The sequence below is a fragment of the Photobacterium aquae genome (assembly GCF_001029445.1).
Classification (GTDB): Bacteria; Pseudomonadota; Gammaproteobacteria; order Enterobacterales; family Vibrionaceae; genus Photobacterium; species Photobacterium aquae.
The window spans coordinates 115,344-173,014 of record NZ_LDOT01000022.1; the positions used below are offsets into that span (position 1 = coordinate 115,344).

51 protein-coding genes and 2 tRNA genes (2 of these 53 cut by a window edge) are annotated in these 57,671 nt (G+C 53.5%); 39 read left to right on the forward strand and 14 right to left on the reverse strand.

Going from position 1 to position 57,671, the window contains the following annotated elements:
- Positions 1–30, forward strand: the final stretch of a protein-coding gene (greA, locus tag ABT56_RS14955; RefSeq protein ID WP_047879696.1) for a transcription elongation factor GreA. 444 nt of this gene lie to the left of the window's left edge; the window shows 30 of its 474 coding nt (coding positions 445–474); the start codon falls outside the window, past its left edge; its stop codon occupies positions 28–30.
- Between the two features lie 115 nt (positions 31–145).
- On the opposite strand, the gene yhbY is transcribed toward greA, so the two are convergent.
- Positions 146–442, reverse strand: coding sequence for a ribosome assembly RNA-binding protein YhbY (yhbY, locus tag ABT56_RS14960; protein ID WP_047879697.1), 297 nt, complete (start codon positions 440–442; stop codon positions 146–148).
- Between the two features lie 137 nt (positions 443–579).
- Here yhbY and rlmE point away from each other — a divergent pair, with 137 nt between their 5' ends.
- The 15 genes from rlmE (at position 580) to nlpI (ending at position 16,784) form a co-directional block, all read left to right on the forward strand.
- Entirely contained in the window at positions 580–1,209 is a 630-nt protein-coding gene (rlmE, locus tag ABT56_RS14965) for a 23S rRNA (uridine(2552)-2'-O)-methyltransferase RlmE (protein ID WP_047879698.1), read from the forward strand.
- Between the two features lie 41 nt (positions 1,210–1,250).
- Positions 1,251–3,236 carry an ATP-dependent zinc metalloprotease FtsH gene (gene ftsH, locus ABT56_RS14970; RefSeq protein WP_157037868.1) on the forward strand — a complete coding sequence of 662 codons (1,986 nt, stop codon included), beginning with the start codon at positions 1,251–1,253 and terminating at the stop codon, positions 3,234–3,236.
- 102 nt (positions 3,237–3,338) lie between these two features.
- The gene (folP, locus tag ABT56_RS14975) at positions 3,339–4,169 is read left to right on the forward strand and encodes a dihydropteroate synthase (RefSeq protein WP_047879700.1); all 831 of its coding nucleotides are present in this window, start codon (positions 3,339–3,341) and stop codon (positions 4,167–4,169) included.
- A 46-nt stretch (positions 4,170–4,215) separates the two neighbouring features.
- On the forward strand, positions 4,216–5,553 hold the full coding sequence (gene glmM, locus ABT56_RS14980; protein WP_047879701.1) for a phosphoglucosamine mutase: 1,338 nt from the start codon (positions 4,216–4,218) through the stop codon (positions 5,551–5,553).
- Positions 5,554–5,746: 193 nt separating this feature from the next.
- Entirely contained in the window at positions 5,747–6,079 is a 333-nt protein-coding gene (gene secG, locus ABT56_RS14985; RefSeq protein WP_047879702.1) for a preprotein translocase subunit SecG, read from the forward strand.
- A gap of 9 nt (positions 6,080–6,088) precedes the next feature.
- A tRNA-Leu gene (locus tag ABT56_RS14990) sits at positions 6,089–6,173 on the forward strand.
- 58 nt (positions 6,174–6,231) lie between these two features.
- Positions 6,232–6,308, forward strand: a tRNA-Met gene (locus ABT56_RS14995).
- 179 nt (positions 6,309–6,487) lie between these two features.
- Complete coding sequence (rimP, locus tag ABT56_RS15000; RefSeq protein WP_047879703.1) at positions 6,488–6,943, forward strand: ribosome maturation factor RimP; 456 nt, start codon at positions 6,488–6,490, stop codon at positions 6,941–6,943.
- Between the two features lie 22 nt (positions 6,944–6,965).
- Positions 6,966–8,453, forward strand: a complete 1,488-nt coding sequence (nusA, locus tag ABT56_RS15005; RefSeq protein WP_047879704.1) for a transcription termination factor NusA — start codon at positions 6,966–6,968, stop codon at positions 8,451–8,453.
- Positions 8,454–8,481: 28 nt separating this feature from the next.
- Complete coding sequence (gene infB / locus ABT56_RS15010) at positions 8,482–11,283, forward strand: translation initiation factor IF-2 (RefSeq protein ID WP_047879705.1); 2,802 nt, start codon at positions 8,482–8,484, stop codon at positions 11,281–11,283.
- A gap of 97 nt (positions 11,284–11,380) precedes the next feature.
- Complete coding sequence (gene rbfA / locus ABT56_RS15015) at positions 11,381–11,779, forward strand: 30S ribosome-binding factor RbfA (protein WP_047879706.1); 399 nt, start codon at positions 11,381–11,383, stop codon at positions 11,777–11,779.
- Between the two features lie 3 nt (positions 11,780–11,782).
- Positions 11,783–12,733 (forward strand): tRNA pseudouridine(55) synthase TruB, encoded by a 951-nt coding sequence (truB, locus tag ABT56_RS15020; protein WP_047879707.1) that lies wholly within the window; start codon positions 11,783–11,785, stop codon positions 12,731–12,733.
- 253 nt (positions 12,734–12,986) lie between these two features.
- Positions 12,987–13,256 carry a 30S ribosomal protein S15 gene (gene rpsO / locus ABT56_RS15025; protein ID WP_005369538.1) on the forward strand — a complete coding sequence of 90 codons (270 nt, stop codon included), beginning with the start codon at positions 12,987–12,989 and terminating at the stop codon, positions 13,254–13,256.
- Positions 13,257–13,520: 264 nt separating this feature from the next.
- Complete coding sequence (gene pnp / locus ABT56_RS15030) at positions 13,521–15,641, forward strand: polyribonucleotide nucleotidyltransferase (protein WP_047879708.1); 2,121 nt, start codon at positions 13,521–13,523, stop codon at positions 15,639–15,641.
- Between the two features lie 231 nt (positions 15,642–15,872).
- Positions 15,873–16,784 carry a lipoprotein NlpI gene (gene nlpI, locus ABT56_RS15035; protein WP_205626091.1) on the forward strand — a complete coding sequence of 304 codons (912 nt, stop codon included), beginning with the start codon at positions 15,873–15,875 and terminating at the stop codon, positions 16,782–16,784.
- A 72-nt stretch (positions 16,785–16,856) separates the two neighbouring features.
- Here nlpI and ABT56_RS15040 read toward each other — a convergent pair whose 3' ends face one another.
- The 3 genes from ABT56_RS15040 to ABT56_RS15050 all read right to left on the reverse strand — a co-directional run bounded on the left by ABT56_RS15040 (position 16,857) and on the right by ABT56_RS15050 (position 20,971).
- A complete protein-coding gene (locus ABT56_RS15040) occupies positions 16,857–17,732 on the reverse strand; it encodes a U32 family peptidase (RefSeq protein WP_047879710.1) in 876 nt (291 codons plus the stop codon).
- Positions 17,733–17,741: 9 nt separating this feature from the next.
- On the reverse strand, positions 17,742–18,749 hold the full coding sequence (ubiU, locus tag ABT56_RS15045) for a ubiquinone anaerobic biosynthesis protein UbiU (RefSeq protein WP_047879711.1): 1,008 nt from the start codon (positions 18,747–18,749) through the stop codon (positions 17,742–17,744).
- Between the two features lie 185 nt (positions 18,750–18,934).
- Positions 18,935–20,971 (reverse strand): sensor domain-containing protein, encoded by a 2,037-nt coding sequence (locus ABT56_RS15050; protein ID WP_047879712.1) that lies wholly within the window; start codon positions 20,969–20,971, stop codon positions 18,935–18,937.
- A gap of 224 nt (positions 20,972–21,195) precedes the next feature.
- Here ABT56_RS15050 and ubiT point away from each other — a divergent pair, with 224 nt between their 5' ends.
- The 15 genes from ubiT to deoD all read left to right on the forward strand — a co-directional run bounded on the left by ubiT (position 21,196) and on the right by deoD (position 36,109).
- On the forward strand, positions 21,196–21,723 hold the full coding sequence (gene ubiT, locus ABT56_RS15055; protein WP_047879713.1) for a ubiquinone anaerobic biosynthesis accessory factor UbiT: 528 nt from the start codon (positions 21,196–21,198) through the stop codon (positions 21,721–21,723).
- A complete protein-coding gene (locus ABT56_RS15060) occupies positions 21,707–22,210 on the forward strand; it encodes a GNAT family N-acetyltransferase (protein ID WP_047879714.1) in 504 nt (167 codons plus the stop codon). Before ubiT ends, ABT56_RS15060 begins: the two co-directional genes overlap by 17 nt.
- A 93-nt stretch (positions 22,211–22,303) precedes the next feature.
- Positions 22,304–23,029, forward strand: coding sequence for an HAD family hydrolase (locus ABT56_RS15065; protein ID WP_047879715.1), 726 nt, complete (start codon positions 22,304–22,306; stop codon positions 23,027–23,029).
- 190 nt (positions 23,030–23,219) lie between these two features.
- Positions 23,220–23,621 carry a DNA polymerase III subunit psi gene (locus tag ABT56_RS15070; RefSeq protein WP_047879716.1) on the forward strand — a complete coding sequence of 134 codons (402 nt, stop codon included), beginning with the start codon at positions 23,220–23,222 and terminating at the stop codon, positions 23,619–23,621.
- A gap of 23 nt (positions 23,622–23,644) precedes the next feature.
- Positions 23,645–24,091 (forward strand): ribosomal protein S18-alanine N-acetyltransferase, encoded by a 447-nt coding sequence (gene rimI / locus ABT56_RS15075; RefSeq protein WP_047879766.1) that lies wholly within the window; start codon positions 23,645–23,647, stop codon positions 24,089–24,091.
- Positions 24,092–24,396: 305 nt separating this feature from the next.
- Positions 24,397–25,977, forward strand: coding sequence for a peptide chain release factor 3 (gene prfC, locus ABT56_RS15080; protein ID WP_047879767.1), 1,581 nt, complete (start codon positions 24,397–24,399; stop codon positions 25,975–25,977).
- A gap of 52 nt (positions 25,978–26,029) precedes the next feature.
- The gene (gene glgX, locus ABT56_RS15085) at positions 26,030–28,279 is read left to right on the forward strand and encodes a glycogen debranching protein GlgX (RefSeq protein WP_240478322.1); all 2,250 of its coding nucleotides are present in this window, start codon (positions 26,030–26,032) and stop codon (positions 28,277–28,279) included.
- Between the two features lie 15 nt (positions 28,280–28,294).
- Positions 28,295–28,465 carry a DUF5363 family protein gene (locus ABT56_RS24220; protein WP_169753932.1) on the forward strand — a complete coding sequence of 57 codons (171 nt, stop codon included), beginning with the start codon at positions 28,295–28,297 and terminating at the stop codon, positions 28,463–28,465.
- On the forward strand, positions 28,455–29,240 hold the full coding sequence (locus ABT56_RS15090) for a TatD family hydrolase (RefSeq protein ID WP_205626092.1): 786 nt from the start codon (positions 28,455–28,457) through the stop codon (positions 29,238–29,240). Before ABT56_RS24220 ends, ABT56_RS15090 begins: the two co-directional genes overlap by 11 nt.
- Before the next feature lie 207 nt (positions 29,241–29,447).
- Positions 29,448–30,737 carry a NupC/NupG family nucleoside CNT transporter gene (locus ABT56_RS15095; protein ID WP_047879717.1) on the forward strand — a complete coding sequence of 430 codons (1,290 nt, stop codon included), beginning with the start codon at positions 29,448–29,450 and terminating at the stop codon, positions 30,735–30,737.
- A 303-nt stretch (positions 30,738–31,040) separates the two neighbouring features.
- Positions 31,041–31,211, forward strand: a complete 171-nt coding sequence (locus ABT56_RS15100) for a XapX domain-containing protein (RefSeq protein ID WP_047879770.1) — start codon at positions 31,041–31,043, stop codon at positions 31,209–31,211.
- 488 nt (positions 31,212–31,699) lie between these two features.
- The gene (deoC, locus tag ABT56_RS15105; protein WP_047879718.1) at positions 31,700–32,473 is read left to right on the forward strand and encodes a deoxyribose-phosphate aldolase; all 774 of its coding nucleotides are present in this window, start codon (positions 31,700–31,702) and stop codon (positions 32,471–32,473) included.
- A 212-nt stretch (positions 32,474–32,685) separates the two neighbouring features.
- Positions 32,686–34,014 carry a thymidine phosphorylase gene (gene deoA / locus ABT56_RS15110; protein WP_047879719.1) on the forward strand — a complete coding sequence of 443 codons (1,329 nt, stop codon included), beginning with the start codon at positions 32,686–32,688 and terminating at the stop codon, positions 34,012–34,014.
- 11 nt (positions 34,015–34,025) lie between these two features.
- A complete protein-coding gene (locus tag ABT56_RS15115; RefSeq protein ID WP_047879720.1) occupies positions 34,026–35,246 on the forward strand; it encodes a phosphopentomutase in 1,221 nt (406 codons plus the stop codon).
- A 140-nt stretch (positions 35,247–35,386) separates the two neighbouring features.
- Positions 35,387–36,109, forward strand: a complete 723-nt coding sequence (gene deoD, locus ABT56_RS15120; RefSeq protein ID WP_047879721.1) for a purine-nucleoside phosphorylase — start codon at positions 35,387–35,389, stop codon at positions 36,107–36,109.
- Between the two features lie 95 nt (positions 36,110–36,204).
- Here the strand turns inward: deoD and ABT56_RS15125 are convergent, their stop codons facing one another.
- The gene (locus ABT56_RS15125) at positions 36,205–36,816 is read right to left on the reverse strand and encodes a YtjB family periplasmic protein (RefSeq protein ID WP_047879722.1); all 612 of its coding nucleotides are present in this window, start codon (positions 36,814–36,816) and stop codon (positions 36,205–36,207) included.
- Between the two features lie 249 nt (positions 36,817–37,065).
- On the opposite strand from ABT56_RS15125, the gene serB reads away from it, so the two are divergent.
- Positions 37,066–38,022 carry a phosphoserine phosphatase gene (serB, locus tag ABT56_RS15130; protein WP_084722310.1) on the forward strand — a complete coding sequence of 319 codons (957 nt, stop codon included), beginning with the start codon at positions 37,066–37,068 and terminating at the stop codon, positions 38,020–38,022.
- A gap of 13 nt (positions 38,023–38,035) precedes the next feature.
- Here serB and ABT56_RS15135 read toward each other — a convergent pair whose 3' ends face one another.
- Positions 38,036–40,390 (reverse strand): PilZ domain-containing protein, encoded by a 2,355-nt coding sequence (locus ABT56_RS15135; RefSeq protein ID WP_047879724.1) that lies wholly within the window; start codon positions 40,388–40,390, stop codon positions 38,036–38,038.
- 142 nt (positions 40,391–40,532) lie between these two features.
- On the opposite strand from ABT56_RS15135, the gene radA reads away from it, so the two are divergent.
- Positions 40,533–41,924, forward strand: a complete 1,392-nt coding sequence (gene radA / locus ABT56_RS15140; RefSeq protein ID WP_047879725.1) for a DNA repair protein RadA — start codon at positions 40,533–40,535, stop codon at positions 41,922–41,924.
- 93 nt (positions 41,925–42,017) lie between these two features.
- Here radA and ettA read toward each other — a convergent pair whose 3' ends face one another.
- Positions 42,018–43,685 carry an energy-dependent translational throttle protein EttA gene (ettA, locus tag ABT56_RS15145; RefSeq protein WP_047879726.1) on the reverse strand — a complete coding sequence of 556 codons (1,668 nt, stop codon included), beginning with the start codon at positions 43,683–43,685 and terminating at the stop codon, positions 42,018–42,020.
- A 118-nt stretch (positions 43,686–43,803) separates the two neighbouring features.
- On the reverse strand, positions 43,804–44,001 hold the full coding sequence (locus tag ABT56_RS15150; protein WP_047879727.1) for a hypothetical protein: 198 nt from the start codon (positions 43,999–44,001) through the stop codon (positions 43,804–43,806).
- A 52-nt stretch (positions 44,002–44,053) separates the two neighbouring features.
- Here ABT56_RS15150 and sltY point away from each other — a divergent pair, with 52 nt between their 5' ends.
- Positions 44,054–45,985 carry a murein transglycosylase gene (sltY, locus tag ABT56_RS15155; protein WP_047879728.1) on the forward strand — a complete coding sequence of 644 codons (1,932 nt, stop codon included), beginning with the start codon at positions 44,054–44,056 and terminating at the stop codon, positions 45,983–45,985.
- Between the two features lie 68 nt (positions 45,986–46,053).
- Positions 46,054–46,368, forward strand: a complete 315-nt coding sequence (gene trpR / locus ABT56_RS15160) for a trp operon repressor (RefSeq protein WP_047879729.1) — start codon at positions 46,054–46,056, stop codon at positions 46,366–46,368.
- Between the two features lie 69 nt (positions 46,369–46,437).
- On the opposite strand, the gene yjjX is transcribed toward trpR, so the two are convergent.
- The 6 genes from yjjX to ABT56_RS15190 form a co-directional block, all read right to left on the reverse strand.
- Positions 46,438–46,968, reverse strand: coding sequence for an inosine/xanthosine triphosphatase (yjjX, locus tag ABT56_RS15165; protein WP_047879730.1), 531 nt, complete (start codon positions 46,966–46,968; stop codon positions 46,438–46,440).
- Positions 46,969–47,257: 289 nt separating this feature from the next.
- Positions 47,258–47,896, reverse strand: a complete 639-nt coding sequence (locus ABT56_RS15170) for a helix-turn-helix domain-containing protein (RefSeq protein ID WP_047879731.1) — start codon at positions 47,894–47,896, stop codon at positions 47,258–47,260.
- A 623-nt stretch (positions 47,897–48,519) separates the two neighbouring features.
- Positions 48,520–49,626, reverse strand: a complete 1,107-nt coding sequence (locus ABT56_RS15175) for a M20/M25/M40 family metallo-hydrolase (protein WP_047879732.1) — start codon at positions 49,624–49,626, stop codon at positions 48,520–48,522.
- A gap of 216 nt (positions 49,627–49,842) precedes the next feature.
- On the reverse strand, positions 49,843–50,568 hold the full coding sequence (locus ABT56_RS15180) for a nucleoside phosphorylase (protein ID WP_047879733.1): 726 nt from the start codon (positions 50,566–50,568) through the stop codon (positions 49,843–49,845).
- 89 nt (positions 50,569–50,657) lie between these two features.
- Positions 50,658–51,863, reverse strand: a complete 1,206-nt coding sequence (locus tag ABT56_RS15185; protein WP_047879734.1) for a NupC/NupG family nucleoside CNT transporter — start codon at positions 51,861–51,863, stop codon at positions 50,658–50,660.
- Positions 51,860–52,510 carry an NAD(P)H-dependent oxidoreductase gene (locus ABT56_RS15190; protein WP_240478324.1) on the reverse strand — a complete coding sequence of 217 codons (651 nt, stop codon included), beginning with the start codon at positions 52,508–52,510 and terminating at the stop codon, positions 51,860–51,862. Before ABT56_RS15190 ends, ABT56_RS15185 begins: the two co-directional genes overlap by 4 nt.
- Positions 52,511–52,713: 203 nt before the next feature.
- Between ABT56_RS15190 and eptA the strand changes: the two genes are divergently transcribed.
- The 4 genes from eptA to ABT56_RS15210 form a co-directional block, all read left to right on the forward strand.
- Positions 52,714–54,357, forward strand: coding sequence for a phosphoethanolamine transferase EptA (gene eptA / locus ABT56_RS15195; RefSeq protein ID WP_240478325.1), 1,644 nt, complete (start codon positions 52,714–52,716; stop codon positions 54,355–54,357).
- Positions 54,358–54,504: 147 nt separating this feature from the next.
- Entirely contained in the window at positions 54,505–54,864 is a 360-nt protein-coding gene (locus ABT56_RS15200; protein ID WP_047879736.1) for a diacylglycerol kinase, read from the forward strand.
- Between the two features lie 128 nt (positions 54,865–54,992).
- Positions 54,993–55,586 (forward strand): class I SAM-dependent methyltransferase, encoded by a 594-nt coding sequence (locus tag ABT56_RS15205; protein WP_047879737.1) that lies wholly within the window; start codon positions 54,993–54,995, stop codon positions 55,584–55,586.
- 26 nt (positions 55,587–55,612) lie between these two features.
- On the forward strand, positions 55,613–57,671 hold the 5' portion of the coding sequence (locus ABT56_RS15210; RefSeq protein WP_047879738.1) for a DEAD/DEAH box helicase family protein. The gene runs 890 nt beyond the window's last position; only the first 2,059 of its 2,949 coding nucleotides appear in the window; it begins with the start codon at positions 55,613–55,615; its stop codon lies beyond the right edge, outside the window.

Genomic DNA, 57,671 nt, shown 5'->3' on the forward strand with positions numbered 1-57,671 from the left:
TTTGAAATCTCGGAAGTGGCTTACATCTAGTGGTGAAATTGTTTGTAGTTGTAACTAACTATTAGCAGTGATGACAGATTAAGCCCCTGATGTGGCCGTAATGGTCACATCAAGGCAATAAAAAAGGCCGCAATGGCGGCCTTTTTTATTTGCGTGGAAGCTCGATTTTGCGATCTTCGCTCTGGCGGTAAAGCACCAGTGTGTTACCGATAACCTGAACTTTTTCTGCTTTGGTCTCGCGAACAACTGCGTCAACGATCAAAGCTTTGGTTTCGCGCTCTTCTGCAGCAACTTTAACCTTGATAAGCTCATGGTGATCCAGTGCAATCTCAATTTCGGCAAGCACAGCTTCGGTGAAGCCATTTGCGCCCATTAGGACAACTGGTTTCAGGCTATGGGCAAGACCTTTTAGGTATTGCTTTTGTTTGGTGCTTAGATTCATGTCGACTCTATATCAATTTAGGGTTGAAAACCGCGTATTCTAACGCCATATAGCCTAGAAGACTAATTTGTTTAGTATACGCCAATTGTGGTGTTGCTGAGTATACTTGATAAGTACCCAAACTCATTAGGTAAATCATGAGTAAGAAAAAGCACTCGGGAAGTTCTGGCCGTTGGCTGAAAGAGCATTTTGATGACAAATATGTTCTAGAGGCTCAAAAAAAGGGCTACCGCTCACGCGCCATTTTTAAAATTGAAGAGATCCAGCAGAAAGATAAACTGCTAAAACCAGGTATGACCGTTGTTGACCTCGGTGCTGCACCGGGCGGCTGGTCACAATACGCGGCAGAAGTTGTTGGTGATGACGGGCAGGTAATCGCCTGTGACATTCTGCCAATGGATTCCCTACCAGGGGTTAGCTTCCTACAGGGGGATTTCCGAGAGGAAGCAGTTTTGGATGCACTGCTTGAACGCATCCAGCCGGACATGGTTGACGTGGTATTGTCTGACATGGCGCCGAATATGAGCGGCAACATGGCTTCAGATCAGCCTAGAGCTATGTATCTTGTTGAACTAGCATTAGATATGTGTAGACAAGTACTTGCGCCCAACGGCAGCTTTGCGGTAAAAGTTTTCCAAGGTGAAGGCTTTGACCAATATCTTGCTGAAGTGCGTAGTATGTTTAAAGTGGTCAAAATTCGTAAACCGGATTCATCACGAGATCGCTCTCGTGAGGTATATATTGTAGCTACAGGTTACAAACTGTAGTACCCTAAATTCATCTATTTAGTTATCGCGAGGTTAACACCTTGAGTGACATGGCAAAAAACTTGATTTTGTGGTTGGTTATCGCTGTGGTTCTGATGTCTGTTTTTCAGAGCTTCGGTCCGGGCGATAGTGCTGGCCGTCAAGTCGACTATACAACCTTTGTCCGTGAAATCGGTCAGGATCAGATAAGGGAAGTGCGATTCAATGATCGTGAAATTACGGTATTCAAACGTGATAACACGCGATACGTCACTTATCTACCTGTCTACAACGACCAAAAGCTGTTAGACGACCTAATTAACGCTAACGTAAAGGTTATGGGTACTCCACCGGAGGAGCCTAGCCTACTCGCTTCCATCTTTATCTCTTGGTTCCCGATGCTGTTGCTTATCGGGGTCTGGATCTTCTTCATGCGCCAGATGCAGGGCGGCGGTGGCAAAGGCGCCATGTCGTTCGGCAAATCTAAGGCCCGCATGATGAGCGAAGACCAGATTAAGACCACCTTTGCCGACGTGGCAGGGTGTGACGAAGCCAAGGAAGACGTAAAAGAATTGGTCGACTACCTGCGCGATCCAAGCCGCTTCCAGAAACTGGGCGGTAAGATCCCAACCGGTGTGTTGATGGTTGGTCCTCCTGGTACAGGTAAAACCTTGCTGGCGAAAGCCATTGCCGGTGAAGCCAAAGTACCGTTCTTTACTATCTCTGGTTCTGACTTCGTTGAAATGTTCGTCGGTGTGGGTGCGTCCCGTGTCCGTGACATGTTCGAGCAGGCGAAGAAAGCGGCACCTTGTATCATCTTTATCGATGAAATCGACGCCGTAGGCCGTCAGCGTGGTGCAGGTGTAGGCGGTGGTCACGATGAGCGCGAGCAGACATTGAACCAGATGCTGGTTGAAATGGATGGTTTCGAAGGTAACGAAGGTATCATCGTTATCGCGGCAACCAACCGCCCAGACGTACTTGACCCTGCGTTGTTGCGTCCTGGCCGTTTCGACCGCCAAGTGGTTGTCGGCTTGCCTGACGTCCGTGGTCGTGAGCAGATCCTGAAAGTACACATGCGCAAAGTACCGCTAGACGGTGACGTGAAGCCTGAGCTGATCGCTCGTGGTACTCCTGGCTTCTCTGGCGCTGACTTGGCGAACCTGGTGAACGAAGCGGCACTGTTTGCTGCCCGTGGCAACAAGCGTACCGTGTCTATGGTTGAGTTCGAACTGGCCAAAGACAAGATCATGATGGGTGCCGAGCGTAAGTCAATGGTAATGACCGATGACCAGAAAGAGTCAACGGCCTACCACGAAGCTGGCCACGCAATTATCGGTCGCTTGGTTCCTGACCATGATCCGGTCTACAAGGTTTCTATTATTCCTCGTGGCCGTGCGCTGGGTGTGACCATGTATCTGCCTGAGCAGGATCGTGTCAGCCACTCGCGTGAGTTCCTTGAGTCGATGATTTCTAGCCTGTATGGCGGTCGTCTGGCTGAAGAGCTGATTTACGGTCTTGAGAAAGTATCGACTGGTGCATCGAACGATATCGAGCGCGCAACTGAGATTGCCCGCAAGATGGTGACCCAGTGGGGCTTCTCTGACAAGATGGGTCCAATTCTGTATGCCGAAGATGAAGGCGAAGTCTTCCTTGGCCGCAGCGTAACCCAGACTAAGCACATGTCAGACGAAACGGCTCGCGCAATTGACGCTGAAGTACGTGCCATTATCGACCGCAACTACGAGCGTGCCCGTGAAATCCTTGCTCAAAACATGGATATCATGCATGCAATGAAAGATGCGCTGATGAAGTACGAGACGATTGATGCCGGTCAGATTGACGATTTGATGGAGCGTAAAGCCGTCATTCGTGCGCCGAAGGGTTGGGGTGACGAAAACGACACCATGAACTCTGATAGCGATGCTGAGAAGCCAGTCGCTGAGAAATCAGCTGCAGAGCCTGCTGCTCAAGCACCGAGTGAGCAGGATGTGCCAGAAGCACAGCCAGCCCAGCAGAATAAAGAAGACGACAAGCCACAGGCTTAAACGTTGTCGATAGCTACTAAACCCCGACTTAGTTCGGGGTTTTTTTTCATACCTGTGATGATCGGAACCGGCCCGCCATCATGGTAAACAAGGAGCCGAGACTTGATACTGACAAGCAAAGACAAATCCCTCGATCTTTCCCGTCCCCATACAATGGGAATCCTCAACGTTACCCCAGACTCTTTCTCCGACGGTGGCCGCTTTAACCAGCTTGATGCCGCGCTGCGCCATGCCGAGTCGATGCTCGAGGCGGGAACTTCAATTTTAGATATTGGCGGCGAGTCGACCCGCCCCGGAGCCGCGGATGTCGCGACCGAGCAGGAAATTGAGCGGGTAGTACCGGTTATTGAAGCGATCCGCGCGCGTTTCGACTGCTGGATCTCAATAGATACCAGCAAGGCGGCAGTAATGCGCGAGGCGGTACAGGCAGGGGCGGATTTGATCAACGATGTCCGCGCACTGCAGGAGCCGGGCGCGCTGGCCGTGGCAGCGGCAGCCCAAGTGCCAATCTGTTTGATGCATATGCAAGGACAACCGCGTACAATGCAGCATCAGCCTGTTTATCAGGACTTAATGGCAGATGTTGCTGGTTTCCTTGACGAGCGTGTCGCGGCTTGTGAAGCCGCAGGGATCCCTCGCCAGCAGTTGCTGTTGGATCCGGGGTTCGGCTTCGGCAAGACCTTGGAACACAATTACCAGTTATTGGCCAACCTTGAGGCCTTTCATCGATTTGAACTGCCTTTGCTGGTAGGAATGTCGCGCAAATCGATGATTTTTAAATTACTAAATAAAGAGCCTGCAGAATGTATGGCCGGTAGCTTGGCCTGTGCCGCTATCGCCGCCATGAAAGGGGCGCAAATTATCCGCGTTCACGATGCAAAAGAAACCGTAGACGTGCTGAAAGTCTGCGAAATGACCCTTGCCCAGTCATAGGGCATTCTGAGTCAGGCATATATAGATGAGTTGCTAGGAGCAGAACATGACAGAACGTAAATACTTCGGTACTGACGGGGTACGCGGATTGGTGGGTCAAGCACCGATCACGCCGGATTTTGTACTGAAGCTGGGTTGGGCCGCAGGCCGTGTGTTGTCTAAGCAGGGCACCAAGAAGGTCATTATCGGCAAGGATACCCGAATCTCGGGCTACATGCTGGAGTCGGCGCTGGAAGCTGGCTTGGCAGCCGCCGGTTTGCAGGCGGCCTTTACAGGCCCTATGCCTACGCCTGCTGTGGCCTACCTGACCCGTACATTCCGTGCCGAGGCCGGTATTGTGATTTCGGCGTCGCACAACCCGTATTACGATAACGGGATCAAATTCTTCTCGTCGGAAGGTACCAAGTTGCCGGACGAGGTCGAACTGGCTATCGAAGCCGAGCTGGAAAAGCCGCTTAACTGCGTGGAATCGGCGCTGTTGGGCAAGGCGTACCGGATCAACGATGCCGCCGGCCGTTACATTGAATTTTGCAAAGGGACATTCCCTAGCCAGCTCGATCTTGCTGGCTACAAAATTGTGGTCGACTGTGCTCACGGGGCGACTTACCACATTGCACCGAATGTTTTCAAAGAGCTGGGTGCTGAGGTAATCACCATCGGCTGTGAGCCTAACGGCATCAACATCAACGACAAGGTTGGTGCGACGGATGTTGCCGCATTGCAGGCCAAGGTACTGGAAGAGAAAGCCAACTTCGGTATTGCGCTGGACGGTGACGGTGACCGCGTGATCATGGTGGACGAAGAAGGCAACAAGGTCGACGGTGACCAGATTGCCTATATCATTGCCCGTGACGCGCTTCGCCGTGGTGAGCTCAAAGGCGGTGTGGTCGGTACCTTGATGACCAACCTTGGCATGGAGAATGCGCTTAAGAACCTGGGTATTCCGTTTGTTCGTGCCAATGTCGGTGACCGCTACGTGATGGAAGAACTGCAAAAGCAGGGCTGGCTGATCGGTGCCGAGAACTCAGGCCACGTTATCCTGCTGGACAAGGTGACCACGGGCGACGGTATTGTGGCAGGCTTGCAGGTTATGGCATCGATTGTCGGCAGCAAGATGACCCTCAAGGAGTTGGCTGACGGCATGACCATGTACCCTCAGGTGCTGGAAAACGTCCGTTTCAGCGGTGATAGCAATCCGCTTGAATCTGCACTGGTTGTTGCGGCACAGGCAGAAGTTGAAGCTACACTTGGAGAGAAGGGGCGGGTGCTGCTGCGCAAGTCGGGCACCGAGCCGCTGATCCGTGTTATGGTCGAAGGGGAAGACGGTGAGCTGGTGAAAGCCTCGGCGCTAAAAATTGCCGAAGCGGTTAAAGCAAGCTTCTAACCTTCTGTTTTAGACTAAAAATAGCCGGTTTTGCTTAATTCTTCGGCAGGTGATCGGCGAATCTTCAAATTCGCTAAAATTTTGCTTGTCAGTCGGATTCTGTTTCGCTAGTATTCATCCCGCTCCTTAAGGAAGGGGTGCGCTGGCGGTGCTAAAGCAAGGCCGGCACAACAACTTAACCATAGGTGGAAACATGTACGAAATTCTACTTGTGATTTATCTGTTGGCTGCGCTTGGTGTGATTGGCCTAGTATTGGTTCAACAAGGTAAAGGCGCAGATATGGGAGCCTCTTTCGGGGCTGGCGCATCAGGCACACTGTTTGGCGCTAGTGGCTCTGGTAACTTTCTTACCCGAATGACGACAATTTTGGCAACAATCTTTTTCGTCATCAGTTTGGTTCTTGGTAATATGAGCACCAAGCAAGCGAACGAAGTCAGTGGTTGGGAAGACCTAGCAGCACCGGCTCAAGAAAAAGTTGTTGAGAAAACTGAGACTGCGCCAGTAAATAGCGACATTCCTCAGTAAAAGAATTTAGCCGAGATGGTGAAATTGGTAGACACGCTAGCATGAGGTGCTAGTGCCGTAAGGTGTAGGGGTTCAAGTCCCCTTCTCGGCACCATTATTTGGTTACTTGAAAAAGTAACGTCTGAGCGGTATAATTCGCATCAGATTACGGACGCGGGGTGGAGCAGCTTGGTAGCTCGTCGGGCTCATAACCCGAAGGTCGTTGGTTCAAATCCGGCCCCCGCAACCACTTCCGAAAAAACAGACTATCTTAATTGTTAGATTGTTTTTTCTGCCACAGCCTAGGTTGTGGTAAACAGGGTCCAGTGATATTAAACCCCGTAATTCGGGGTTTTTTATTATCTGAAAAATGACCATTCAGGTATCTACTGGGCTTTATAGCCCTTTTTTTGTTTCCGGGGGGTTGTCTTGACAGCTTTAGAGATGCAATTGACCGAACTGCTTGATGCGCCGGTAACGGCGACAGGTTACGAATTAGTCGGTCTGGAATTTATCCGTGCAGGCGAACATTCAACACTTCGCGTGTTTATTGATCACGAAAACGGTATCACCGTTGAAGATTGTGCAGAAGTAAGCCGTCAGGTTAGCGCAGTAATGGATGTTGAAGATCCAATCACTGTAGCCTATAACCTGGAGGTCTCTTCCCCTGGTCTTGAAAGGCCACTATTCAAAGCCGCACATTACCAACAGTTTATTGGCCACGAAGTCAGCCTTGTGCTGAAAATGGCGATGGGCAACCGTCGCAAGTGGAAAGGTGACATCATTGCCGTTGATGGCGAGCTGGTCACGCTAAACGTAGATGGCAATGAAGAAACGTTTGCACTAAGCAATATTTCCAAGGCCAACCTGGTTCCAAAATTCTAACCGCTAAATTGGGGCACTAGAAATGAACAAAGAAATCTTGGCTGTCGTTGAAGCGGTATCCAACGAAAAAGCTGTTCCTCGTGAGCGTATTTTTGAAGCGCTTGAAATCGCGCTTGCAACCGCAACGAAGAAAAAATACGAAGCCGAAATCGACGTTCGCATCGCGATCGATCGTAAAACTGGCGAATTCGAAACTTTCCGTCGTTGGAAAGCGGTAGAAGAAGTTACCCAGCCTACGCTGGAAATGACTATCGAAGCGGCGCAGTACGACGACGAGACTATCCAGCTAGGTGATTTTGTCGAAGAAGAAATCCAATCGGTAACCTTCGACCGTATCACCACCCAGACTGCCAAGCAGGTTATTGTACAGAAAGTTCGTGAAGCCGAGCGTGCGCAGATCGTTGAGCAGTTCATCGACAACGAAGGTGAGCTGATCACCGGTGTGGTTAAGAAAGTAAACCGTGACGCAGTGATCGTTGATCTGGGTAACAACGCTGAAGCTGTTATCCTGCGTGAAGATCAGTTGCCACGTGAAAACTTCCGTCCGGGTGACCGTGTGCGTGGTTTGCTGTATGCTGTACGTCCAGAAGCGCGCGGTTTCCAGCTGTTTATGACCCGTTCTAAGGCAGAAATGCTGTCTGAACTGTTCCGCATCGAAGTGCCAGAAATTGGCGAAGAGATGATCGAACTGATGGGCGCTGCTCGTGATCCGGGTTCTCGTGCCAAGATTGCCGTTAAGACTAACGACAAGCGTATCGACCCAGTTGGTGCGTGTGTTGGTATGCGTGGCGCACGTGTTCAGGCTGTTTCTGGCGAGCTTGGCGGTGAGCGTATCGATATCGTGCTGTGGGACGAAAACCCAGCTCAGTACGTGATCAATGCAATGGCTCCTGCTGAAGTTAGCTCTATCATCGTGGACGAAGACAACCACACGATGGACATCGCAGTAGAGAAAGACAACCTAGCACAGGCTATCGGCCGCAGCGGTCAGAACGTACGTCTTGCTTCTCAGCTAACTGGCTGGGAATTGAACGTAATGACGGTTGAAGATCTACAGAAGAAACACCAGGAAGAAGCGCAAGAGTCAATTGACAACTTCACTAAGTACCTGGATATCGATGAAGGTTTCGCAACTTCACTGGTTGAAGAAGGCTTCACGACACTAGAAGAAATTGCTTACGTTCCAGTTGCAGAGCTACTGGCTGTCGACGGTCTTGATGAAGACACTGTCGAAGAGCTGCGTAACCGTGCGAAAGAAGCGTTGACGACTCTTGCCCTTGCTCAGGAAGAAGCACTGGAAGGTGCCGAGCCTGCTGAAGACCTATTGGGTCTGGAAGGCCTTGAGCGTGAACTGGCTTACAAGCTAGCCGCGAAGGGTGTATGCACGCTGGAAGATCTTGCTGATCAGGGTACAGATGATCTAACCGACATCGAAGGTGTCGACGAAGCGAAAGCGGGTGAGTTGATCATGGCAGCACGTAATATCTGCTGGTTCAGCGACGAAGCATAAAATATTTTAATCGCAAGGGAGGAGCAGCATGTCAGAGGTTACAGTTAAAGCATTAGCCGAAGAAATCGGCACGCAGATTGACCGTTTGCTTCAACAGTTTGCCGATGCAGGTATCACCAAGAAAGACAGTGATACCGTAAGCCAACAGGAAAAACAGTCGCTACTAAGCCATCTTCAAAAAGAACATGGCGGCAGTGGTACTGGTGAGGCTCCTACACGCCTTACCTTGCAACGTAAGACCCGAAGCACGCTGAGTGTTTCGGGCTCTGGTGGCAAGAATAAAAGCGTTCAAGTAGAAGTGCGCAAAAAGCGCACCTACGTAAAGCGCTCTGCGCTTGAAGACGAACAGCGTGTCGCTGAAGAAGCGAAGCGTGAGGCAGAAGAAGCAGCCAAGCGCGAAGCCGAACAGGCAGCGAAACGCGAAGCCGAAGAAGCGGCCAAGCGTGAAGCCGAAGAGGCGGCCAAGCGAGAAGCCGAAGAACGTGAAAAACGTGAGGCAGAAGAGCGGGCAAAACGTGAAGCTCAAGAAGCTGAACAACACGCTGCTGAAGAAAGGCGTTTAGCTGAAAGTGAAGCCGAACGTGATTCAGATAAGAAAGCCAAGCGCGAAGCTGAGGAAAAGCTGAAGCGCGAAGCTGAAGATAAGCGTCTGGTGGAACAGAAAGAAACCAAACGCACCGCTGATGAAAAGGCTAAGAAAGATGCTGAGGCGCTCCAACGTCGCCGGGAAGAGGAAGCCAAGCGTAAAGCCGAAGAAGAGAGTCAGCGGCAGCTAGAAGAGGCACGCAAGATGGCAGAAATGAATGAAAAGAACTGGTCAAAAGCTGACCAGGAAAAAGGTAATATGGATAAAACAGACTACCATACTACAACGTCTACCTACGCGCGCGCTGCGGAAGACGAGCAGGATCGTAAAGAAGAAGGCGCACGCCGTCGTAAGAAGAAGAAACCTGGCGCTAAGCAAGATGATCGCGCAAACGCCCGTGGCGGCCGTAACCAGCGTGGTCGTGGTAAGCCTCAGATGGCTAAGCCTACATCTATGCAGCACGGTTTCGATAAGACAGCAACAGTCGCTAAGCAAGATGTTGTGATCGGCGAGACTATCGTTGTGTCTGAACTTGCTAACAAGATGTCTGTTAAAGGCGTTGAAGTTATCAAGGTGATGATGAAGATGGGTGCAATGGCAACCATCAACCAGGTTATCGACCAAGAAACAGCAGCGCTTGTTGCTGAAGAAATGGGCCACAAGGTTATCCTACGCAAAGAAAACGAACTGGAAGAATCCGTTCTGTCTGACCGTGACGAGAACCTGACTACCGTTCCGCGTGCACCTGTTGTTACCATCATGGGCCACGTTGACCACGGTAAGACTTCTACCCTTGACTACATCCGTAAAGCACACGTTGCAGCGGGCGAAGCCGGCGGTATTACCCAGCACATCGGTGCATACCACGTTGAAACTGACAACGGTATGATCACCTTCCTAGATACTCCGGGACACGCCGCGTTTACCGCAATGCGTGCTCGTGGTGCTCAGGCAACGGATATCGTTGTTCTTGTTGTAGCAGCAGACGATGGCGTAATGCCACAGACAATCGAAGCGATTCAGCACGCGAAAGCGGCTGGCGTACCTCTGATTGTTGCCGTGAACAAGATCGACAAAGAAGATGCGAACCCAGACAACGTTAAGAACGAGCTTGCTCAGTACGACGTTATCCCAGAAGAATGGGGCGGCGAGAACATCTTCGTTCACATCTCTGCGAAGCAGGGTACGAACATCGATGGTCTGCTAGAAGCTATCCTACTTCAAGCTGAAGTTCTTGAACTAACAGCAGTTGCTGAAGGCATGGCGAAAGGTGTGGTTGTTGAATCACGTCTTGATAAAGGCCGCGGTCCTGTTGCAACTATCCTGGTTCAGGAAGGTACCCTGCGCAAGGGCGATATCGTTCTGTGTGGTCTGGAGCATGGCCGTGTTCGTGCGATGCGTGATGAGCGTGGTCAGGAGATCGAATCTGCTGGTCCATCTATCCCAGTTGAGATCCTAGGTCTGTCAGGCGTACCGTCTGCCGGTGACGAAGCGACAGTTGTACGTGACGAGCGTAAAGCGCGTGAAGTTGCACTGTACCGCCAAGGCAAATTCCGTGACGTTAAACTGGCTCGCCAGCAGAAAGCGAAACTGGAAAACATGTTTGCCAACATGGCTGCCGGTGAAGTTGCTGAACTTAACGTTGTACTGAAAGCTGACGTACAGGGTTCTGTTGAAGCAATCGCTGACTCACTACGCAAACTGTCTACCGACGAAGTTAAAGTTAACATCGTAGGTTCAGGCGTAGGTGGTCTAACAGAAACTGACGCTGTACTTGCAGCTGCGTCTAACGCAATCCTACTTGGCTTCAACGTTCGTGCTGATGCATCAGCGCGTCGTACTATCGAAGCTGAGAACCTGGATCTTCGCTACTACTCAATCATCTACCAGCTGATTGACGAAGTGAAAGCGGCAATGGGCGGCATGCTTTCTCCTGAATTCCGTCAGGAGATCATCGGTCTTGCTGAAGTACGTGACGTGTTCAAGTCACCTAAACTGGGCGCGATCGCTGGCTGTATGGTTACCGAAGGTACTATCAAGCGCAGCAACCCAATTCGCGTTCTACGTGATAACGTTGTTATCTACGAAGGTGAACTGGAATCACTACGTCGCTTCAAAGATGACGTTGCTGAAGTGAAGAACGGCTACGAGTGTGGTATCGGCGTTAAGAACTACAACGACGTACGCGTAGGCGACCAGATCGAAGTTTACGAAATCATCGAGATTCAGCGTACCCTTGACTAATCCCCAAGGCGCTAGCTGAACTAGGATGAAGAAATAATCTATGGGGAGCTTAGGCTCCCCATTCTTTCAAGAGCGTTTTCTCTAAGAGAGGCATTGAATGTCTAAAGAATTTAGCCGTACTCAGCGTGTTGCCCAGCAACTGCAAAAAGAGCTAGCGGTGATCATGCAGCGTGAAATCAAAGACTCACGTATCGGCATGGCAACTATTTCAAGCGTTGAAGTATCACGCGACATGGGTTACGCCAAAGTGTACGTAACCTTCCTGACAGTAGGCGAGCAAACGCCGGAAGAGAGCCTAGAAGCACTGCGCGAAATGGCTCCGTACATCCGTTCGCTGCTGGGCAAGCAGATCCGCCTGCGCGTAACGCCAGAGCTGAACTTTATCTTCGATAAGTCTCTGACTGAAGGTATGCGCATCTCGAACTTGGTGAGCAAGGCCGTTCGTGATGATGAAGAGCGCCGTGGCAATGAGCCACGCGAGGAAGGCGAGGAGTAATCCATGGCCCGTCGTCGTAAAGGCCGTGCTATTGACGGTGTGATCCTGTTGGACAAGCCAACCGGGATCAGCTCCAACGATGCATTGCAGAAAGTAAAGCGTATTTTCTTCGCAGAGAAAGCAGGCCACACTGGTGCGCTTGACCCGCTGGCAACCGGCATGCTGCCGATTTGCTTTGGCGAGGCAACCAAGTTCTCCCAGTTCCTGCTGGATTCGGACAAGCGCTACCGCGTGATTGCCAAGCTGGGCGAGCGTACCGACACCTCCGATTCGGACGGCGAAGTGGTACAGACCCGCGAAGTGAAGGTAGACCGTGGCCAGCTTGAGCGTTGTATTGCCAAGTTCCGTGGTACAACCGACCAGATCCCATCGATGTACTCGGCACTGAAATACCAGGGCCGCAAGCTGTACGAATATGCCCGCGAGGGAATTGAAGTACCGCGCGAGCCACGCAAGATCACCGTTTACTCGGTTGAGTTGCTGCGCTTTAGCAACAACGAAGTGGAAATGGAACTGCACGTATCCAAAGGCACCTACATCCGTACCATCGTTGATGATTTGGGAGAGATGCTAGGCTGCGGCGCACACGTGATCGACCTGCGTCGTACCGGCGTGTCTAACTTCCCGCTTGAGCGCATGGTAACGCTGGAGCAGCTCAATGCGCTGCTGGAGCAAGCCAACGAGCAAGATATCGCCCCGCGCGAATTGCTTGACCCGCTGTTGCTGCCTACAGATACTGCAGTGCAGGATCTGCCTGAGGTGAACATCATTCCGGCGCTGGCGGTATACATCCGTAACGGCAACCCGGTTAATGCAGGCCGCGTACCGGAAGAAGGTACCCAAGTTCGCATCACCGTGGGTGAGCAGCATGAGTTCATCGGCGTGGGTGTGATCGACGGCGAAAACATGCTGGCACCAAAGCGCGTGTTCGCCAACCCGCAGCCGGCGAAGTGATCCTCGGCTGCTGGCATGGCTAGCGCGTGGTGCGCTAGGTGTCATTGCCCGCCATGATAATAAAAGCCGCCAGCCCGATAGGGCAGGCGGCTTTTTGTTTTTCATCGCGGATTTTGTTTTTTGCAATCGCATTGTTCATTGAATATTCCCTTGTAGTTAACTTAGCCTCCACGTATAATCCGCGGCTCGGGTGTCGGCTGAATCAGAGATTGGCTGACACAAGTTAAAAACAATTTTGTATTAGGAATGAGTTATGTCTCTGAATGCAGAAACTAAAGCAGCAATCGTTGCTGAATACGCGCAGTGCGAAAACGACACTGGTTCTCCTGAAGTTCAGGTTGCTCTGCTAACAGCGCAAATCAACCACCTTCAAGGTCACTTTGCTAACCACAAGCACGACCACCACAGCCGTCGCGGTCTACTACGCATGGTTTCTCGTCGTCGTAAGCTTCTAGATTACCTAAAAGGTAAGAACCTAGATCGTTACCAAGACCTAATCAAGCGTCTAGGCCTACGCCGCTAAGATTGCTTTTAGAAAGGAGCCGCAAGGCTCCTTTCTTTTTATCAGGCCCTTTGTGCACAGTATTTGTGCGAAGTGGTAGTAACACGTGTCGTTTTCGTCGACCTTAAGGTCGCGGCTAATGACAGTTCTCCTGTGCGGAGGGTTATCATTAGTCGCGATGGCGTGAAATTACCGTAAAGTGCCTTTCATCACATGACGCTTTTCCTTGTGTCAGATATACTTAACGACGCAAATAAAAAGCGGAATAATACTAAGGAAATTCACGTGAATCCTATCGTAAAGACATTCCAGTACGGTAACCACACGGTTACTATCGAAACTGGTGTTATGGCACGTCAAGCGACGGCTGCTGTTATGGTCAGCATGGACGATACATCTGTATTCGTTTCTGTGGTTGGTAAGAAAGAAGCGGTAGAAGGCCAGGACTTCTTCCCATTGACTGTAAACTACCAAGAGCGTACTTACGCTGCGGGTAAAATCCCTGGTGGTTTCTTCAAGCGTGAAGGTCGTCCATCTGAAGGTGAAACACTGACTGCTCGCCTGATCGACCGTCCAATCCGTCCGCTATTCCCAGACGATTTCAAAAACGAAGTACAAGTTATTGCTACTGTCGTTTCTGTAAACCCAGACGTTCAGCCTGATATCCCAACAATGATTGGTACATCAGCGGCACTGGCTATCTCTGGTATCCCATTCAATGGTCCAATCGGCGCAGCACGCGTTGGTTTCATCAACGACCAGCTAGTTCTGAACCCAAGCAACAAAGAGCTTGATCAGAGCCGTCTTGACCTAGTAGTAGCCGGTACTGAAGGCGCTGTACTGATGGTTGAGTCAGAAGCTGACCGCCTAAGCGAAGAGCAAATGCTTCAGGCAGTGGTATTCGGCCACGACCAGCAGCAAGTTGTGATCAACGCGATCAAAGAGTTCGCTGCTGAAGTGAACACGCCAGCTTGGAACTGGGTTGCACCTGTTGAAAACACTGAACTGAAAGCACGCGTTGCTGAGCTTGCTGAAGCTCGCCTAGCTGATGCTTACCAGATCACTGAGAAAATGGCACGTTACGAAGCTGTTGGCGCAATCAAGAGCGACGTGACTGAAGCCCTACTGGCTGAAAACGACGAGCTAGATGCGAACGAAATCCGTGGCATGCTAAGCTCGCTTGAGAAGAAAGTTGTACGTAGCCGCATCATCGCTGGCAACCCACGTATCGACGGCCGTGAAAAAGACATGGTTCGTGCGCTAGACGTACGCACTGGCGTACTGCCACGTACTCACGGTTCATCTCTGTTCACCCGTGGTGAAACTCAGGCGCTGGTAACAGCTACTTTGGGTACTCAGCGTGACGCACAGATCATCGACGAGCTAACTGGCGAGCGTAAAGATCACTTCCTGCTTCACTACAACTTCCCTCCATACTGTGTAGGCGAAACAGGTTTCGTTGGTTCACCTAAGCGTCGTGAAATCGGCCACGGTAAACTGGCTAAGCGCGGTATCGCAGCGGTAATGCCTTCTGTTGATGAGTTCCCGTACACAGTACGTGTTGTTTCTGAAATCACAGAATCAAACGGTTCGTCTTCAATGGCGTCTGTATGTGGTACGTCTCTAGCGCTGATGGACGCTGGTGTGCCAATCAAAGCATCTGTTGCGGGTATCGCAATGGGTCTTGTGAAAGAAGGCGACGACTTCGTTGTTCTGTCTGACATCCTAGGTGACGAAGACCACCTTGGCGACATGGACTTCAAAGTAGCGGGTACTGAAGACGGTGTTACTGCCCTGCAGATGGACATCAAGATCGAAGGTATCACCAAAGAAATCATGCAAATCGCCCTAAACCAGGCGAAAGGTGCGCGTACGCACATCCTTAGCGTGATGGATCAGGCGATCAACGCGCCCCGCGAAGACATCTCTCAGTTCGCACCACGCATCCACACCATGAAGATCAGCCCTGAGAAGATCAAGGACGTGATTGGTAAAGGTGGTGCGGTTATCCGTGCGCTAACTGAAGAAACTGGCACTACAATCGAAATCGAAGACGACGGTACAGTGAAGATCGCTGCAACCGAAGGTACCGCTGCGCAAGAAGCTATCCGCCGTATCGAAGAGATCACTGCTGAAGTTGAAGTTGGCCGTATCTACACTGGTAAAGTAATGCGTATCGTAGACTTCGGTGCGTTCGTTTCTGTTATCGGTGCGAAAGAAGGCCTGGTACACATCTCTCAGATCTCTCAAGAGCGCGTAGAGAAAGTATCTGACTACCTAGAAATGGGTCAGGAAGTACAGGTTAAGGTACTGGAAATCGACCGTCAGGGCCGTATCCGCCTAAGCATGAAAGAAGCTCAGGGCGAGCAGGCTCCTGCCGCTGCTGAGGAAAAGCCAGAAGCATAACGCTTTTTGCTAAAACCATGATATAAAGGGGCTATTAAGCCCCTTTTTCATGTCCGGGTACATGTAACCGGAAAGAGAGGGGATCTGTGAGCTCCCGTCTCGTTGTTAGGTAATACTAATCTTATTCGTTAGCTCATTCGTTGGATTGGTATAAATGGCATAGCCTGGCCCGTACATGGGCATTGATGGTATATGCTAGAGTTAGAAGCGTCTCACTGAGGGAGAACGGCATTGATTACAAATAGGATGAAGCTGGCATGTCTGGCTCTGACCATGGTATTGGCCGGGTGTTCTTCACCCCAGCAGCAATGGAACCAGCCACCGATGGCCGTTCCGTTCCAGCCAACCATTCAGCAACAGATCCAGCTGGCCCGCATCGACCAGTTGCTAAAGCGCAACGATTTGGACAATGCCACATTGGCACAGGTGTTCTACGAGCGCGGCCTGCTGCGCGATAGCCTTGGCTTGCGTGATCTGGCCCGCCTAGACTTCAACCAGTCGTTGTCGCTCAAGCCGGATCAGCCAGACGTATTCAATATTCTTGGTGTCTACTTTATCCAGAGTGCCCACTTTGATGCGGCATACGAAGCATTTGACTCGACCCTTGAGCTGGATGTGACCCATCCGTTTGCCCAGCGCAATCGCGGTATCGCCCTGTATTACGGTGGTCGCTACCAGTTGGCCTATGAGGATCTCAATGCCCACTACCAGCAGGGTATCAATGATCCCTACCGGGCGATTTGGCTCTACTTGGTGGAGCTTGAGCGTGAGCCCGAGAAGGCCCAGCAGAAATTGCGCAACTGGTATGATGCCAGCGACAAGCAAGAGTGGGGATGGCAGATTGTCCGCCTGTATCTTAATGACGTCAGCGAGCGTGATTTCCTCAACAGTATTGCCCTAGAGAGCGAAGACAACGACATGCTGGCGGAGCGCCTGACCGAAGCGTATTTCTACCTTGGCAAGCGTTACCATCACAACAAGGATTTCCCGGCTGCGCTGATGCTCTACAAGCTGACGCTGGCAGGCAATGTCTATGAGTACGTCGAGCACCGTTTCGCGCTGCTGGAGCTCAACAGACTGATGACCGAGGTCAACAACCAGCCGCAGCCTGCTGCCGTCACGGACAGCAACGAAGAGGCTTGATAGGCCGGGTTATCGGATAAACAAAAAAGCCGCGTTTTATAACGCGGCTTTTTTTATGGTATCGGCAGGCTGTTATTCGATGTTCAGGCCGGCCAGGTTGTGCCAGTAGCCATTACACTGGTGGCCGCCGGCAAGCGGCTGCGGGTGGCTGCCGGTTTGGTTGGCGCGGAAGTCGTCGACCACCGACAGGGTGTCGATACCCAGCGGGCTGAGGCGGACAACGTCGACCAGGCCTTCCATCCCCTTGAGATCATTGATCAGGTTGTAGCAGTAACCTGATTGGGTCTGGATACCGTTGAGGGTGAAGACTTTCTGCTCTTCCTGGCTGTTCACCGTGATCCCGGTCGGGTACTTGATACAGCAGGTTTCGCAGTCATCCTTGGCGCGATCTTCGGCGCGGGCGGTGAAGCAACGGGCCGAGTAGGCCAGCGGCAGGTAGCCGTAACTGAAGACTTCCGTTTCGAACTTGTCGCGGATCCCCATCTGCTCGCACTGCTCGGCGACATTCTGCAGCCACTGGCGTGACAGCTCAACCGGCATGCACCAGCGAACCATGCCTTTTTTCAAAAACAGGTTCAGGGTCTGGGCGTTATAGCAGTTGACCGCAGGGCCGACCACGAACGGTACACGCTTTTCGTGGGCAAGCTGGATCGCCGACACGTCATTGGCCTCGACAATGAACTCGCCGTTGTCGATGTATTTCTTCATCACGTTGACTTCGCTCGGCGCCTCGAGCAGTGCCATCGTCGACAGGACGACCTGCTTGCCGGTACCGGCGATATCACGGGCGATATCAAACCAGTGGGCCGGTTTCATCTCGCGGCGTTTTGAGCACACCGTCTCGCCAAGGTAGATGATATCGGTATTGGCTTGTTTGGCTTGCTGGTAGAAGGCTTCCACGTCTGTTTGCGGCCAGAAGTACAGCAGCGGACCAAGAGAATATTTCATGCTGGCTCCTTATTGCCATTTACGGTGGTAGGCACCCAGAGTGGTCTGCTTGCCTTCTGAGACATTGCCCAGACAGGCGTTCCACGCCGGTTCGACACTGTAGCCCTCAGGGTTGGCCAGATAGCGGTCGATGGCCGCACGCCAGGTTTTGGTTACCTGCTCGACATAGGCCGGGCTGCGCTGGCGTCCTTCGATTTTCACCGAGGAAATATTGGCCTTGAACAGCTCAGGCAGAATCTCTAGCGTGTTGAGGCTGGTTGGCTCTTCCAGTGCATGGTAGCGGCGGTTCTGGCCATCGAGGTTTACATCGAAGCGGCCTTTGCACAGGGTCGGGTAGCCAGCGTTCTCGCCTGCTGCGTAACGGTCGATCAGCACTTCGTTCAGGCGCGATTCCAGTCCCTGCGCCGTTTCCTGCCAGCGTACGAACTTGGCGGGTGAACAGGCTCCCACGGTGTTTGGCGACTCGCCGGTCATGTACGATGACAGGTAGCAGCGGCCTTCTGACATAATGCACAGGCTGCCGAAGGCAAACACTTCTAGTTCGACATCGGTATTGCGGGCCAGTTGCTTCACCTGGTGGATTGACAATACGCGCGGCAGTACTACGCGCTTCACATTGAAGTTCTGCTTGTAGAAGTCAATGGCTGCGGTGTTGGTGGCCGAGGCCTGTACCGACAGGTGCAGTTCCAGATCCGGGTATTTGGTTGCGGCGTAGTCAAGTACCGCGATATCCGCCACGATCAGGGCGTCGACGCCCATCGCTGCGGCGTTGTCTACTGCCGCGCGCCAGCGGTCGAAACCATCTGGGTGGGCAAAGGTGTTAAGGGCAACGTGGAGCTTGCGGTTGTGGTCGCGAACATATTCGACGGCTTTCTCAAGCTTGCGGCCTGAGAAGTTGAGTCCTGCAAAATGGCGCGCATTGGTGTCATCTTTGAATCCGATGTATACCGCGTCGGCGCCGTTGTCGATGGCAGTTTTTAGCGCTGGCAGGTTGCCAGCGGGGCAAAGTAGCTCCATTTTTTTATCTACCAAGGTGGAATGAGTCATGGAGCAAATAGTAGGGGGCGAGCGCCCCCGAAGTTTTGATATCAGGCAGGTTTTGTTGATTTAGGACAACTTATTTTCCATTAATGGTGCTTTCCCGATGAATAATTCGCCGTTGTATGCTCCGGGTATACTCATCGGGCATTGCCGTTATTCTATTATCCGACCCGGGCGTGTTTGTGGAGCAGTGCTTCCACCTCGTTTTTCGGGATCGGCTTGAAGAAATGGAAGCCCTGGATCGCATTGCAGTTGAGGTTCGACAGCAAGGTGGCCTGCTGGCGGGTTTCGACCCCTTCGGCTACGACACTCATATTGAGTGACTTGCCGAGGTTGATGATATTCTCGATCAGGGTCAGCTGCTTGGGCACGGTGTCGATGTCCTTGATGAAGGCACGGTCGATCTTCAGCTCGTCCAGCGGGAAGCGGGCAAGGTAGGAGAGCGACGAGTAGCCGGTACCGAAGTCGTCGATAGAGAGCGAGAAACCGAGTTTCTTGATGGCGTTAAGCATCTGGATCGTATGCTCGCCGTCGCTCATTACCGCGCTCTCGGTCAGCTCGAAGGTGATATCGAGCGGGTTGACCCCGGTTGCCTTGCGCAGGTTATCGACGAACTGGATCAGGTTGGGGTTGCCGAACTGCTGCGGCGAGAGGTTGATCGCCACCTTGCCCTTGAGCAGATTTTGCGACTTCCACTGGCGCACGGTGGTGAACACCTCGCGCATCACTGCCTGGCCGAGTTGCTCGATCATCCCCGAGCGCTCGGCGACCGGGATAAACTGCCCCGGGCTGATATAGCCTTCGACCGGGTGCTTCCAGCGAACCAGTGCCTCAGCCCCGTCTATCGAGTAGTCGCGGGCATTCACCTTGGGCTGGTACCACACTTCCAGTCCTTTGTTCTGCAATGCTTTTTGCAGCTCTATCTCGAGCCATAGCTGCATCCTCGCTTCCTTGTTCATCTCCTCGGTGAACTTGACCACTCGGTTGCGGCCGCGGTGCTTGGCCTCGTACATTGCGGTATCGGCATTTTGCAGCAGCACCCGGGCATCGTTGCCGTTGCCGGGGTAGCTGACCATGCCGATAGAGCAGGCAAGGTGCTTGCTGAAATGGTGGAGGTTGAACGGCTGGTTGATCAGCGAGATAACCTGATCGGCGATCAGATCGCCGCTGCGGGCATGCTCGGGGTTGGGCAGCAAGATGGCAAACTCGTCACCGCTGAGGTGGCCAATGGTGGCGTTGCTCGGCAGCAGGCGGCGCAGGCGCTGGGCGATTTCCTGCAAGACCTGATCGCCGATATGGTGGCCGAGTGAGTCATTGATGTTCTTGAAGTTGTCGATATCGAGGTAGAGCATGGTCAGCGGGGTCTGCTGGCCGATTATCTGCTCGAGCTGGCGGCTGAAACCGTGGCGGTTGTACAGTCCGGTGAGCGGGTCGATATGGATCAGGTGTTCGATTTTTTCCGGCTTGAGGGCATTTTTGCTGTTGTCTTGCAACAGTACCAGCTTGGCCGGTGAACCGAGGAAGTTGATGGCCGTCGACGACAGTCGCAGCGGGCGCTGGCTCGGACAGTGACTGCTGGTTTGGCAATTGCGTGACTCACCCCGGCTGAGTGATTGCAGGTGTGCCTTGCGAACCGGCTTGCCGTTGCTGTCGGTAATAAAACGGCCGAGCTCCATACCCTTAATATCATTGGTAGAGGCAAAGCCGAGCAGAGCGGCGGCCTGCGGGTTGGCACTGAGGATGGTATTGTCCTCGACCACGCAGCACCCATCGTTGATCAGCAGGCTGAGTTCTTGAATCTGCTGCTCGAGATCTTGAATCGAGTGGGTCAGGATCTGGCGTTCGGAGGTATCGATACAGTGCAGCACGATATAGAGCACCTTGCCATTGCTGTCACTAATCGGTGCCAGAGTGAAGTGCATGCTGGTATCATGGCGGTTGTCGTTGAGCACAACCTCGCTTTCAATGCGTTCGCCCCCGAAGGCGCGTTCGTAATAAGGGCGCATGGTTTGGTAAAACGTCTGGCCGAGGGTATCGGTATCGTTAAGACCGATCAGCTCTTCCCGCGTCATACCGCTTATTTCACAGTAGCGACTGTTGACGACCAGATAGTTGTGCTGGGCGTCGAGTACCGCGAATAAAAATGGGCTATGGTCGGTTAGCAGGGGGAACCAGAAGTTGAGTTGCTCTGTCGGCATGATTAGAAGCGTCTGTCCATTGTAGCTGCCATCTGAGACAGGTTGATTTCAAAGTAATATACCCTGCCTCAGGCAGGGTTTGCCAAACTTTACCCCGACAAAACCGGTTTTTTTGACTCAAGGCATAAAATACGAGCCTTTTGTTGCCATACAATCGTTAGGGTTTGTTATCTTTCTTAGTAAAGCGACAACCTTACAGATGATCTAAAGAGGATGATTACATAGTGATTGCTCAACTGAGAAAACAGCTGGTCCAGCGTGGCCCTGCATTGCTACGCGTACCGGCAAGTTTCACCCCTTTTTCTATCCAGAAAAAAGTGATGCTAGAAGGGTTGGGACTGGTTTTTAAGGAAGCCTTGGAAGATGGAGATTTTGAGTTTCTGGAAGACCGTTGGCTGAAAGTGGAAGTACGCGATCTTGGCCTGCAGTGGTTTATTAGCTTCCAGAATGAGCAATTGGTGGTTTCCCAGCATGTTGACCAGGAAGATGTCAGCTTCAGCGGCGACTTTCATGACCTGCTGCTGATAGCGGCACGTAAGGAAGATCCGGATACCCTGTTTTTCCAGCGTCGCCTACGTATCGAAGGCGATACCGAACTGGGTCTGGAGGTAAAGAACCTGATGGACAGTATCGATCTTGACTCGTTGCCAGGGCCGATGAAGTTCATGCTCGAGCAGTCTGCCGACTTTGTTCACAAGGGGATGACAACGCCTGATAATCACCGTGAGGTTGCCCATGCTCATCAGAACTGAGGCTCCAGCCGATATCCTACCTATTGACCGTTTGCTGAAGTCGGTGTTCGATACCGAGGCCGAAGCCAATTTGGTGATGAAGCTGCGTGAAAACGGTCGCTGTACGTTGTCCTTGGTGGCTTGTAACGACGAGGGCGAGGTGGTCGGCCACGTATTCTTCAGCCCGGTACTGCTCGATGGCGAAGACTACTACTGGCAAGGGCTTGCACCGATGGCGGTCAACGCGGACTACCAGCGGCAGGGGGTTGGCCTGGCTATGCTTGAAGAGGCCAAGCAAATGCTGGCTGAGTTCGGCTACCCGGCAGCCGTTGTGCTCGGGCATAGCGACTACTACCCGAAAGCGGGGTTCGAAGTGGCTGCCAAGCACGGCATCTTGTGCCCGTATGACGCACCTGAAGAAGCGTTCATGGTGCAGGCATATGTTCCCGGCGCACTCGAAGGCCGAACAGGAACTATTGAATATTGCCCCGAGTTCGCCGATTTGTAGCTGTAATTAGCAAAATGATAGCAATTAATCTTATAGCTTATTGATTTCGTTATTATAGATACTGGCTTGACATGAAGAAGGTAGGAAAGCGATTTGCTCAAAGCAATTTTTCTCGATATGGATGAAACCCTGTGTGGTACATCTGAAGCCGATCAACTGGCAGGACAGGCATTTGCTTGCTGGGTCAAGGAAACTTACCCGGAGTTGGTAAACGAGCAACGTTTTATCGAACGTTACTTGGCTGGTGTCTATAAACAACTCAACTCAGAGTTTCCTCAGCTTGTTGCTCTGCTGCCTGACGAAGGGGCATTTCGTACAGGATTGATCCGAGCCTTGCTGGCAGAGCAGGGGGTAGACGTTGACAGCGATGAAGCCTGTGCCGCACAAGCATATTTTGATGATCAGCGTATGGCGGCCTTTACGTTTTTCCCCGGAGTGGCCGAACTGCTGCGAACTTTGCGTGAGCGCTATAAGTTGGTGGTTATCACCAATGGGCCGACTTTCTCCCAGTATCCGAAATTGGCGGCGGTGAAGATGCCTGATTGGGTTGATCATATTATCGTTGGTGGTGATGAGCCGGAGGAGAAACCGGCTGCGAGTATTTTCCAAAAGGCCCTGGATTTGGTTGGCGCATTTCCTGAAGAGGTACTGCATATTGGGGACTCTCTATCAAGTGATATCGCAGGAGCCAATCGGATGGGGATCAAAAGCGTTTGGGTGGATGCTTCCGGGGAAGGTATTGCAGGAAGTGATATTGTGCCAACTTATACTGTCCGTAGTGCGGCTGAATTACCATTGATATTGGCTGATTTTCAATAAGTGTTAGTCGGTAGCTATTTCGTATTGGGTTATTCGTTAGCTTATTCAAAAACAGAGGAGCCTGCATGGCTCCTTTGTTTTTGATGATTTTGGAGCATTCTAGAATAAGACCCCGCCGTATTTTTTACTGCCCGTCAGGGGCGGATCTGGTAGTATCCCCAGCCATAATCTAGGCAAGCAAGGTGAGTGGATGAAACAACGAGATTTACAGCTCATGCAGGAAATGGGGCTGACGTACTGGCAGGTACGCAAGCCGGATTTTTTTCCTGACCGTGAGGTGCCAGCCATTGATTTGCCTGAAACCTGCAAGTTGCTGTTTGTCTGCGATGACCCGCTCGATGAGCAAGACCGGTGGCTGTTCGGCCGTATTCTGCTCAGTATGAAGCTGACGCCCGAGCAGGCGTTGCTGCTGCCGTCTTCGGCCACTGAGCTGATCCGCGAGCACCATCTTACCTGGTGCTGGCAGGCGGGTTGCACAGCACCGCATCCGGCGGGGTGCCAGTTGCTGACATCGGTGCCGCTCAAGCAGATGCACACCCATCCCAGCGCCAAGAAAGCCTTGTGGCAGCAAATTTGCAGCTATGACAATTAACCCTATCTTTTGATTTGTTGATGATGACATCCAGTATTGTTCCTCTGGCGCCGTACCATCTAGATGATGTGTGGCGTATCGAGCAGGCCGCCCATGCCTTTCCGTGGGCCGAGTCGATGATCCGCAAGGATCCCAATAGAATTGCCGTCAATATTGCCCTCGAAGTCGATGGCAAGCTGGTGGGCTACTGTTTTGGCCAGTTGGTCGCTGGCGAGGCGACCCTGCTCAATATCGCGATTGATCCGGCCCTTCAGGGCAAGGGTTACGGCAAGCAGTTGCTCGACGGTTTTATCGAGGCTATTCAAAGCCGTGCGGGCGAAGAGATTTGGCTCGAAGTGCGCGAGAGCAACACCCGTGCCTACCAGCTGTACGAGGCGACGGGTTTCAATGAAATTAACCGCCGCGAAGGCTATTACCCAGCGGCGGACGGCCGTGAAGATGCCCTGATCATGACTTACTATGTGATGTAGTGGGTTGGCCGCGCGCGCCCCTTGCTGGTCAGGGGGCGGCACGGGCGTCTTAGTGCTGTCTCTTTGGCTGGAGTTTGCGTATAATTCCGCCATCTTTACCACTCCTGACAGTAAACCGGCACATCGACGAGAGGGCGATATGTAGCAACTTTGAGGTGCGGCACCCGGAAACGGGCAGCCTTCTGGTTACGATGAGGTGCTTGTCCTGCTATCAGGCCATGCACGCTGTTTAGGAGTCAGGCACCGGCTATATGTGGCCGGTGGCCATGTCACCATTGAAATCTCTCACAGGATTATCAACGCTTATGTCTTTTCTTACTGAAGTGGGCAAACGTCGTACGTTTGCGATCATTTCTCACCCGGATGCGGGTAAAACCACAATTACCGAAAAAGTTCTGTTGTTCGGAAACGCCATCCAGAAAGCCGGTACCGTCAAAGGCCGCGGCTCAAACCAGCACGCCAAGTCGGACTGGATGGAGATGGAAAAAGAACGTGGTATCTCGGTAACCACCTCGGTGATGCAGTTCCCATACAATGATTGTCTGGTTAACCTGCTGGATACCCCGGGACACGAGGACTTCTCGGAAGATACCTACCGTACTTTGACGGCGGTTGACTCGTGCCTGATGGTGATCGATGCCGCTAAGGGTGTCGAGGATCGTACCCGTAAGCTGATGGAAGTTACCCGTCTGCGTGATACGCCGATCGTGACGTTCATGAACAAATTGGACCGTGAAGTGCGTGATCCAATGGAAGTCTTGGACGAAGTTGAAAACGAATTGGGTATGATGTGTGCGCCAATTACCTGGCCAATTGGCTGTGGTAAAGAGTTCAAAGGTGTTTACCACATCCACCGTGACGAGACGATTCTGTATGAATCGGGTCATGGTCATGAGATCCAAGAAGTTCGTATCATCAAAGGTCTGGATAACCCAGAGCTTGACGAGACAGTAGGTGCAAACCTAGCCGAAAGCGTGCGAGAAGAGCTTGAGCTTGTAATGGGTGCTTGCCCTGAGTTTGATCTTGATGCGTTCCTGACCGGTGAGCTGACTCCGGTTTACTTCGGTACGGCACTGGGTAACTTCGGTGTTGACCACATGCTAGATGGCTTGACCGAGTGGGCGCCAGCGCCGAAAACGCGTCAAGCGGTAGAGCGTGATGTTGAAGCAACAGAAGAGAAATTCTCTGGCTTCGTGTTCAAGATCCAGGCAAACATGGATCCAAAGCACCGTGACCGTATTGCGTTCATGCGTATCGTGTCGGGTACTTACACCCAGGGCATGAAGATGAACCACGTGCGTACCGGTAAGCAGGTGAGCATCTCTGATGCCGTAACCTTCATGGCCGGTGACCGTTCTCGTGCGGAAACGGCGTATGCTGGCGATATCATTGGTTTGCACAACCACGGTACGATTCAGATCGGTGATACCTTCACTCAGGGCGAAGCGCTGAAGTTTGCGGGTATTCCTAACTTTGCCCCTGAACTGTTCCGTCGTATTCGCCTGAAAGATCCACTGAAGCAGAAGCAGTTGCTCAAAGGTCTGGTTCAGCTGTCTGAAGAAGGTGCGGTACAGGTGTTCCGCCCGCTGCAGAACAACGATCTGATCGTTGGTGCGGTAGGTGTGCTGCAGTTCGACGTGGTTGTTGCCCGTCTGAAGGCTGAATACAACGTGGAAGCTATCTACGAAGGCGTTAACGTTGCGACGGCGCGCTGGGTTGAGTGTGGCGATGGTAAGAAGTTTGAGGACTTCAAGCGCAAGAACCAGAGCAACCTGGCCCTGGACGGCGGCGACAACCTAACGTACATCGCACCGACCATGGTTAACCTGAACCTGGCCAAAGAGCGTTTCCCTGAGGTTGAGTTCCGTGCAACCCGCGAGCACTAATCGCGCCAGCCGGTGATACCTGATAAAAACCGCCCCTGTGGGCGGTTTTTTTATGTCTGTTTTTCGTCAGGGGAGTGTGGCGGTATTTTTTTGCTTTTGCGGACTGGGCGGCACGTTTTTCTCTGGATGTTTACTATTCTGGTTGATGCATATGGCGGGCGAAGCGGCCCATACCTGCGAAACGCAGACAGCCCCGGCGGGGCACGGAGGGAGTCCGATGTACGAATTGGCACAGTCACACGATGTTTATACCTGGCCGGGAGAGGCTTATCCGCTGGGGGCGTCGGTCAAGCGCAATGGCGTGAATTTCACCCTCTATTCCAAAGATGCAACCCGGGTTGTCTTGCACCTGTTTGCGAGCGCTGAGGCAGCTAGCCCCGAGCACAGTTTCGAGCTTGATCCGAGCATTCACAAACGGGGCCATTACTGGTTTATCTTTGTCGGCAATATTGGCCACGGGCAGGTTTACGGCTTTCAGGTTGATGGCCCTTGGGATCCGGAGAGGGGGCAGCGCTTTGATGGTGACAAGCTGCTGATCGACCCTTATAGCCAGGCGATCAGCTTGGGCCGCAATTACGACCGCCAGCGGGCGATCGGCAAGGGGCGCAACATGGATGCCAGCCTGCGCAGTATCGTGGTCGATCAAAGTGAGTTCGACTGGCAGGGCACCGTCACCCCGCGCCATTCACTGACCGAGACCATTATTTACGAGATGCATGTCGGTGGTTTTACCCGCCACCCCAATTCAGGCGTTAGCGAGGCCAAACGCGGCACGTTCGCCGGGGTTATTGAGAAAATACCATACCTTAAGTCGCTCGGGATCACGGCAGTAGAACTGATGCCGGTGCAGCAGTTCGATGTTGACGATGCGCCCGAGGGCAAGCAGAACTACTGGGGCTACAGCCCGATCAATTTCTTCTCGGTGCACTCGGGCTATAGCGTCGAGAAAACCCCGCTGGCGGCCATAGACGAGTTCAAGACCTTGGTACGCGAGCTGCACAAGGCCGATATCGAGGTGATCCTCGATGTGGTGTTCAACCATACTGCCGAGGGCGATGAGTTCGGCCCGACATTCTGCTTCAAGGGGCTCCAGAACGGGAGTTATTACCTGCTTGATCGCGAGAACGGCCGTTACAGCAACTTCAGCGGCTGTGGCAACACCTGCAATGCCAACCACAGCGTGTTGCGCCGGATGATCATCGATGCTCTTCATTTCTGGGTCACGGAGATGCATGTCGACGGCTTCCGTTTCGATTTGGCCTCGGTACTGGCCCGTGACGGCAGCGGCCAGCCGATGAGTGATCCGCCTTTGCTGTGGACGATAGATACCGACCCGATCCTGTGCGCGACCAAGATCATTGCCGAGGCGTGGGATGCGGCGGGGCTGTATCAGGTCGGCTCGTTTATCGGTGATCGCTGGAACGAGTGGAACGGCAAGTACCGCGACGATGTGCGCGCGTTCTGGCGTGGCGATAATGGTTGTGTGAGCCGCTTTGCCTCGCGGATCCTCGGCTCGCCCGATATCTATTGCAGCCACCACCACTCACCCCACCGCTCGGTGAATTTCATTTGTGCCCACGACGGCTTCACCCTCAATGATCTGGTCAGCTACAGTGACAAGCACAACTTGGCGAACGGCGAGGGCAACCGTGACGGTGACAACCACAACCTGTCGAGCAACTATGGGGTTGAAGGGCCGACGACTCTCAAGGACATCGAGGAGATACGGGTTCGCCAGTGCAAGAACATGCTGGCAACGCTCTACTTGTCGCTCGGTACGCCGATGCTCAACATGGGGGACGAGGTGCGCCGTACTCAGCAGGGCAACAACAATGCCTATTGTCAGGATAACCCGATCAGCTGGTTTGACTGGCAGGGGCTTGAGCAGCATGCCGAGATGCTGCGTTTTGTTCAGATGCTGGCACAGGTTCGCAGCGCCGAGCCGACTATCGACTGGAATCTGCATACCCCGCTCAGTTCGGTGGTGGAAGACGTCAACATTTGCTGGCACGGCGTGATGCCTGATCAGCCTGATTGGTCGGAGCATTCCCATTCCATTGCCCTGACGGTGTACCACCCGATCACCTTGGATGAGCTCTATGTGGTGTGCAATGCCTATTGGGATCCGATTGAATTTACTATTCCTGATCGCGACGACAGCGACTGGCACCTGCTGATTAATACTGCGAACCCGTCGCCGCAGGATATCTATCTGGTGGAGGAGGCCCCTAGTTACCCGGACAATACCGTTCTTGTAGCGGGGCGTAGTATGATTGTGATGGTCGCGAAGTCGAGGAAGTAAAGAGTAGGAGAGGTAATGCGAAATTGGCTCAAACAGGCACTGGCGGCATACGACCGCTGGTGCGCCTCCATGGGGTTGGTGCCCGAGAACCGCCGGAGCTGTGCGCCGGTGCGTTATGATCATGACGACCCGCGTCATCCCGATAACCGTTGCCAGCCAAAACGGGGGGAGCGGGATGTTGATTGACAGCCATTGCCATTTTGACTTCCCGCCTTTTGCCGATGATCCCGCCCACTATCTGGCGCTGGCCGCACAGGCCGGTGTGGGACGTTTGGTGGTGCCGGCTGTGGGTGAGCGCAATTGGGCGCAGGTGCGCCAGCTCGCGGGTTGTTTTCCCCAGATCTACTACGGGCTCGGCCTGCATCCGTTTTTCAGTGCGGAGCACACCCCAGGGGCGATGGCGCGGCTTGCCGCTGAGCTTGGTTCAGAAATGAGCCTGCCGGGCACTCGGTGCGTCGCGGTTGGCGAATGTGGGCTAGACTTTGCCATTGCTGATGTCGATCGGGCACAGCAGATGTCGCTGTTAGAGGAACAGTTGGTGCTTGCTAACCAGCACGGGCTGCCGGTGATTTTGCATTGCCGCAAGGCCTATCCGGAGTTGCTGCAATTGTTGAAGCGTCACCGCCCGGAAGCGGGCGGGGTATATCATGGTTTTAGCGGTAGTTTGCAACAGGCAATGCAACTAATTGAACTGGGTATCAAAATTGGTGTCGGGGGGACGATCACCTATCGCCGAGCCAATAAAACCCGCCATACAATAGCGTCATTGCCCCTGACGGCATTGCTGTTGGAGACCGATGCGCCGGATATGCCGGTGGCGGGTTATCAGGGGCAGCCCAATCGCCCGGATCGGCTGGTGCAGGTGTTGGCCGAACTGGCGGCGATACGGGGGGAAAGTGAGCAGGAAATAGCGCAGGTAACAAACTTAACTGCAGCTGAATTATTCCGCATTCCGATATGAATCCACATCACAAATATAAACGTTTGCGCCAAACGGTTGCAATCATTTGTGATTGGTATCACGTTTGCGGTTGTGGGCTGGCTTTATTTCCTTGCAAACTGTGAGCGCGGCATTATTTTATCCGGCGCTGCATGAGTATAATGCGCCGGACTCTTAATGAGCCGAATTGTCGAGACGCCAAACTTAACTAAAGGGATGCCATAAACTATGAGCCTGTTTATGAGCCTGGTTGGGATGGTAGTACTGCTACTAATCGCAGTACTTCTATCTGATAACCGCAAAGCTATTAATCTTCGTACTGTTGGTGGCGCATTTGCCATCCAATTCTGTCTAGGTGCATTTGTACTTTACGTACCTGTGGGCCGTGATGTGCTTTACGGCATGTCAACTGCTGTTTCCAACGTTATTGCTTATGGTAACGATGGCATCAACTTCTTGTTCGGTGGTTTGACGTCGGACAAAATGTTTGAAGTATTCGGTGGCGGCGGCTTCGTTTTCGCCCTGCGCGTACTTCCAGTAATCGTATTCTTCTCTGCACTGATTAGCGTACTTTACTACTTGGGCATCATGCAGGTTGTTATCAACATCCTGGGTGGTGGTCTGCAGAAGGCGCTAGGTACTTCTCGTGCCGAATCTATGTCTGCAACAGCTAACATCTTCGTTGGTCAAACGGAAGCACCTTTGGTTATCCGTCCGTTCGTACCTAAAATGACTCAGTCTGAGCTGTTCGCGGTAATGTGTGGTGGTTTGGCATCTGTTGCTGGTGGTGTACTGGCTGGTTACGCATCAATGGGCGTGCCACTAGAGTACCTAATCGCGGCCTCTTTCATGGCGGCACCGGGTGGTCTGCTGTTTGCTAAAATCATCAAGCCTGAAACTGAAGAAGCTGTTGAGCAGATGGCTAGCGATGCAACGTCTGGCGACGACAAGCCTGCCAACGTTATCGACGCAGCGGCTGCGGGTGCATCTTCTGGTATGCAGCTAGCGCTTAACGTGGGCGCAATGCTACTTGCTTTCATCGGTCTGATTGCTCTGGTTAACGGTATCCTTGGTGGTATCGGTGGCTGGTTCGGTATGCCTGAGCTGACTCTGGAAATGATTCTGGGTTATGTCTTCTCACCACTTGCGTTCCTAATCGGTGTGCCTTGGTCTGAAGCAACTGTAGCTGGTTCTTTCATCGGTCAGAAACTGGTTGTGAACGAATTCGTTGCTTACCTGAACTTTGCACCGTACCTGAAGGACGTTGCTGAAGGCGGCATGGTGATTGCACAGACTGGTGCTGAAATGTCTGATAAGACTAAAGCTATCATCTCGTTCGCACTGTGTGGCTTTGCTAACCTGTCTTCTGTGGCAATCCTACTAGGTGGTCTGGGCGGTCTGGCTCCAAGCCGTCGCCACGACATCGCACGCTTCGGTATGAAGGCTGTAGCAGCAGGTACTCTATCTAACCTGATGTCTGCAACCATTGCTGGTCTGTTCGTGACCCTGTCAATGTAAGCCTTTCGGTTATACCGTTTGAAACGCCGCGGCCCTTGTGCCGCGGCGTTTTTGTTTGTGCTGTCTGGCTGGGTCGAAGGCGGTGCTTGGACCGGTGCGCGGGCTGCATGCGTGGCATAGTGCGCGGCATGGCGCGTGTGTTTATCGAGTCAACAGATTAGGTAAACATGAAACAGGCTTGTCTATTCTTATCTGATAAAATCGATTGCGCTCCGTTTTCTCGACATTGCCTTTGTTAGCATTACTTTCGTTGTCGAGGAGACTACACTAACTGTGTTTGAAATAGAGACAGAGGGTGTGGTGATGAGTGAAGTCTTATTGGCCTTGGCGGCAGGGTTTATTGTTGGTGTGCTGTTTTCAGCGCTTAAACTTCCGATTCCAGCGCCACCGGTATTGTCCGGGGTGATGGGGATAGTCGGGGTCTACGGTGGCGGGATTGCCTATCAGTGGATCGTAGAGCGCTTTTTTACCTGACAATAGGCGTGGTTGCTTACCCAATGTTGTTGTTGGTGTTTTTCTTCCGGTAAACACATTGTCGACTCTGGGAAACGTAACTTTCATGGTGAGTGGGCGGCTGGCTTGGTATTATTGACAGGCACCATCACAAACAGATTCGTGTTGTTTCAGTGGGTATTATTCATGTTGCGAGAGGCAGCATATATCGCTGGGCAACCTTCGGCAGATCAGGTTTGGCTTGGTTTGCACGGTGACAGGGAAAGCAATCAGGATACCGAACTCGCGTTGGTGGCCTGAGTCTTCAGGGAGCAAGTCCGTAAACCCCGCAACTCTCGGTAGAGAGTCGGGAAAACTGTTCGCGTTGCGGGCCGTTTGGTGGTGGCACAAGAAACTGCAACCAGACGTATGGAACAGTTTTCGCATACTTTGGCGACGCTGCATATTTCCGGATTGGAAGGGCGGGCCGAGTATAAGCTTGGTAGAAATTAACTGGACTGGAGAAAGTCATGAGCGATTTAAAAGCTGCTGCACTGCGTGCACTTAAACTAATGGACCTTACAACGCTTAACGATGATGACACTGATGCGAAAGTGATCGAGCTTTGTAAGAACGCTAAGACGCCTGTAGGCAACACAGCAGCTATCTGTATTTACCCACGTTTCATCCCAGTTGCTAAGAAGCAGCTGTGCGAGCAGGGTACGCCAGAAGTTCGCATTGCGACTGTGACTAACTTCCCTCACGGTAACGACGACATCGAAATCGCAGTAGCTGAAACAAAAGCCGCTGTAGCTTACGGTGCAGACGAAGTTGACGTGGTATTCCCATACCGTGCGCTAATGGCTGGCAACGAAGAAGTTGGTTTCGAGCTAGTTAAGCAGTGTAAAGCAGCGTGTGGCGATGTATTGCTGAAAGTGATCATCGAAACTGGCGAGCTGAAGACTGAAGAGCTGATCAAGAAAGCTTCTGAGCTATCAATCAAAGCTGGCGCTGACTTCATCAAGACTTCTACTGGTAAAGTGCCAGTAAACGCAACACCAGAATACGCTGAGATCATGCTGAACGTGATCAACGACATGGGCGTAGCTAAGACTGTTGGCTTCAAGCCTGCAGGTGGTGTACGTACCGCTGAAGACGCACAGCAGTACCTAGATATGGCTGACCGTATCCTAGGCGCTGAGTGGGCAGACAACATGCACTACCGCTTCGGTGCTTCTAGCCTGCTAGCTAACCTGCTTCACACGCTGGGCGAAGGCGAAAAAGCGGCTGAAGGCGGCTACTAATCTTTTCTCGACAGGGTGGCTCAGGCCACCTTGTTTTTAGGTCTTTTGACCGACCCAATACCCGTGATGCTTTACTGTTTGGTTCTTGCCTGCTGCGGCGCAACGCAATGGGACGGCACCCTTATGCCTGAGAATCACTGAAAGGCCCGATGTAACTGAGTTGCCAGGGTAAAGCGTCTCACCACCCTACAGAATGAAAAACGGGGAATACCATGTATTTACCACAAGAAATTATCCGCAAGAAACGTGACAACATCGAACTGACTGCTGACGAAATCAACTTCTTCATCCAGGGCGTTGCCAAAGATACCGTATCGGAAGGCCAGATTGCCGCTTTCGCAATGGCGATTTTCTTCAATGACATGACTATGGACGAGCGTGTTGCCCTGACTTGTGCGATGCGTGATTCTGGCATGGTTATCGACTGGAGCCACATGAATTTCGATGGTCCGATTGTCGACAAGCACTCGACAGGCGGCGTGGGCGACGTGACGTCCCTGATGCTTGGCCCAATGGTGGCGGCATGTGGCGGTTACGTTCCGATGATTTCTGGTCGTGGCCTTGGCCACACGGGTGGTACGCTGGACAAGCTTGAAGCGATCCCTGGCTACGACATCACCCCGAGCAACGAAGTATTCGGTCAGGTGACCAAGGACGCAGGCGTGGCGATTATCGGCCAGACTGGCGACTTGGCTCCAGCTGACAAGCGTGTTTATGCGACTCGCGACGTAACGGCGACGGTTGATAATATCTCTCTTATCACCGCTTCTATCCTGTCTAAGAAGCTGGCTGCCGGTCTTGGCTCGCTAGTGATGGACGTGAAGGTTGGCTCTGGCGCATTCATGCCGACTTACGAGGCATCTGAAGAGCTGGCCAAGTCTATTGTTGCGGTAGCCAATGGTGCAGGCACTAAGACCACAGCTTTGCTGACAGACATGAACCAGGTGTTGGCATCAACTGCTGGTAATGCACTCGAAGTTCGCGAAGCCGTGCAATTCCTGACCGGTGAATACCGTAACCCTCGTCTATTTGACGTGACTATGGCATTGTGTGCTGAAATGTTGATAAACAGTGGTTTGGCAGAAGATCTTGATCAGGCAATGGTTAAGCTTCAGGAAGGTCTGGACAGCGGTAAGGCAGCAGAATGCTTCGGCAAGATGGTTGCTGGCTTGGGTGGCCCGGCTGACTTTATGGCAAACTACGACAACTACTTGGAAACGGCTGAAATTGCCAAGCCGGTATATGCCGAGCAGCAAGAAGGTTACGTTTACGCGATGGACACCCGTGCCCTAGGCATGGCTGTGGTAGGTATGGGCGGTGGCCGCCGTGTACCAAGCGACAAGATTGATTACGCTGTGGGCCTAAGCGACATGATTCGCCTTGGCGACAGCGCAGACAAGCCGCTGGCTGTGATCCACGCGCGCAACGAAGCGCAGTGGGAAGAGGCTGCGAAAGCGGTACGTGCAGCGATTACGATTGCCGATACCCAACCAGAGCCGACTCCGGTTGTCTACCGCCGTATTCGTCTAGAAGATTGTTAAGGGAGATCCCGATGAAACGTTCGATTATTCTGGTACTGGACTCATTTGGTATTGGCGCAACGGAAGACGCCGACAAATTTGGTGATGTGGGTGCAAACACCCTTGGCCACATCGCTGAAGCCTGTGCCCGCGGCGAAGCCGACAACGGCAACCGCAGCGGCGCACTGAAGCTACCTAACCTGAACAAACTGGGTTTGGGCAAGGCGTGTGAGGAGTCATCGGGCTACTTCCCAGAAGGGTTGGAGCAGGGCGTTGAGTTCAACGGTGCATTCGGCCATGCCAAAGAGCTGTCATCGGGCAAGGATACTCCGTCTGGTCACTGGGAAATTGCTGGTGTACCTGTACTGTTTGACTGGGGTTACTTTACTGACCACAGCAACAGCTTCCCACAGGAGCTGTTGGACCGCATCGTAGAGCGTGCCAAGCTGCCGGGTTACCTAGGTAACTGCCATGCATCGGGTACTCAGGTACTTGACGATCTTGGCGAAGAGCACATGAAGACCGGCAAGCCGATTTTCTACACCTCTGCCGACTCGGTATTCCAGATTGCCTGCCATGAGGAAACTTACGGTTTGGACAACCTGCTTGAGCTGTGCCAGATCGTGCGCGAAGAGCTGGAAGACTACAACATCGGCCGTGTTATCGCTCGTCCGTTCATCGGCGCTGGCAAGGGCCAGTTCGAGCGTACCGGCAACCGTCGTGACCTGTCTATCGAGCCGCCAGCACCGACTGTGCTGCAGAAGCTGGTAGAAGAGAAGAACGGCAACGTTGTGTCTATCGGTAAGATCTCTGATATCTATGCTGGCTGCGGTATCACCAAGAAGGTGAAGGCAACCGGTATCCCTGCATTGTTCGAGGCGACACTGGAGCAGATCAAGGAAGCGGGCGACAACACTATCGTGTTCACCAACTTCGTTGACTTCGACTCAGCATACGGCCACCGCCGTGACGTTGCTGGTTACGCGGCTGCGCTTGAGTACTTCGATGCGCGCCTGCCAGAGATTTTGGCTCTGCTAAAAGAAGATGACGTGCTGGTTATCACTGCCGACCACGGTTGTGATCCAACATGGCCGGGCACAGACCACACCCGTGAGCATATCCCTGTTCTGGTTGCTGGTCCTAAGGTGAAGCCGGGCTCACTGGGTCGTTTGGGTACGTTTGCCGATATCGGTCAGTCGCTAGCAGCGCACTTCGGTATCACTGATATGGAATACGGTAAGTCATTCTTGTAATTTGCTTGCTGTAAAGCCTTCAGATTGGCTGTTTCGGTCTATATTTGTGCTAGATTGAAGCAGCCAACAAGAGACTAATTGACATTGATGTTGGTAAAATCATTCAGTGCTATACCAACATAACTATTAAGGAATTAACGATGGCAACTCCTCACATTAACGCTGAAATGGGCGATTTCGCAGACGTAGTACTGATGCCGGGCGACCCACTTCGCGCCAAGTACATCGCTGAGACTTTCCTAGACGATGCCAAAGAAGTTTGTAACGTTCGTAACATGTTCGGTTACACCGGTACTTACAAGGGTCGCAAGATCTCTGTAATGGGCCACGGTATGGGTATCCCATCATGCTCTATCTACGCGACTGAGTTGATCAAAGACTACGGCGTGAAGAAAATCATCCGTGTTGGTAGCTGTGGCGCGGTACGCGACGATGTGAACCTGCGTGATGTTGTTATCGGTATGGGTGCTTCTACTGACTCTAAAGTAAACCGTATCCGTTTCGGTGACCACGATTTCGCGGCACTGGCTGATTACGATATGGTTCAGAACGCAGTTGAAGCGGCGAAGGCGAAAGGTGTTGACGTTAAAGTTGGCAACATCTTCTCTGCTGACCTGTTCTACAACCCAGATTTCGATTTCTTCCAGACTATGAAGAAGTACGGCATCGTTGGTGTTGAGATGGAAGCGGCGGGTATCTACGGCCTTGCGGCTGAGTTCGGTGCGAAAGCCCTGACTATCTGTACTGTGTCTGACCACATCCTGCGCGGCGAAGCGACAACTTCTGAAGAGCGTCAGCTGACGTTCAACGAGATGATCGAAATCGCGCTTGAGTCTGTTCTGCTAGGCGACAAAAACGCGTAATTGATACGCGAATTTGACGGCGAAAAAAAAAGCTTGGGGCAACCCAAGCTTTTTTTATGTCTGTCATTTATACCGGAGATGCGGTATGCCGCTGGCTAGTCTTTGGTATTGGCCGTGAGCAGGAACGGGAAGTGCCAGATGTCCTTGCGGCGGCCGAAGGTGAAGGCCAGCAGGAAGCCGATCATCAGTGCGCTGATAATCATGGCCCGGATCACGTTGGTGACATAGTCGATTCGGCTGATGGTAGCCGCGAGCAGTTTGTCATGCTCTAGGGTAATTCGCAAAAAGCCCACGACCTGATGCTCGGTCATGACCGGCTCGACCAGCTGTTGGCGGCCTTGGCTGGCGATAGAGAGCGGGGTGGACAGGCCGGTGATCATTTCCAGTGGTAGCGCGTTTTGGCTTCTGGCAATCGTTGCCCCTTCCAGCTCGTAGAGGGTGGCATCGAGGATCAGCGGTTCGTCGGTGAGCTGCTCGACCAGTTGCTGGAGCTGTTCTTGGTTTTTCTCGACGATATTCGGTGCGGCCGTTTCTGCGGCTAGCCGCACTGCCATTCGCGATAGCTGTTGGGTTTGGTCGCTCAGCGCCTGATAGTTGCGCTTGGTAAGATCAGCGCCGTATTCCAGCATGGTTAGCACGGCCGCCAAGCAGCCAAAGAGAACGAATAGCTGCCAGGCTTTGATAAATCGGGATTTTTTTACTTTCATTGTCTTGCCCAGTGCGGCGGCACTCCATTGGGTACAAAATTAGGTCTCTAGGGTAAAGCTCTTGGCATTATGGCGGCTATTTGGGCGTAAGCAAAGAATAAATCGGCTAATCGGCGTACTGTGAACGATGGTACTGGGGTTTGGCGTGATGAGAGGCAATCCTTTGTTGCTTAAACACGCATCTTGAGGTCACTTGGACATATAGGTTAACGTATAGCCTATACGGAGAAGAACACGGATGGTTTACAGGTGCTGAAAATTAGGAAACATACCACATTGCTGGCGCGATTCCCCGAGGTCGTTGCTGCGGATAATCGTGAGCGGTATCGGGCGACGACCTTGATTTACGGTAAGGCAATTCAACCGGCGGCCTTGACGGCGGTTGAACGGGTAACCGGTGAGCCGTTGCAGATTGTGGCGGCATGGAAAGTTGGCCGCTACGACTGTTTGCTGGTGGCCAATCCCTATGATTTGCAGCTTGAGCAGGGTGTTGTCTCACAGCAGCTTGATATCGCAGATTTGCGAGATGCGCCGGACTTGCGCGAGCCGGGGTTGGTGGTGATGGATATGGACTCGACGGCTATCGAGATTGAGTGCATCGATGAAATTGCCGCATTGGCAGGCGTGGGCGAGCAGGTATCAGCAGTGACCGAGCGGGCGATGCAGGGCGAGTTGGATTTTGCCCAAAGTCTGCGTGAACGGGTCGCGGCGTTGAAAGGGGCCGACGAAGCCATTCTGGCCGAGGTTCGCGAGCGGTTGCCGATGATGCCAGAGCTTCGCGAGATGGTGGTAACGTTGCAGGCTCGGGGCTGGAAACTGGCGATTGCATCGGGGGGGTTTACCTATTTTTCCGACTACCTGCGCGACGAGCTTGGGTTGGTCGAGGCACGCTCCAACACCCTTGGGATCGAAGATGGTAAGCTGACCGGCAACGTAGAGGGCGAGATTGTTGACGCCCAGGCCAAGGCATCGATCCTACGCAATCTAGCATCGCAGCTCGATATAGCCCCGCACAACACGGTGGCTATTGGTGACGGTGCCAATGACTTGGCCATGATCCACGCCGCGGGGCTTGGCGTGGCCTATCACGCCAAGCCACGGGTGGAAGCTGAGTCACCGGTGGCGATCCGCTTTGCCGATTTGGGCGGTTTGGTCTGCATCCTCTCGGCATCGCTGGTTCCCCAGCAACTGGGTTGGTCTGGTTAAGCTAAATTAAATGTTAATTAGCGCCTAGGCGCAGCAGAACCTCATCGGTGATATCAATGATCTCGCCGCACCCAACGAGCTCGCTGAGCTCAGACTCCAACGTTTTGGCACGGTGCATCGTCAACCGTGCCAGCTCACCGATTTCCTGACTGATCAGGGCGGTCATCGGGCTGTGTACCGGTACTGCTGTGATCTTCAGCGCCATAAATATGCCGTTTTCCTGCGCTTGGCGGATAAATTTGATCCGGGCATCATTGTCGGCAAATTCCCTGTGCAGTTTGCTTTGGGTTTCAATCAGTTTGCCGTCGCGGTAGCGCGCGTAGCAGTAGAGATCGTGGCTGAACGGCGTATGCACTTCTACGGGGCGCATGGTTTCCGTCAGCATGGTTTTGATCCGATTACGGAACAGTGACTTGAGACTATAGCTATCCCCGTCGTTGAGCGGCTGGAACAGTTTGATGATTTCGGGGAACGGGGTATTACTGCCGATCGCCTTGAGCCGGATTTTGTGATCCACCTTCTCGGTGAAATAGGGCACGCTGTTGAGGCGACGCAATAGCATCCGGTGCATGGCCAGCAGGAGCTCGCCGCGTGGCAGGCGCTCTTCGCTGACAACCAGTTTCAGCTCATTGTGCTTGATCAGCTTGCGCAGGAAGCTCTCGCCGCTCTTGGCGATCCGGCCGTCCCCGGTTTGCAGCCGGATGTTGAGCTGATCCGGGCTGATGCGCATGATCTGGTACGGGATCTCGCTGAGCGGAAACTGCTTGTTGATCGTCTGCAATCGGGGGAAGCTGATAGCGACGGTGTCGCCCCGGCGCAGCATGGCCGGTTCCTTGAGCTGGATGTTCAGGCCGCGCGAGGAAAAGTCGATACTCCGCCCGGCGATCTGCTGGGTGTCGCTGCGCAGGGTGATCGGAGTACCATAAAGGAAGCGCTCTTCGCTGCGCTGCGGCTTGGGATCGAAAAAGACCCCCTTGGCACTGGCAACCGGGTTGCGTTGGTGACGGAACCGGTTGAGGGCGCTTGGTGGGAGCCTTGGGCGGTTGCCCATCCGGTAGTCCTGCTGGGACTCAGGGTTGCTGAGATCTTGCAGTAGGCCGATATGGGTCAGCGTCTTGATCTGCTCGACCATGTCGGGGGCGAGGTGTTTGAGCTGCTCGATATCGTCCGGCATCACGGCCTGCAAGGTCAGGCGGTAGACCCGCCAGCTGCTGCGCTGGGCACCGAGGTACCAGAACAATTCGCGCTCGTCGCTGTCCAGCTCCGACAGGGCGGCGGAATAGAAATAGCTGCGGTTGTTGTACTCGTGGCCGAAGCTGTAGAGCAGGGTTGAGGAATATGTCATGCCGGGGCGGGCGAGGTTGGCCAGTCGCTCGGGAGAGAACAGCTGGTTGATCACCGGCTGGTGGCGCTCGTCGTGCCAGTATTGCCAGATAGGGCGGTTGTGCTGGGTGAGCAGGGCATATTCCAAGGTGTTGCCCGAGAAAAACAGCGGCAACCCGGCACTGTGTTTAAGGTAGCAGTGCTCGTAGCCGCGGGTGCGGGCCTGCAGGACCTTGTCGTTATGGTTCTGCTTGGCGCGGTTGGCGGTTTGGTTGAGGTAGCTGTTGATGGCGTCTTTGATGATCCCTTCGTGGCCGAGCAACCTGACCCGTAGCCATTTGTTGCTGGCGCAGTCGTTGTTGTCTTCAAGGCCGATGATCCGGTAGCACAGGGTGTTGTCGTTGAGCTTCGGGGCCTGGATCTGGCGCGCGAGATCTGGGTAGCTGACGTGGATATCCATGCCCAGCTGGTAGTTGAAGGACGCAGGGACCTTGAACTTGGCACCGGAATAGGAAATATCGCTGGTGGTTGCGTTGACCACTTGGCCGAACGGCAGGGAGAGTACGGCCTGAGTGGCGATTTGCAGCCGGTTTTCGTTGCGGCTTAGGTAGTGGCCGAAACGGATCAGGGTCGCATCGAACTGCGGATCGTCACTGGCTGCGATTTCGGTTTCGGTCGGGTAGAGCTCGCCGTTCTGGTGCAGGACCCGAAAGTTGTTGCGGGTATTGTGCAGCTCTTCGTAGAGGCCGACCCTGAATCTCCCGCCGAATATACCGATCCGGTTCTGGTAGATGTTGATGGCGACATCATCAAGCCAGTGTTGCTTGCCGTGGAGTTGGTATGGCCGACATTCCCCTTTGACCCGGCCGCGTAGGTCGACGGCTTTGTGGTTGAGGGCCATGATCCGGTGGAGTTCCATTTTTATTTTGAGCCGGGTCGGGCCGTCTAGGTCGGCAGCCATCTGCAGGAAGATGTTTTCGAAGTCTTCGCTGTCGTAAACCGGGATCAACTGCTCGAGCAGTCCTTTGTATTCGTCAGGCAACATTGTTCTTTTGTTCGCAGGTATTTCGTTTAATATCGTTATTTTGCCGCAAAAGCTGAGTATGTCATCTTTTTGCGTTGAGTTTTTTGTATTACGTCGATTTTGTGGCGCAATACGTTCGGTTTATATGATGTAAGGTTGAAACATGGCGAAAACCAAACGTGCCTATGTGTGTAGTGATTGCGGCGCTGATTTTCCGCGCTGGCAGGGACAATGTAGCGCATGTGCGGCATGGAACACGATCACTGAGTTCACGATCCCCAAGACCCGTGCGGCAGTAGGGGGCGGCGCTGCCGCAGCCAGCAGTTACGCGGGTGGGACGACTCAGGTTCAGAAGCTGTCGGAAGTTGAGAGCAAGGATCTGCCGCGCTACAGTTCGGGTGTCAGCGAGCTTGACCGGGTGTTCGGTGGCGGTATCGTGCCGGGCTCGGTGCTGTTGCTGTGCGGTGATCCGGGCGCGGGTAAGTCGACCCTGCTATTGCAGAGCATCGGTTCGGTGGCGGCGACCAAGTCATCGCTGTATGTGTCCGGCGAGGAATCTATCCACCAGATCTCTCAGCGCGCCAAGCGCTTGGGTACGCCAAACCTCGACAATATCAGCGTGGTGGCGGAAACCTCGGTGGAGCAGATCCTGGCTCATGTCACGGCGCAGAAGGCCGAGTTTGTGATTATCGACTCGATCCAGACAATGACCGTGGCCCACAACGATTCGGCGGCGGGCAGTCCGAGTCAGGTCAAGGAGTCGGCAGCGGCGTTGACCCGTTTTGCCAAGACTGAAGGGGTGACCTTCATGATTGTCGGCCATATCAACAAGGACTCGAATGTGGCTGGCCCGATGCAGCTGATCCACATTGTCGATGGCCTGTTCTCGCTGTCGTCGACCTCGGATGAGAAGTTCCGGGTGCTGCGTACCTCGAAGAACCGTTTCGGTGCCGATTCCGAGTCGTGCTTCTTTGCCATGACCGAAACCGGGATGAAGCAGGTTAAGAACCCGTCGGCGATCTTCCTCAGCCGCTCCAACAAGAACCATGCCGGTTCGGCCTGTACCACCCTCTGGGAGGGGACGCGCCCGTTGTTGGTGGAGATTCAGGCCTTGTGCAATAGCTCGGTGACCGAGAACCCGCGCCGTTTGACAGTGGGCTATGACTCGAACCGTCTGGCGATGTCGATTGCAGTATTGGCCCGCCACGGCGGGATCATGCTGTCGGACATGGATATCTTCGTCAACTGTGTCGGCGGGATCAAAATTGAGGAGACCTCGGCGGATCTCGCGGTGCTGCTGGCGATTTTCTCCAGCTTCAAGAACGCACCGATCCCGCAGGATGTGCTGGTGTTCGGTGAAATCGGTCTTAATGCCGATATCCGCCCGGCCGCCAATGGTATCGAGCGTATTCGCGAAGCGGCCAAGCAGGGCTTTACCCGCGCGATTATCCCCAAGGCCAACGCCAGCCGTCAGGTGCCGGGGATCGAAATTATTGCGGTGGAAGATCTGCAGGAGGCGCTGTCGGCGTTCGACCGGATCTGCAACCCTGTCTGATACATGGCGGTTGGATTTCCAGCTATAAAAAAACCGGGCCAAGCCCGGTTTTTTGTTGGCGCAGGGTTTGCCCGACGCCGGCATGTCGCAAGATTACTTGGCGATACGCTTGTACTTGATGCGGTGTGGCTCGGCAGCCTGTGCACCCAGCGTTTTCTTCAACCAGTCAGTGTACTCGGTGTAGTTACCTTCGAAGAAGTTAACCTGACCTTCGTCACGGTAGTCAAGGATGTGGGTTGCAACACGGTCAAGGAACCAACGGTCGTGCGAGATCACCATGGCACAGCCAGGGAATTCAAGCAGTGCTTCTTCCAGTGCACGTAGGGTTTCTACGTCCAGGTCGTTGGTCGGTTCATCGAGTAGCAATACGTTGCCGCCCGCTTTAAGCAGCTTCGCTAGGTGAACACGGTTGCGCTCACCGCCAGACAGTTCGCCGATGCGCTTCTGCTGGTCGCTGCCCTTGAAGTTGAAGCGAGACACGTAGGCACGGGCCTGAAGCTCGAAGTTGTTGATACGGATGATATCCGCACCTTCCGAGATCTCCTGGTATACCGTGTTGTTGTCGTTCATGCTGTCGCGGAACTGATCCACAGACGCCAGCTTCACAGTGTCGCCCAGTTCGATGGTGCCTGAATCAGGCTGCTCTGCGCCGCTCAGCATCTTGAACAGGGTCGATTTACCCGCACCGTTGGCACCGATGATGCCGACGATCGCACCCTTAGGCACGCTGAATGACAAATCGTCGATCAGTACGCGGTCACCAAACGACTTGGTCAGGTTCTGTACTTCGATAACCTTGTCGCCCAAACGCTCACCTGGCGGGATGAACAGTTCGTTGGTCTCGTTACGGCGCTGGTGTTCGGTGGTGTTCAGCTCTTCGAAGCGAGCCATACGCGCTTTCGATTTTGCCTGACGACCTTTAGGGTTCTGGCGAACCCACTCAAGTTCTTTCTCGATGGTCTTCTGACGAGCTCTCTCTTGAGACGCTTCTTGTTGTAGACGCGCGTCTTTCTGCTCTAGCCATGAGGTGTAGTTACCTTCCCATGGAATACCTTCACCACGGTCAAGTTCCAGGATCCAGCCAGCTGCGTTGTCTAGGAAGTAACGGTCGTGGGTGATTGCCACAACAGTACCGCTGTAATCAACAAGGAAGTGTTCCAGCCATGCTACGGATTCTGCATCCAGGTGGTTGGTTGGTTCGTCAAGCAGCAGCATGTCTGGCTTGTCTAGTAGCAGACGACAGATTGCCACACGGCGACGCTCACCACCGGACAGGAATTTCACTTGCGCGTCCCACTCAGGTAGGCGCAGGGCATCGGCGGCACGCTCTAGCTGCATGTCTAGGTTGTGGCCGTCTTTGGTGGCGATCAGTGCTTCCAGTTCGCCTTGCTCTTTGGCTAGCTTGTCGAAGTCAGCGTCTGGTTCGGCATAGGCCGCGTAGACTTCATCAAGGCGGGTCAGAGCGTATTTCACGTCAGCGACAGATTCTTCGACAACTTCACGAACGGTTTTCTCTTCGTCCAGTACCGGTTCCTGTGGCAGGTAGCCAACTTTCAGGCCGGTTTGCGGGCGCGCTTCACCTTCGATATCGGTATCGATACCAGCCATGATGCGTAGAAGGGTCGATTTACCCGAGCCGTTCAGACCCAAAACACCGATTTTGGCACCCGGGAAGAAGCTCAATGAAATATCTTTTAGGATTTGGCGCTTTGGTGGGACGATTTTGCCCACGCGCGACATGGTATAGACGTATTCAGCCATAGCCGTTGCGATCTCTAAAATTCAAATAAAGGGGTATTTTACCTGTTCTGGACATAAGTTTAACAGCTATGTGCAAAATAAATGGTAAGAGAGTGTGCTGGGTAAGAGGGCTGTGGAGCTAGGTCGCGAATTGGGTGGTTGAACTGTTCACCGTGGTGACAAGGGGATGCAAGGTCGCTAGCAATACTGACAAGGGAAATGGCATGTTGGCGGCGGTGCTCCTAAGCTGGAAAGGAGCCATCAAGTGCTGCACAATGGCGGCGGCAACGGTGGCCGGGGAGTAGCCCGGCTTGCTGGTGGTACAAAAATGTGCCATAGATGGTTTTTAAGGGATTGAAACAGCAGGAATTTCAAAGTGGAGTAAAGTTGTGCCTGAAAAGTTATTTGGTCAAATACGCATAGTTACATGTCTTGCGGGCATTTTGTTTGGATCTTATGCCTATTCCGCGACTATCGAGCAACAAAGGGAGTGGTACGAGCAGGCTCAGGCTGCGCTGGAGGAAAAAGACAACAATGCGTATCAGGTACTTCGCAACAAGCTTGATAGCTATCCGTTGGTGCCGTACCTCGATTATCGGCAGTTTAACCAGAGCTTGTCTGAAAAAACGCCGGCTCAGGTCGACGATTTTGTTAATAAATATGAATCACTGCCGTTTAGTACGACAGTGCGCTCGCGCTATTTGAGTTATCTGGCCAGCAGCCAGCGTTGGCGCGAATTTGTGGCAATGCAGCCGAGACCGCCCAAGGGGCAGGTGATGCAGTGCCATTACTACTATGCCAAGAGCGAGTTGGGCAAAGAGGCGACGGCATGGAGCGGGACCCGGAAACTGTGGCTGACCGGCAATTCACTCAACGATGCCTGTGATCCCCTGCTCGAGAAGTGGGAGAAAGCCGGCAAGCGGACCGATGGTTTGATCCTTGACCGGATGCTGCTGGTGTACGGCAAGGGCAACAAGAGCCTGCTCGAGTACCTCGACAAGCAGCTAAGTGGCAGCAAGGCCAAGAAGGCGGGCGATACGGTACTGGATCTGTTTGACAAGCCGCAGGGCGTGGCTGATTTTGCCAAGCGCAGCAAGGTAACGCCGTTTAATCAGTCGTTGACCGAGCAGGCCTACAAGCGGTTGGTTCGGCGTGATGTCCGCGAGGCAGTTTCGCAGTATCCGCGTACGGTCGAAGGGCAGCACCTCACGGCGTCCCGGCGTCAGGCTTTGGCTGATTATACCGCCAGCCGGTTGATGGCGACCGACGATGCGGGTTTGCAGCAATGGCGCGACAAGGTACTGGCAAAGAGCAAGAATACCTCCTTGCTCGAGCGGCGGGTTCGCCAGTCAATGCGCGAGGATGATTGGAAAGGCGTTGAGCTGTGGGTTAAGCGCTTACCTGCCAAGGCCAAGCAGACCGAACGTTGGCGTTTCTGGCAGGCTCGGCTGGCTGCGATGGCTGGGGATCAACAAGCCGCTGACAAGCAGTACCGGGCGTTATTAGGCACCCGAAATTTTTACAGTGCGGCGGCGGCAACGGTGTTGGGTGAGCCGATCACCTATCCGGTCAAGAAAGCCAGCGATACGGCGCAGGTCAAAAAGCAGTTTGGTACGACCCTGGCTCGGATCAAGGAGCTGGTGGCGCAGGACAAGTTTCTTGATGCTAACCGTGAATGGCATTATCTGTTGCGAAATGTCAATAAGAGGCAGGCAGTAGCATTGGCAAGTTATGCTTCGGCAAGCAAGTGGCACCATTTGGCGGTACAGGCGACGATTTCGGGACGGTTGTGGGATCATATCCCGTTGCGCTTCCCGGTGGCCCACAAGTGGTGGTTTGACTTCTTCAGCAAGAAGCGCGATCTGCCGGTGACGACCATGATGGCGCTTGCCCGCCAAGAGAGTGCGATGAACGTCGAGGCGCGATCGCCGGTTGGGGCTCGCGGCCTGATGCAGTTGATGCCGGCGACGGCGAGGGAGACCGCCAAGAAGCTGGGGCGTAACTATCAGGGTAAGGACAGCTTGTTTGATCCTGGGGTCAATATCCGACTTGGCAGCGGCTACCTCAAGATGATGCTGGAGCGTTACGACAACAACCGGATTTTTGCCTTCGCTGCCTATAATGCCGGGCCATCGCGGGTGACGCGCTGGCGTGAACAGACAGACGGCAGGTTGGACGCTTATGCCTTTATCGAGGCGATACCGTTCAATGAAACGCGGGGCTATGTCCAGAACATCCTGATGTTTGAGGTGTATTACGGCAACCTTACTGGTGTGAAAGTGCCGCTTCTTAAGCCGAACGAGTTGGCGACGAAGTATTAGTTTGGACTATTCATGGTGGAAAGGGATAAAATTAGTAATCGTGAATGAGTACGTCAAATGAGGATGACATGTCGACTGTTCAAGAAACTCCGGAATTTACTGACTGGCAACAGGTAGTAGATATTTTGCGCCAGGCGGCATCGGAACAAAAAGAAGATACCTTGCTGAGGTTATTGCTGACCCCCGATGAACGTTCGTCGCTGTTGTCCCGTGTCAATATTTTGCACGAGTTACTCAACGGTGAGCGTAGCCAGCGTAGGATCAGTGAGTTGCTTGGGGTTGGTGTGGCGACGATCACCCGTGGCTCCAACGAGCTGAAACACCATGACGACGAGACCAAGCGCTGGTTGGCCGATATGCTGGCAAAGCAGCTTCAGCCTTGATCCTTGCTTGGTAACAAAAGACGCAAATCCCCTGTCATCGGCGGGGGATTTTTGTATCTGGGGTAGGCGTTATGCCTGTTCGGTAGGGAACAGCGCCGGGTTGATAAACGGGATCAGGGCGAGGATCAGGGCCTGCTGGTATACCGAACTGCGGCTGAGCAGGTGGTTGGTGAGCATGGCGATGGCTCCGCCTTTTTGCTTGATGTTGGTTTGGTTGAACATTGCATCCATCACATCACCCAATTCTTCGCCTTGATGCAAGCGGGCAAGGGCGGCTGGGGGCAGGGGCAATGAGGCCGAGCGGGCCTCGCCGCGCTGCTGGCCATTATCGATCACCATCCAGGCGAAGGTCAGGTCGTTGTCGATCCCGGCTTCTAGCCCGACATAGTAGTCGGCTTCTGGGGCGAGGGCGCGGGCATTGGCCACCCGGTTGCGGGCCCCGAGCAGGGTTTCGTCGGCTGACATCGGTTGGTCGCGCACGCCGCTTGCGGCACTGATCCCTTCGATATGGAAGGCGGTGTCTGGAAATACTTGTTTGAATGCGGCGTCGACCGCTGCGATTTTGGCGGGGTTGGTCGAAGCGACAATGATCGTTTGCATATCGGGATCCGGTTATGGCTGAAACAATTATTCTAAACCCGATTGGGTGACGAAAGCGATGCGGGTTTGGCCATGAAAGAGCGGCAAGTGATTCGGTAAGCCGAATGAGTGTTGGATGTCTACGTGGGCGAGTGCGGGGAAGATAGCGCAGGGAGAGTTGCACGAGGAGGCAGGCGCCCAAGCATCTTAGATTAGGGTAACGAAAGATGCTTGGGGATCGCTACCGGCAGTATAGGGTCATACTGCCGTTGCACGAGGTACAGAAGGTATTATGTTTTGCCAGCGGTGATTAACGGTCGTAGGCCCAGTCAGACTGGATAATGTAACCGTGGATCTGGTATTCGCCGTTGCTAACAAACAGATTCGGGAAATCTGGTTGAGAAGTGGAGAACACCACGCCGTCTGCCAATTGAGTCATGTGGTAGAAGTCTGGCTCGCTGCCGCGTACTGAAGCAAACACAGGTTGCTTAGGACGGTATTCGGCAGTTCTTGTTGCTAGCGCGTAGCTACCTACAGGTGCACACTGGGCAATGTTTTCGTTATCGACCAGCAGGCCCAGACATTCTTCGCGGATCAGGTGCTGTGGAATTGCACGCTTGCTCACGACATCGACGCTCGCACCGCTGTTGTAAGACACGAAGTCTTTGCGGTGGATGATCGGAATGTAGGTGCTGGTTGTACCTTGGCTGTCAGCGCTGTTGATGGTGGTGGTGGCTTGGGTGCCGGTATCCACTTGGCCAGTCAACAGGTAGCTGATAGATGTATTGAGGGCTTCGGCGATCTTTTCCAGTTCGCGAACTTCAATACCGTATTTGCCAGACAGCTTACGGCTCATAGTACCTTGTTGTAGGTCTAGTGCTTCACCGAGTTGTTTCTGGCTGATGCCCTGGACTTTAGCCAGGCGTTTGATTCTCTCTAAATATTCCATCTCACAAGCTTCCTGCTGAAAATAATAAAACGATGCAAATGGCATTCGTAAAAGTCATACCCATTGTACTGATTAACTTCGCGGGGGGATCTCGCTGGTATAGAAAATGCGATTGGTTTCGTTAAAGGAATATCGGTTTTTTTCAGGATGGGAAAAAAATGGCACAAAATTCGAGAATTAAATTAAGAGCAAGGGGGTGAATGATTGGACTAAGATCACCTTTTTCTCTCTTGACACCCTATTTGATATTTGTGTCATTCTTGTCTCCTTTCCTTGGGCTTGCTTGTATCTATTTGTTTTTATTGGATTTTAATCTGCATTTGTGAAAAATGGTTATTTTTTGTGTGCCTATCAATCAAAATATCAATATTGATAGTTTAAACCTATTTAATGGTCAAAATTGTGACACTGAAATCGGGGGAGCGTATAGGTTGGCGCGGGCGTGAAATAAAATTCAGCTATACCTTTTAGGGATGTCTTGAGGTGAGGGGCGTGCAGCTTGGGAGTCCGCAGAAGGCGGTGAGGCGGGAGAACCGCAGGCGGTGACTGGGTTTGGACAAATTTTGAGCGCAAAAAAAGGAGGGCAGAAGCCCTCCTTTTTGTATTTTGACGGCCGCAAGGTACTAGCGGGTCAGGTAGGTGTACAGGAAGCCCGAGATCGCCACCATGTCGTCGATCTTGATGAATTCCTCGGTGGTGTGCACCTTGGCCATACCGGTAGACAGGTTGACGGTCTTCAGGCCCTTGCTGTTGAAGATGTTGGCGTCGCTGCCGCCGCCGGTTGACTTGGTGAACGCGTCGATGCCGTTGGCGGCGAAGGCTGCCTTGATGCGCTCGATGTGGGCATCGTTCTCGTCGATGCGGTAGGCGTTGTAGGCGCGCTTGGAGATGATATTGATCTCGGCACCGTGTTTTTCCGCTGCCGCTTCGAATGTGCTGACCATATGGTCAACCTGTGCCTGCAGCTTGCTGTCGTCCAGCGAGCGGGCCTCGGCTTCGATGTACAGCTCTGGCATCACGATATTGGTTGCCTGGCCGCCCTTCACCACACCGATGTTGGCGGTAGTTTCGTGGTCGATGCGAGACAGCTTCATTTGGCAGATGGCGTCAGAGGCCACGGTCAGGGCGTTGATCCCTTCTTCCGGGGCAAGGCCTGCGTGGGCTGGTTTGCCGGTAATGGTGACTTTCAGGTTCTGCTGGCCCGGCGCGGTGGTGATGATAGTGCCGATAGGGCCGCCTGAATCGAAGACCATCGCTTGGTGGGCGGTGACTTTCGACATGTCGAAATGCTGTGAGCCTTGCAGGCCGCCTTCTTCGTGAACGGTGAACGCCAGCTCGATAGTCTGGTGGTCACGGCCGTCGGCACGGATGCAGCGAACCGCTTCCATGATCGCGGCAATGCCGGACTTGTCGTCGCCGCCAAGGATGGTATTGCCCTTGGAGCGGATGATGCCGTCTTCGATGATTGGCTCGATGCCGTTGCCCGGGGTCACGGTGTCCATGTGGCAGCTCAGCAGGATGGTGCCTTCCAGCTTGCCCTCGAGCTTGGCGTAGATGTTGAAGCCGTTGGAGATTGCCTCGGGAACCGGCAGTTTTTCCACGGCGAAGCCCAGCTCGCCAAGTTGCTCGGCCAGTGCCTCGGCAATGGCTTTCTCGTTGCGTGACTCGCTGTCGATCTTAACGAGATCGAAGAAATGTTGGACCAGACGGTCTTGGTTGATAGTTGTCATGGTGTTCCTCCTAATCAGACCATCTTAAGATAATTTTTCAGGGGGATTTTGATCTGAATCCGAAGAACGTGGGACTTATCACTTTAAATTGGCTGTTGTGAAGCGGTTTGTGCGGTGATGTTAACCTAAGGTAGCCAAGGGAGGGTTTGTTAGGCTCTGGCAGCAGCGGGCGGCACGGGGTGTACCGCCCGAGGATGGCGCATTGGAGAGACGGGTCTAGCGGGTAAGGGCGTGGAGGGCCGCGAGGATGGCATGGCGCTCGGCTTTTGCGGTGGCGGCAGATTCAGCCACGTAGTCTGCCACGCCCTGCTGGACATCCTGCTCGTAGCGCACGACATTGGCCAGGATCGAGGCGACCTTGAGCCCGCGCAGGCGGCCGACGGCGAGCAGGGCGGAGGTTTCCATGTCTGCGCCCAGTACGCCTTTCTGGTGCCAGTGGCGGCAGATCTGCGCTTCGTCGTCGGTATAGAAGCTGTCGTGGGAGCGCACCACCCCGGCATGGAAGTCCAGCGAGTGGACGGAGCAGTACTCATGCAGGCCGATCAGCAGCTGGGTGTCGGCACTGGCCGGGTAGGCCGGGCTGACATAGCTGCTTGATCCGCCTTCGTCGCGCACCGCGGCTTCGGCGATGATCAGATCGCCGATGGCAATGTCATGTTGCAGGGCCCCGGCCGATCCGACCCGCACCATGCGTTCCACGCCGCACTGGCGCAGCTCCTCGAGGGCGATCAGGGCCGAGGCGGCACCGATCCCAGTACTGCAGACGGTAATGGAGGTGTGGTTGTATTTGCCGCGCATTAAGCGGAATTCGCGGTTTTCGGCAAGGAACTCGACCTCGGTGAGGTGCTCGGCGATCCGGTTAACCCGATCGGGCTCGCCACATACGATGGCATTGGCTGTGATTTGGTGGGGTTCGACCAGAAGATGAGGCTGTTTGCTCATACATTACCTTTGTAACTCTGTATTTCATAGATCGCGGCGGGCAATACCTGTACAGGTGCCCGCCGCGTGATGGGGTGGTGCGAGATGGGTTAGACGAACAGGCCGACGATGGCCGCGTTCATCAGGTTGGCGAGGGTCGCCGCCAGTAGGACGCGCATGCCTAGTTGGCCGATAAGACCAGCACGGGCCGGGATCATCGAGCTCAGGGCGCCGCACACCATGGCCACCGAGCCGATGTTGGCAAAGCCGCACAGGGCGATGGTCATGATGGCCGTTGCACGTGGGCTCATCGTAACGTTGCCCATGTTGGCAAAGGCGACGAACTCGTTCATGGCAATTTTCTGGCCGAGGAACGAGCCTGCGGTCATGGCTTCATCCCAAGGAATACCGATCAGCCAGGCTATCGGGGCGAACAGGGTGCCGAGGATCAGGTCGACAGTTAGCTCAGGGATCCCGATCAGCTCGCCGATGGCGCCCAGGCCGCCGTTGAGCATCGCCATCAGGCCGATACAGGCGATGATCACCGCACCGACGATGGCCGCAATGTTCATACCGGCAATGGCGCCCTTGGCAATGGCGTCGATGAAGCTGGTTGGCTTCTCGTCGTCCGGCAGCTCAGGTACTTCGTCGATGGTCTGCTCGGTTTCCGGCACCAGCATCTTGGCAAACATCAGACCGGCCGGGGCCGACATGAAACACGCCATGATCAGGTAGTTGAGATCCACTCCCATCCCGGCAAGGCCGGCGAGGATAGAGCCCGCGATGGACGACAGGCCGCCCACCATGATGGCGAAGATCTGGGCGCGGGTCAGCACGTGGTGGTACGGCTTGACCAGCAGCGGGGCCTCGGTCTGGCCCAGTACGATATTACCCGCCGCGCTCATGGATTCGGCGCGCGATGTACCCAGTACCTTTTGCAGACCGCCACCGATGATCAGGACGAACCACTGCATGATGCCGAGGTAGTACAGGAGCGAGGTCAGGGCGGCGGTGAAGATGATTTGCGGCAGTACCTGCAGGGCCCAGACAAAGCCGATCCCCTCGACGCTGAAGTTCACCAGGCTACCGAATACGAAGCGGATCCCCTCGATACCGTAGGCGAAGACCTTGCCGACGGCGTTGGAGACAGCCAGCAGGACGTTGCCGCCGGTTTCGGTCGCCAGAACGAAGAAGGCGACCGATAGGATGATACCGAAGGCGCCGGAGACCGCACGCCAGCTGATCTGGCGGCGGTTTTCAGAGCACAGGAAGCCGATAAGCAGAAGGACGGCAATACCGATCATAGACTGGATCATGCGTGGACCTCCGTGAACTGGCTGACGGCGGCCATGACACGCTCGGCATGGCGGTGGGCCAGTGCCAGCGTGTTGGCTTCGTCGCCGCCTTCTTCCGGTGTGGCGTTCATCTCAAAGGTGATGACGGTATCAACAATATTGACTTCGGCAGCCCGGAACGGGTGCTCGTAGGCAATTTGGTAGTGTTCGAACGGCAGGAAGTTGAACCCCTCTGTGCTGTACGAGGCCTCGGTTGCACCGGCGGTCACCGAGAAGATCACCTTCTTGCCCTTGATCTTGCTACCCTCTGGGCCGAAGGCGAAACCGTAGGTGAAGACATCGTCAACCCACTTTTTCAGTACCGCCGGATAGGTGCTCCAGTACAGCGGGAACTGCACCACGATCACATCCGCGTTGAGCAGCTGTGCCTGCTCGGCCTCGATGTTGCCGTCGAAGTCGGCAACGTGGTTGACCGTCCAGTTGGTCTGCTCTGCCAGATCCGCCAAGATGGTGCGGTTGGCAACTGACTGGGCCAGGTTAGGGTGGCCGTTCAGAACCACTACATTCATATTATTATCCTTATATTGCTCACGGGTCGTCGTTGCGCCCGTGAACCACGTCGTATGGCGGCGATTATAAAGAGGGAGCGAGGCACAAAGGGAGGACATTTGTCCCCTTGGGGCGGAGTGAGATCATATTATTGATACAAAGCTAGGTAACCGAGTGGTTTTGGGCGATGGACCGGGACGTTACCCCGCTGGGTTATGTATGGCTGGTCTTTTTTGAGTTCAAAATGACACATTTTCTTACATTTTTTTGTACGCTGTGCAAAAATCAGAAAACTGTGATCGGATTCAACAATGATTCAACTATGGGTGACGTTATGAAGCACCGTATCAGCCACCTTGCCTTCGTGCTGGTGGTCTCCTTCTTTTTTGCCTCTTTCCAGAACTGGGCGCTGTGGCAGCACCTGACGACGATACTGGCCCAGGCCGATAACCTGAGCTGGGGCTTTTTGCTGAGTATCCCGCTGCTTATCACCGCGCTGTGCGTGGCACTGTTTACCTTGCTGCTGTGGCCTGTTGTCTACAAGCCGCTGGCTGCGGTGCTGATTGTGCTGTCGACATTGGCCACCTACGCCATGGTCAACTACGGCCAGTATTTCAACTACGGCATGATCGTCAATATCTTCGAGACCAACCAGAGCGAGGCTGCGAGCTACCTTTCGCCGTCGGTGCTGCTGTGGTTTGGTGCGCTGGCCCTGTTGCCGCTGGTGTGGCTGGTGGCGGTGAAGGTACGTTTCCCTTCTTCTGCCATCCGGCTTATCGGGCAGAAGCTGGCGATGTTGCTGGCAGTCGTGGTTGTTGTTGGTGCGGTTGCCGGGCTTTACTACAAAGACTATGCCTCGCTGGTGCGCAACCACAGCGAGATCAAGGCGCTGATCAACCCGACCAACTACCTCAGCGCCAGTTTCCGTTATGCCAAGTACCGCCTGTATGAGCAGAACTTGCCGTTCAAGGTGTTGGGGACCGATGCCCGCGATACCCACACTATGGCTATTGCCGAGGGCGGCAAGCCCGATGTGGTGGTGCTGGTAGTAGGCGAGACCTCGCGGGCGATGAACTATTCGCTCAATGGCTACCCGCGCCAGACCAACCCGCGCCTGTCACAGGAGGATGTGGTGAGTTTCCGTCACGTGGCCTCGTGCGGCACCGCCACGGCTGTATCCTTGCCTTGCATGTTCTCGGATATGACCCATGACAGCTACAATGCCACCGCCGCCCGCCATGAGGAGGGGGTGCTGGATATTCTTAAGCATGCCGGGGTGGATATTAGCTGGAAAGACAACGACGGTGGCTGCAAGGGGGTGTGCGACCGGGTGGAGCATATGGAGATTTCACCCAAGAGCGATCCGACCCTGTGCCATGACGGCACTTGTTACGATGCCGTGTTGCTCGATGGCCTTGCCGAGAAAATTGCCAATGCCAAGCAGGATACCCTGATAGTGCTGCACCTTATTGGCAGCCACGGCCCGACCTATTACCGCCGCTATCCCGAGCAGTTCAAGGTGTTCACCCCAACCTGCGATACCAGCGAGATCCAGGATTGCAGCCGCGAGGCGCTGCTCAATACCTACGACAACACCATAGTGTATACCGACTACGTGTTGAGCCAGGTGGTGGCGCTGCTCAAGCAGAATGACACCGAGCACGAGACCGCGATGCTGTATTTGTCGGATCACGGCGAGTCGTTGGGTGAAGACGGCGTTTACCTCCACGGTTTGCCCTACGGCATCGCCCCACGGGAACAAAAGCGGGTACCTTTGATTTTGTGGCTATCGCCTGCCTACCAGCAAAGCCACGGGATAGATCGCCAGTGCCTGCAGGCCAAGGCGCAGCAGGATAAGGTATCGCAAGACAACCTGTTCCATACCCTGCTTGGCATGATGGCGGTGCAGACCCATGTCTACCAACCGGGGTTGGATATTCTGGCCAGCTGCGAAACGGGTGAGTAATAGCTGGCAAGCGTAGCCGCATAGACTGCAAACGATCGCAGCCTATGCGGACACTGCCGCAACGCACTGATAAAATGCGGCGTACACAGAATCGGGCTGATATATTCAGCTTTGATTGATGATACATACCAAGAAAGAGAAGACAGCATGAAACCCAGTACCACCGGCCTTAGGCGAATTATCAATGCGACCGGCTATTCCATGAAGGGGCTGCGCGCCGCCTGGCAGAACGAGGCGGCCTTTCGTCAGGAATCGGTACTGCTGGTGGTCATGACCGCCGCGACCTTCTTCCTGCCGGTAACTCTACTCGAGCAGCTGTTGATGATAGCCAGCCTGTTTCTGGTGGTGATTGTCGAGCTGATCAACTCGGCCGTCGAAGCGGTGGTGGATCGCATCGGCCCCGAGCATCACGAGCTGAGCGGCCGTGCCAAGGATATCGGCTCCGCCGCGGTATTCGTCGCCCTCGTGCTGGTGGTGATCATCTGGGGCGCGATATTGGTGTTTTGATATTGGGGCAGTTGGCTGATATTGCTTCTATATACTGACAAAGGGATAGGCAATGCCTGTCCCTTTTTGTTTATTCGGGTTTGTCAGTATACTGCCGAGATAAAATAACTGATTGAAGTCATTGGAATATGCCAAATTATTACAGTGTGAACGCACAGGCTTTTTTTGACGGTACGGTGAATGTTGATATGTCATCGCTGTATTCAGCATTTCTTCCCGTATTGCCGTTCGGTGGTGCGATTTTGGATGCAGGTTGTGGCTCTGGTCGAGATAGCCATTATTTTGTGGGCCAAGGTTTTGCTGTGACTGCGTTTGATGCCAGTGATGCGATGGTGGCGTTGGCCAGCGAGTATTCTGGTTTGTCGGTGCACCATGCAACATTTTCAACATTTACCGCTCCGCCTGCTTCGTTTGATGGTATTTGGGCATGTGCATCATTGCTACATGTTCCTGCCGATGAGTTGCATGCTACGTTTGCGCATTTGGCAACCTTACTAAAACCTGAAGGTCTTTTTTACTGTTCGTTCAAATATGGCAAAGAGGAAGTGGAACGAGACGGTCGTCGATTTACCAATTTGGATGAGGTTGGGCTGGGTGCGCTATTGGTTGATACCTTGTTGACGGTAAAGCAAACGTGGATCACCGGTGATTTACGCCCCGGGCGTGATCATGAAAAGTGGCTCAATGCCCTGTTGGTGAAGCGTAGCGACTTGGTGAAATAGGAATACGGTCATTTAGGAAAGCTGTTATGACAATGCCGTCTTTGGTAATGGAGCACAATGTGCTGACTACCGGGGGAGAAGACCCATTGCTTCCCCAACTTTTGCATGCGATCAACCATGCGACTGAAATAGAGATAGCCGTCTCATTTGTCCAACGGTCAGGTGTGGAGTTGTTACTCCCAAGCTTAAACGAGGCCATTGAGCGCCATAAGCACCAAGGTACGCAGTTGATATTGCGTATTCTCACTTCAGATTATCTGCATATTAGCCATCCGATTGCTTTGCGGTATCTACTGGCATTAGAGGGAGATGGGGTCGAGGTGAAAATATTCGAGTCCCAAAACCAGAGTTTCCATCTTAAATCTTATATCTTCGTGCGGTCTGATTCTAATGATCTCCTGATGGAGGGGACGGCATTTATTGGCTCCAATAACATCAGCAAAACGGCACTGACTGATGCCCACGAATGGTGTTTGCGCTACGACTATCAACCGCCAGAGGATTCGTATCCAGCACAGCAGTTTGCTAATATCCGCAAGCAATTTGATCGCTTATTTACACACCCGTCAGCACAGCCTTTGACTGACGAGTGGATATCCCGTTATTTGCAAAACCGTAAACCACCCAAACTGGCATTGGTGGGAAGCAATGGTTTGATTGATGCAGACGAGGAAAAGGTCGGGCCTAATTCTGCGCAAATTGAAGCATTGGAAGCCCTCCATCAGACGCGCTTGGCGGGTAATGTACGGGGGTTAGTGGTACTTGGCACCGGAATGGGAAAAACATGGCTGTCAGCGTTCGATGCCAAGCAGGTGGCGGCCGAGCGGGTATTGTTTGTTGCTCATCGGGAAGAAATTCTGACTCAGGCGCAGAACACCTATACGAAACTGTGGCCAGAAAAGTCATCGGGTTTCTATCATGGCCAAGAGAAGGAGCTCGACAAGGAGATGGTCTTTGCGTCCGTGCAGACATTGGGGCGCCAGCATCATCTTGATCGTTTTTCCCCTGATCACTTTGACTATATCGTGATTGATGAATTTCATCATGCCAGCGCAAAAACCTACCTTAATATTCTCAATTACTTCACGCCGACCTTCTTGCTGGGTTTAACCGCCACGCCGGAGCGTACCGATCAAGCCAATATCCTTTCGCTATGCCATGACAATTTGGTGTTTGAGCGTAATCTGGTTCATGGCATCGATGAGAAAATTCTCGTGCCTTTCCATTACTTTGGGATCTGGGATGACGCTGTTGATTACCAAGAAATCCCCTGGCGTAACGGTAAGTTTGACCCACAAGCCTTAGATGCTCAATTTGCCACCTTGCGCCGTGCCCAGCATATTTTCCATCATTGGAAACAGCATCAACAGAGCCGCACACTGGCGTTCTGTGTATCGAAAAAACACGCAGATTTCATGGCTGATGCGTTCAATGAGGCTTTTGCCGAGCAAGGTTTAAAAGCATTGGCGGTGCACAGTGACTCATCTGTGCGACGTAACGAAGCGCTTACCTTGCTCGATAAGGGGGAAGTACATGTGCTTTTCTCGGTGGATTTATTTAACGAAGGGACGGATCTGCCATCTATCGATACCGTGATGATGCTCCGTCCTACCGAGTCCAACATTATCTTCTTGCAGCAGTTGGGCCGTGGGTTAAGGCGACATGAAAGCAAGGCACATTTGGTCGTGCTGGATTTCATCGGGAACCATCGAACATTTTTGAATAAGCAGGAGGTCTTGGGGCTATCTTTGGGGCAACGCGCAGCTAGCAGTGCGTTACGTTCGTCATCCGGTGAGGCGCCACGTTTGGGGGCAGGGTGTTTTGTTAATCTTGACCCGCAGATTATCGCTTTCTGGGAACAGCTGTCTAAGCAGTACCGTAATACCGCCGAAGAAGATTACCTGAACCTTGAGGGACATTTAGGCCATCGACCTCAAGCTGTTGAGTTTTACCGAGCGGGCTATGATTTAGCCAAAGTAAGCAAGCAGCATAAGAGTTGGTTTAGCTTGGTCGCACAGCATTGTGAGAGTGACACGACACGCAATGTGATTGCACGTCATCATGATTTTCTGTTTAACGCCGTTC

Coding starts and splice junctions, on each gene's coding strand:
- yhbY (WP_047879697.1), bottom strand. CDS start 442: ATGAATCTAAGCACCAAACAAAAGCAATACCTAAAAGGTCTTGCCCAT.
- rlmE (WP_047879698.1), top strand. CDS start 580: ATGAGTAAGAAAAAGCACTCGGGAAGTTCTGGCCGTTGGCTGAAAGAG.
- glmM (WP_047879701.1), top strand. CDS start 4,216: ATGACAGAACGTAAATACTTCGGTACTGACGGGGTACGCGGATTGGTG.
- secG (WP_047879702.1), top strand. CDS start 5,747: ATGTACGAAATTCTACTTGTGATTTATCTGTTGGCTGCGCTTGGTGTG.
- nusA (WP_047879704.1), top strand. CDS start 6,966: ATGAACAAAGAAATCTTGGCTGTCGTTGAAGCGGTATCCAACGAAAAA.
- infB (WP_047879705.1), top strand. CDS start 8,482: ATGTCAGAGGTTACAGTTAAAGCATTAGCCGAAGAAATCGGCACGCAG.
- rbfA (WP_047879706.1), top strand. CDS start 11,381: ATGTCTAAAGAATTTAGCCGTACTCAGCGTGTTGCCCAGCAACTGCAA.
- truB (WP_047879707.1), top strand. CDS start 11,783: ATGGCCCGTCGTCGTAAAGGCCGTGCTATTGACGGTGTGATCCTGTTG.
- rpsO (WP_005369538.1), top strand. CDS start 12,987: ATGTCTCTGAATGCAGAAACTAAAGCAGCAATCGTTGCTGAATACGCG.
- ABT56_RS15040 (WP_047879710.1), bottom strand. CDS start 17,732: ATGAAATATTCTCTTGGTCCGCTGCTGTACTTCTGGCCGCAAACAGAC.
- ubiU (WP_047879711.1), bottom strand. CDS start 18,749: ATGGAGCTACTTTGCCCCGCTGGCAACCTGCCAGCGCTAAAAACTGCC.
- ABT56_RS15050 (WP_047879712.1), bottom strand. CDS start 20,971: ATGCCGACAGAGCAACTCAACTTCTGGTTCCCCCTGCTAACCGACCAT.
- ABT56_RS15060 (WP_047879714.1), top strand. CDS start 21,707: ATGCTCATCAGAACTGAGGCTCCAGCCGATATCCTACCTATTGACCGT.
- ABT56_RS15070 (WP_047879716.1), top strand. CDS start 23,220: ATGAAACAACGAGATTTACAGCTCATGCAGGAAATGGGGCTGACGTAC.
- rimI (WP_047879766.1), top strand. CDS start 23,645: ATGACATCCAGTATTGTTCCTCTGGCGCCGTACCATCTAGATGATGTG.
- prfC (WP_047879767.1), top strand. CDS start 24,397: ATGTCTTTTCTTACTGAAGTGGGCAAACGTCGTACGTTTGCGATCATT.
- glgX (WP_240478322.1), top strand. CDS start 26,030: ATGTCTGTTTTTCGTCAGGGGAGTGTGGCGGTATTTTTTTGCTTTTGC.
- ABT56_RS24220 (WP_169753932.1), top strand. CDS start 28,295: ATGCGAAATTGGCTCAAACAGGCACTGGCGGCATACGACCGCTGGTGC.
- ABT56_RS15090 (WP_205626092.1), top strand. CDS start 28,455: ATGTTGATTGACAGCCATTGCCATTTTGACTTCCCGCCTTTTGCCGAT.
- ABT56_RS15095 (WP_047879717.1), top strand. CDS start 29,448: ATGAGCCTGTTTATGAGCCTGGTTGGGATGGTAGTACTGCTACTAATC.
- ABT56_RS15100 (WP_047879770.1), top strand. CDS start 31,041: ATGAGTGAAGTCTTATTGGCCTTGGCGGCAGGGTTTATTGTTGGTGTG.
- deoC (WP_047879718.1), top strand. CDS start 31,700: ATGAGCGATTTAAAAGCTGCTGCACTGCGTGCACTTAAACTAATGGAC.
- deoA (WP_047879719.1), top strand. CDS start 32,686: ATGTATTTACCACAAGAAATTATCCGCAAGAAACGTGACAACATCGAA.
- ABT56_RS15115 (WP_047879720.1), top strand. CDS start 34,026: ATGAAACGTTCGATTATTCTGGTACTGGACTCATTTGGTATTGGCGCA.
- deoD (WP_047879721.1), top strand. CDS start 35,387: ATGGCAACTCCTCACATTAACGCTGAAATGGGCGATTTCGCAGACGTA.
- ABT56_RS15125 (WP_047879722.1), bottom strand. CDS start 36,816: ATGAAAGTAAAAAAATCCCGATTTATCAAAGCCTGGCAGCTATTCGTT.
- ABT56_RS15135 (WP_047879724.1), bottom strand. CDS start 40,390: ATGTTGCCTGACGAATACAAAGGACTGCTCGAGCAGTTGATCCCGGTT.
- radA (WP_047879725.1), top strand. CDS start 40,533: ATGGCGAAAACCAAACGTGCCTATGTGTGTAGTGATTGCGGCGCTGAT.
- ettA (WP_047879726.1), bottom strand. CDS start 43,685: ATGGCTGAATACGTCTATACCATGTCGCGCGTGGGCAAAATCGTCCCA.
- ABT56_RS15150 (WP_047879727.1), bottom strand. CDS start 44,001: ATGGCACATTTTTGTACCACCAGCAAGCCGGGCTACTCCCCGGCCACC.
- trpR (WP_047879729.1), top strand. CDS start 46,054: ATGTCGACTGTTCAAGAAACTCCGGAATTTACTGACTGGCAACAGGTA.
- yjjX (WP_047879730.1), bottom strand. CDS start 46,968: ATGCAAACGATCATTGTCGCTTCGACCAACCCCGCCAAAATCGCAGCG.
- ABT56_RS15170 (WP_047879731.1), bottom strand. CDS start 47,896: ATGGAATATTTAGAGAGAATCAAACGCCTGGCTAAAGTCCAGGGCATC.
- ABT56_RS15175 (WP_047879732.1), bottom strand. CDS start 49,626: ATGACAACTATCAACCAAGACCGTCTGGTCCAACATTTCTTCGATCTC.
- ABT56_RS15180 (WP_047879733.1), bottom strand. CDS start 50,568: ATGAGCAAACAGCCTCATCTTCTGGTCGAACCCCACCAAATCACAGCC.
- ABT56_RS15185 (WP_047879734.1), bottom strand. CDS start 51,863: ATGATCCAGTCTATGATCGGTATTGCCGTCCTTCTGCTTATCGGCTTC.
- ABT56_RS15190 (WP_240478324.1), bottom strand. CDS start 52,510: ATGTCCTCCCTTTGTGCCTCGCTCCCTCTTTATAATCGCCGCCATACG.
- eptA (WP_240478325.1), top strand. CDS start 52,714: ATGGGTGACGTTATGAAGCACCGTATCAGCCACCTTGCCTTCGTGCTG.
- ABT56_RS15200 (WP_047879736.1), top strand. CDS start 54,505: ATGAAACCCAGTACCACCGGCCTTAGGCGAATTATCAATGCGACCGGC.
- ABT56_RS15205 (WP_047879737.1), top strand. CDS start 54,993: ATGCCAAATTATTACAGTGTGAACGCACAGGCTTTTTTTGACGGTACG.